The organism is Salegentibacter sp. UBA1130, assembly GCF_002311535.1.
Taxonomy (GTDB): Bacteria; Bacteroidota; Bacteroidia; order Flavobacteriales; family Flavobacteriaceae; genus Salegentibacter; species Salegentibacter agarivorans.
In genome coordinates, this window is record NZ_DCAP01000004.1 from 72,827 (window position 1) to 130,497 (window position 57,671).

Consider the following 57,671-nt stretch of genomic DNA (forward strand, 5'->3'; position numbering starts at 1 on the left):
AACTCACAACTCACAACTCACAACTGAATCTACTCCGCCTTTGCACCAAGCTCAAACCATCGTTCGGTTTTGGTTTCCATGTCGTCATCTATTTCCTGGAGTTTTATTGAGTTTTCTTTAATTTCATCGGGATCCAGATCTTCTAAGAATTTTTGCTGAAGTTTCTCTTTTTTCTGCTCTAATTTTGCAATTTCTTTTTCCAGTTTTCCAAACTCTTTTTGTTCGTTATAGCTCAGTTTGGTTCCCGAACTGGTCTTTTTCCAGTCTTTCTTATTATTATCGTTTTCTGAAGTTTCTTCCCTGGCTTCTATAGTAGCACTATCTTCATACGCACGATAATCGGTATAATTCCCCGGGAAATCCTGGACTTCAGCATTTCCCTGAAACACGAAAAGGTGATCAACGATCTTATCCATAAAATACCTGTCGTGAGAGACCACTAACAGACAACCCGGAAAATCTAGCAGAAAGCTTTCCAGGACGTTTAGCGTAACGATATCAAGATCGTTTGTAGGTTCATCGAGAATAAGGAAATTGGGATTTTGAATAAGCACTGTACAGAGGTAAAGTCGTTTTCGCTCACCACCGCTTAATTTTTCAACAAAATCGTATTGTTTTTTTCTGTCGAATAAAAAGCGCTCTAAAAGTTGTTGAGCCGAAATTTGCCGACCCTTTTTCAAAGGAATATAATCACCAAACTCCCGAATTACTTCAATAACTTTTTGCCCGGGTTTAATATTAATTCCAGATTGAGTGTAGTAACCAAATTTTATGGTTTCTCCAATAACTACTTTGCCGGTATCGGGTTTAATTCCTCCGGTTAGAATATTTAGGAAAGTGGATTTTCCGGTTCCATTTTTTCCAATAATTCCAATGCGTTCACCCCGTTTAAAATTGTAGCTGAAGTTTTCCAAAAGTTGTTTATCCTGGAAAGACTTACCGATATTATGAAGTTCCACAATTTTGCTTCCCAGGCGTTCCATATTTAACTCCAGCTGCACCTCGTGATCCTGGCGGCGTTTATGAGCCCGGTCTTTAATATCCTGGAAATCGTCTATCCTGGATTTGGATTTCGTGGTACGCGCTTTGGGTTGGCGACGCATCCATTCCAGTTCTTTTTTGTAAAGCTGTTTGGCTTTTTCAGTATTAGTGGCCTCCTGAGCCATCCTTGCATCTTTCTTATCAAGGTAATAGCCGTAGTTCCCTTTATAGGTGTAAAGATTGCCGTGATCCAGCTCCACGATCTCGTTACAAACCCGCTCCAGGAAATACCTGTCGTGAGTAACCATAAAAATGGTGAAATTCTCTTTTTTGAAATATTCTTCCAGCCACTCTATCATATCCAGATCCAGGTGGTTGGTAGGCTCATCCATTATGATGAAGTTTGGTTTTTGGAGTAACATTACGGTAAGAGCAAGTCGCTTTTTTTGTCCGCCCGAAAGATGTTTTACCTCTTTTGAAAGATCGTCTAGCTTTAGTTTAAACAGAATTTGTTTGTACTGGGTTTCAAAATCCCAGGCTTGCGCAGCGTCCATTTCTTCAAAAGCCTTTTGATAAGCTTCAGCATCATCAGGATTTTTAAGCGCTTTTTCGTAGCGGTTTATAATATTCAGAATTTCATTATCTGAAGAAAATATAGTTTCCTCTACCGTTAAATTCGGATCTAAATTGGGTTCCTGCGGAAGAAAGGCAGTAGTAATATCTTTCCTGTACACCACTTTACCGGCATCTGGCGCATCGAAACCGGCCAGGATATCCAGAAGCGAAGTTTTTCCGGTTCCGTTTTTAGCTATAAATCCTACCTTCTGACCTTCATTGATTCCGAAGGAAATATCTTCAAATAACACGCGTTCCCCGTAGGCTTTAGCAATATTCTCTACACTTAAATAATTCACAGACTTGAGTTTTGTGCAAAATAAAAGGAAAATTGCGACTTAATTTTATTATTAGCCTACAAAAACTATATTTGTTAAAACTATCTAAATTAAGATGCAATCTGGCCTTGAAAATTGGCGTTGGTCGATTTAAATCATCTTGATATCCCGAATCAATAGCAAAATATGCTGAAAAGATACTATCTCATTTTAATCTTAATGGCGGGAGTTTTAAGTTTCTCGTCTTGTATTTCTACTAAAAAAACAACTTACCTGCAGGGTAAGGACCGGGAAATGGATAGTATTATCCGGATTCAGCAATTAAAAAAACCATATCGCATTCAAACCGGAGATCTTTTAAGTTTTCGGGTTAAAGCCCTGGACCAGGAACTAGTGGGAATGTTTAATCCCGTGGGGGAAACTAATAATAATGCCACGACCGAAGAGCGGGTTTATTTTGATGGTTTTACGGTAGACGATCACGGAAATATTCGTGTGCCTACCCTGGGAGAAGTAAATGTTTTAGGTTACACCGAAAAGGAAATAAGAGAGAAAATAGAAAACCTGCTGTTAGAAAATTACTTTAAAGAGGAAGCTAATCTTTTTGTAACGGTAAAGCTGGCAGGGATACGATATACCACCCTTGGAGAAATAGGCACAGGCAGCCAGGTAATCTATAAAGAAAAAGTGACCATTATGGAAGCCGTGGCGAATGCCGGGGGGATTTCTGAATATGGCGATATGGAAAATGTAAAAATTATAAGGCAATATCCATACGGCGAAGAAGTTCATAAAATAGATCTAACCGATATTGACGCGACCCAAAGTGAATATTATTATATACAACCCAACGATCTTATTTTGGTAAATGCTTTGCCACAAAAGGCGCTGGGATTGGGAACCACCGGTTTGGAAATATTTAGAACAGGAGTTACCATATTATCTTTTGTAACCACAACCATCTTATTATTTAGCAGGATTTAAATGGCGCACGAAGACGATCACATATCAGATGTTGGCTCAACCTTCGATTTTAAAGGTTTTGTACTAAAAGTTATAAGTTACTGGAAGCTTATTTTACTTTCGGTAGGGATTAGTTTGGCGGTTGCCTACTATAATAATGTCAGGAAATTACCGGTTTATAATCTGGGTAATTCTATTTCTATAAAAGACGATCAGAATCCATTTTTTACCAGCAATACCAGTTTAACTTTTAACTGGGGAGGAACTTCAGATAAGGTAAATACAGCAATGACCATCTTGCGATCGCGGTCGCATAACGAAGAGGTGGTAGAAGAACTTCAGTTTTATACTCAATATTTAAAGGATGGTGAATATCAACGAATAGATGCCTATGGCAGTACGCCCTTTAGAGTAGTTGCCGATACAACTATGCCACAAGCTTTAAATGTTACGATGACAATTACATTTTTAGATTCGTCGACTTATAACTTAAAAGCGAATGTGCCGAAAAGTTTGAGCCTTCAGAATTATAAAACCAAAGAGAAATCTTACAGGGAGGTAGATCCTAAAGAATTCAGTAAAAATTATAAATCCGGCGAACAGGTGAGACTTCCATTTTTTAGTGGAAATATCCTTAGGGTAGAACAACCTCTGCAGGCCGGCACTCCTTTCTTTATTAGCTTTATGAACTTTGATTCTGCGGTAAAGAAATTCCGAAATGTGAATGTTGGGCCCGAATCCCAGGGTTCCTCGGTGCTGAAAATGAGTCAAACCGGTGGTAATAAGGAGCGGATTGTAGACTATCTCAATGGAACTGTTCGTGTACTTAGTGAAAATATGCTGGCGCGGAAAAACCTTTTTGCCACCAAAACCATTCGGTTTATAGATTCCAGTTTAGCGGTGCAATCTGAAGCATTAAAACTGGTAGAAGCAGAGTTGAACCAGTTTAGGAATGAAAACGCGATAATGGATATTTCTGCAGAAAGTTCCCAACTTTCCAATCGGCTTTCCACCTTAGACCTCAGGAAAGAAGATATAAGACGGCAACTTTCTTACTATGAAACTTTAAGAAGCTACCTGGAAACCAGAAATGATTATTCCAATGTTCCCGCGCCATCTGTAGCCGGGATTTCAGAAGGAAGTATTGCCAGCGGGGTTTCCCGAATTATTTCCCTGGCGGAAGAAAGGAGCAATTACCAGTATTCATTAAAAGAAGATTCCCCGGTTTTTGACGATATAGATCGGCAAATTAATTCGGTTAAATCTATTTTGCTGGAAAATATCAGTTCATCTAAAGGTTTATTGCAGAATGAACAAAGGGATATAAACCGACAAATTGCACAGCTTGAATCTGAAATAAGTAAACTTCCGCAAGAGGAACAGGACTTGCTTAAAATTCAGCGCCGTTATAGTCTCAACGAGAAATCCTACAATATGTTCCTCGAGAAGCGAAGCGAAGCGGGACTTATTAAGGCCGCGAATGTAAGCGATGTGATGGTGATCGATTCGGCTAAAGATACAGGCGGCGGACAAATTGGTCCGAATACCCAACTTAATTACGTAATGGCAGTGTTGGTTGGTGGCGTGATTCCACTAACATTTGTATTCTTATTAGTTTTCCTGAATACCAATATCCACAATGCGCAGGAAGTAACTCGACTATCCCCGATACCTATTTTAGGAATGATAGGAAAAAGTAAAACTGACTCGAATCTGGTAGTCTTTAACAACCCAAAATCATCAATTTCAGAAGGATTTAGGGGATTAAGATCCAGTCTTCAGTTTATGTATAAAAAACAGGGAGTCACCGGCTCTAAAACTTTGTTGATTACCTCTTCGGTTTCAGGGGAAGGAAAAACTTTCTGCGCGATGAACTTAGCGACTGTTTTTGCTTTAAGTGAACGAAAAACGGTGCTGGTGGGTGTTGATTTAAGAAAGCCTAAGATCTTTGATGACTTCCAGTTAAACAATGATCTTGGCGTGGTGAATTACCTGATAGACCAGGCCAGTAGCGAGGAAATTATTCAGCAGAGTAAAATTCCGTACCTAGACGTGATCACAGCCGGGCCGGTGCCTCCGAATCCTTCAGAGTTGCTTATTAATGAGCAAATGGATAAGTTGATGGCGGAATTGAAAGAAAAATATGATTATATCATCCTGGATACCCCCCCAATTGGGATGGTTGCCGATGCTTTAAACCTGGTAAAACACGCCGATGCGACGATTTACCTCATAAGGCAGGATTATACCAAACGCGGGATGCTGGAATCGATAAACGAGAAATACCACAAAGGTGAAATTAAGAATATTAGTTTTGTATTAAACCACTTTGTGCATCGCGCCAAATATGGTTATGGATACGGTTATGGTTATGGATACGGTTATGGTTACGGTTACGGATATAACCGATATTCTAAAGGATATGTAGAAAAATCTGATCCTACACGAAAATTAAAACATTGGTGGAAAAAAGCAATGCGGAATTTTGAATAATTTTAATGTAGTTGGTAGTCTGTAAACAATAGTCTTTAGTAACATCCCACTTAAAACATCATTATGGAGAATTCGCTAAGTTTTAAATTTAAGGAATTAAAGGTTTGTCAAAAAGCCCTGTTTTGCAGATATGGCTTATGAAAATAAAGGATCGTGATAATCTTTTGATTGAGCATAGTGCTTCAGTCGTCCCTCCATCAATGACGGATCTTTTTTAAGGTTGTTTCTTTTCGTCATTACAAAAAGAGTGATTCAGTTGTGTTTTCCAATCTTGAGGGGTTAGGAGGTTTTGCTGGTTTAATCTTGTAGGAATAAGAAATATTTGAAAAAAGCTAAGTGTTACCTTTTAAATTATCTCCTTACCTTTGAAGACTAACATAAATTAAATTCCAAATTCTTCCGATGTGGTAAAAAATCCCGAAATTAATCTATTTTGGTATTCAATTGATAAGTTTAGGAAAAAGCCTTCTGTTTTATCAAAGACCTATATTAAAAAACTAATTCTTAGAGAGAAAGAGAAAGAAAATTATGGCGATTTACTTTCCAAATACATTATTGAGAAGATCACTAAAACGAGGACAAATTGGTATAGCCCAAAATCTAAAAATCTAAAGGTAAATTTATTGGCAATTGGGAGTATTCTTAATTATGCTGATGAGAAAAGTATAGTTTGGGGAAGTGGGATTATTGACAGGAAGCACGCTATTGCTAATGCCGATTTTCGAGCGGTGAGAGGACCATTAACCCGAGAAAGACTCTTGGAGTTAGGTTATTCCTGCCCAAAAATTTATGGAGATCCTGCATTATTATTGCCTAAATTTTATAAGCCTGATGTTGATAAGCAATTTGAAATCGGGATAATCCCACATCATGTAGATTATAATTTGGTTTCAAGTATCTACAGAAATCAGCCAGGCATAAAAGTTATTAATTTACTTACGCGGAATATTGAAAAGACGACAGAAGAGATATTGGGTTGTGAAAGAATTATTTCTTCTTCCTTACACGGACTTATAGTAGCCCACGCATATGGAATACCTGCAGTTTGGGTAAAATTCTCTAATAATCTTTATGGAGATGGTGTTAAGTTTGAAGATTATCTAATTTCCGTAAATTTAAGACCATATACAGGAGAGTATATCTCCGGTTATAAATCTAAAGAGGAATTAATTAAGGTTATAAGCAAAGTTGATAACTTGCCTGTTTCTGTAGATGTTCAAAAAATACAAGGTGACTTACTTTTGAGTTGTCCATTCTAAATATGAAATTTGGGTGTAGAAGTTCAGTTTTAATTACGAAATATAATTTGAAATAATGTCTTTGCAAACCCGTATATATCAAAAAGAAAATAAGCTAAGTCCCGGCAACTTGCTTAGAGAAAGCCTGGGGGATATTTACAGCTCTCGGTTTTTAGCCAGGCAGCTGGCAGAAAGGGATATTAAAGCACAGTACAGACAATCTTATTTGGGAATTATCTGGGCTTTTATTACACCGCTTGCTACTGCGGTGGTATGGATATTTCTAAACATGTCTGGCACTATTCGAGTGACTGATACCGGAATACCTTACCCGGTTTATGCCTTTACGGGTACTTTGCTGTGGTCAATAATTACAGAGGCTGTAAATTCTCCTACCAGCAGTACAAATAGTGCAAGGGGGTTACTAAGCAAAATAAACTTTCCCAAGGAAGCATTGATCATCTCAGGGATCTATAAGTTGTTATTCAATTCTTCCATTAAAATAATATTGCTACTGGTGTTTGTTTTTCTTTTTGGGATTGGATTTCACTGGAGCCTCCTGTTGTTACCCTTGGTTATTTTAGGAGCAATATTGTTTGGGACAACTATTGGATTATTCTTAACCCCAATAAGCATGTTGTATAAGGACGTGGGAAAAATAGTAGGAATGGGCTTTAGTTTTTTAATGTATATCACTCCGGTAGTTTATGCCGTACCCGATGAGGGCCTCATGCGTACGGTGATGGAAATTAACCCTTTCACTCCAATAATTCTTACCAGTAGAGACCTTATTACAGGAGCAAGCCCGGAATATCTTACTTACTACTTTATAGTGTTGGCTGCTACTGTACCTCTTTTCTTCCTGGCATTATTGGCGTATAGAATTTCTATTCCTATTATTGTAGAACGGACATAAATATGGAGCAAAAAGAAGTTTTAGTAAAGGTAGAAGGACTCTCTAAAAAGTTTTGTAAAGATCTTAAGACCAGTCTCTGGTATGGTGTAAAAGACCTATTTTCTAATGTTAAAGGAAACAAAGAAGAACGCCTTTTGCGAGACCAGGAGTTTTGGGCAGTTAAAGATATTTCTTTTGAACTGCGCCGTGGAGAATGTTTGGGGCTAATTGGTCATAACGGAGCCGGGAAATCTACTTTGCTTAAAATTCTTAACGGTCTTATAAATCCTGATGCCGGGAAAGTAACTGTCAAAGGCCGCGTAGGGGCCCTCATTGAACTTGGAGCCGGGTTTAACCCCATTCTTACCGGCAGAGAAAATGTTTTTAATAATGGGGCTATCCTGGGCTTCACCCGTAAAGAGATAAATGATAAGCTCGAAGAGATCATAGATTTTGCTGAAATACGCGAGTTTATTGATATGCCCGTACAAAATTATAGCAGCGGTATGAAGGTACGCCTTGGTTTTGCCATAGCCGCCCAAATGGAACCTGACGTTCTAATTATTGATGAGGTTTTAGCCGTTGGAGACATGGGATTTAAATTAAAATGTTTTAAAACTATTGATGAAATACTTCCAAAAACAGCTATTATTTTTGTCTCCCATAGTATGCCACAGGTTTCCCGGTTATGTAGTGAAATCATTTTGCTAAGTAATGGAAAAGTCAATTACCAAGGGGATGACGTAGCAAAAGCAATTGATTTATATTATACTCAATTTGCCAATAATGAAACTAATATTATGTTTGATGACGGAAGTATAATTCTGGAAAAAGTTGAACTTCTTGATACAAATGAAAATAGTGGAGATATCCCTCAAATTCAATGGGGAAGAGATTTAAAGCTTTATTTTGCATTTATAATTAAAAAGGGTATCACAGTACCACAATTTACCATTAATATTTTTGATAAAGAGCAAAGGCCAATAGCCATTTTAGAAGAGAATAAAGAAAGCTCACCTTTAACGCTTATAGATAATAAAATAAAATTTATTGTTACTCACAGAAATTTGCAATTGTCCAAAGGAATTTATTTTATTAGTATCCACGTTTCACAAGGAAAATTAAAGGCTCCGATTTTACGTTTAAATGATATTTTATCATTTCAGATTTTGCATGAAAAGGATATATGGCATCCATTTTTACTGTCCTCTGAATTTAAAAATTTCGAATTGAAACAAGACGATTCCCAGAATAAAGGTTTAAAAATAAGTGAAACGTAATTAGAAATTATTTCTTTGGCATGAAAATTATTTCCCATTTTTTCCGGCAGAAAAAAAAAATAAAGGAAACTGAACCCCTGTTGAAGGTTTATTCCCACCCAAGATCAGGTACGCATTTTTTGGAGGCTTTTTTAGGGAAAAATTTCTATCCTTTAATGAATTTGGAAGTTGAGGAGGTAATTTGGGGCCATTGGTCGGATAGAAAAATTAATCACAAAGGAAATCCATATGGGAAATTGTTTGGAAATCATTACTTTCCGGAAGAGAACAAAAACATTTCACCAAAATTATATATATACCGGGACGGGAGGGCAGTAGCTTATTCAGTTTGGAAAACAGAAAATTTTCTTCATAAGGAATTAAAAGAATATGATTTCAATGAATTTTTGGAAATGAAAATTGATTGGTCAGGTTCCCCTGCTAATGAAGCACTAGAAGAATTTACTATACTAGATCATTGGGCTACACACGTAAAATCCTGGAAACAATTTGCAAATAATAATCCCAATGTTTGTTTAATTAAATACGAGGATTTATTGTCTCAACCTCACGATGAATATCTAAGAATTTATAATCACTTTCAGAATTTATTTCCTTCGCATGTCCTTAAAAAAAAAGATGAATTAGACAGAATAAAGGAGCCAGTTGGATTACTCCCAAATAAAGCTATTGCAGATGCATGGAAAAATAATTTTTCTGAAAAAAATTTAATAAATTTTCGCTTAATTACGGAAAAGTATCAGATTAAAGATTATTAAAAATGAAGGATTGAAGGCTCAGAAAAAAATAAATATCGCCTTTATAGTAAAAGGATTTCCGACCTTATCACAAACTTTTATTGTCAATCAAATAGTGGCTTTGTTGAAAGAAGATCATGAAGTTGATATTTTCGCTTTCAGAAAAGGTGATTTAACTAATTTACATCCTGATATTGCTAAATATCATTTATTAGATAGAGTTACTTATAAAGAAGAAATACCGCCTTCAAAAAAAAGAAGAGTTAAAGATCTATTGCTGTGGGCAAAGAAAAATTTTTTCCATATCCATTGGAGAACATTTTTACATGCTTTATTGTCTGAGCAATATAATAAGAAAACTTTTTTAAATCTGTTTTATAACAGTAAATGGTTTTTGGCCGGGCAGAAATATGATATTGTCCACGCTCATTTTGGCGATAACAGCATTCCTATTGCATACTTAAAAGAGAAAGGGATTCTTAAAGGAGTGAAGTTTGTTGTTACCTTCCACGGTTATGATTTAACTCCTACTTTAATATCTTATTATAAACATCAATATAAAGAAATTTTTGAGCATGCTGATGCCTTTACTGTTAATACACCGTATACCAAAGACCTTCTTTTAAAAGTTAAACCTCATTTACAAAATATAAATATTTTACCTGTGGGACTCGATCCTTTCCTTTTTCAAAGGGAAAATAAATTAAAGAATAATTTTAGAATTCTTTTTTGTGGGAGACTCATCCCATTAAAAGGTCCATTTTTATTATTGGAAATTATTGCAGAATTAAAAAGGAGAGGTTTTCTTGATGTTGAATTAGAAATTATTGGTGATGGGGAATGTAAAGGAAAATTAAAAGAAAAGGTAGAACAAATGAATATTGAAAAAAATGTCTTTTTTAGTGGTGCTTTAGATCAGTTAGAAGTTAAATATAGCATGGAAGATGCATCTGTGCTTCTACATCCTGGAATATATGATCCACAAACTGGTAGGGCTGAAACTCAGGGATTGGTAATCCAGGAAGCCCAAGCTATGGGGCTCCCGGTAGTTGTATCAGACGTCGGGGGAATGAAATATGGACTAATCCCTGGTGAAACGGGATTTGTTGTAAAAGAAAATGATATAAGTGGTTTTGCAGATGCTATTGAAGAATTGATTCTTAGCAAGGAACTGGGAGAGAAAATGGGGAAGCGTGGAAGAGAATTTGTTGAAAAAAATTATGACTCTTCTGTTTTAGTCAAGAAATTACTGGATTTATATAGAACTCTTTGAATTCTTTCCTCTATTTAGAATATTTAACTTTCTTGTTTAAAAGAAAAAGATTGATAAATTTTATAGGCTCAGACAAGGTTGGCAGCCATGTTTCTTATATTGCAACTTAAATTCGCACAAAACTGAATGCTTTAGTTTCCATAATTATCCCAACTTTTAACCGTGCCCACTTTCTCGGCCAAACCCTTGACTCTATTCTTGTGCAAACATATAAAAATTGGGAATGCATAGTAGTGGATGACGGCTCTGCAGATTATACCAAAGAGTTATTGGAATTCTATTGTGAAAGTGATTCCAGGATTCAATTTCACCAACGACCAAAAAACAAAAGAAAAGGGGCAAATGCTTGTAGGAATTATGGGTTTGAATTAAGTAAAGGATTATACATTCAGTGGTTTGATAGTGATGACTTAATGCTACCTGATTTTCTAAAAATTAAAGTAAGAGCACTAGAAGAAAATGATGTGGATTTTGTGATATCAAAATCGGAAAATTTTTGTGATCCTAATCCAAATAACATCATTAGCCATAATGAAGTGTATTATTTATTTGATGAGTATAAAATAACCAATTATAATTATATAACTCAAAAGATAAATTGGTTAACCTATGATTTCATGGGAAAAAGAGAATTATGTGCGAAAACTACATATAACGAGGAATTGTTTTCGAGCCAGGAATATAATTTCTTTTGTAAAATTACTTGTTATTCAAATAGCTGCTATATAATTAATGAATATCTAACCAGGAGGAGAGTTCATGAAGATTCGATAAGATCTCAAGTACAATCTTTAAATACATTTGAAAAAGAAAAAGCTAGCGATAATATAAATTATGAAACTTGGAAAGATATTGCCAACTTGCGGCCTGGTACTGCATCTGAAAAATATATCATCTACAAATTGATTAAGATCAATAGTCGAGAGCTTCCTAGTCATAGAATTTTGATGAATGTTTGCATAATATTGATACGGCAAAAACGTATTTGGGTAGCTTTTTATATGATTTTATATTTACATATTTATAAAATAACTGGAAGGGGAAATCTTATACGAAAGAGATTAATAAAATCAATCTCTTTATAAAAACCAGCAACAATGTTATTTTCATTACTTATTGCCAATTTTAATAATGGTGTTTTTTTTAAAGATTGTTATAAAAGTATTATGGAGCAAACTTATAATAACTGGGAGGTTATTATAGTAGATGATGCTTCAACTGATGATTCATTAAAAATTATTAAAGACACTATAGGAGATGACGGTCGCTTTAAATTATTTTTAAATAAAAGGAATAAAGGCTGTGGGTATACCAAAAGGGAATGTGTTGAATTTTCAAATGGAAATATTTTAGCCTTTCTCGATCCTGATGATGCACTTATGCCTGAAGCCCTAAGTATAATGGTTAAAGAGCATAAGGAAAATGGAGATGCATCAATTATAACCTCAAAATACATGACTGTGGATGGTGATTTCAACACAATAGAAAAAGATTCACATGGAAGTGAAATACCATTAAACAAGTCATATCTCACTTATAGGAAAGGTGCTATGACACATTTTGCCACTTTTAAGAGAGATAATTATTTTAAAACGCCCGGCATTGACCCCTTCATGAAAAGAGCCGTAGACCAGGATTTATATTATAAACTCGAAGAACAGGGTTTACATAAATTTTTAAACAAAGTTTTATATAAATACAGATTACATGATGAGGGTATTTCCCAGGGAGAAAATAAATTAAAAGCGTGGGATTGGCATTTTTATGCTAGTAAGAAAGCTTTTAAAAGGAGAAGAATTAAAAATTTTAAAGTTCATAATTTTTCGGATAGTGAATTTGAATATTTTAGTTATCAATACTACTTAGGTAAATTAGAAAGATCAAAGGGTGTAAAAAATATTCATCACTGGATTTATTTTAATATTAAAGTTTTAATATTAAAAAGTCTTAAAAATCAAAGAGAGGTATGAAGAATCCCTTGGTGTCAATTATAATCCCGTGTTATAATCAAGCAGATTACCTGGCGGATGCATTAGAGTCTGTAAAAAATCAGACCTATAATGATTGGGAATGTATTATAATTAACGATGGAAGTCCAGATGATACTCAAAAAGTTGCATCATTCTATTTGATGAATGATAATAGATTTAGATATTTTTTTCAGAAAAATAAAGGTGTTAGTAATGCAAGAAATAATGGGATAAAGTTATCAAGAGGTGATTTTATTTTACCATTAGATGCAGATGATGTAATAGATTCAAATTATTTAAGAGCCGCTGTTGAGTGTTTTGAAAATGATAATAAGCTGAAGATAGTTTATTGTAAGGCCGAAAAATTTGGTATTGAAACTGGACCGTTAATCTTACCAGAATTCTCACTTCCTAATTTAGGTAAAAAAAATATGATTTTTTGTACTGCTTTATTTAGAAAAAGCGATTCCGAAAAAATTGGAGGTTATGATGAAAATATGAAAGAGGGTCTAGAAGATTGGGATCATTGGATAGGTATTTTGAAAAATGGCGGGAAGGTTAAACGTCTTAATTTTGTAGGTTTTTATTACAGAATTAAGGAGAATTCTAGAAATAAAAACATGAATCCTTATGAGAGAAGGAAATTAGTGAAATATTTAAGTATTAAGCACGCTGATTTTTTTGTCAACCTTTATGGCCCTTTTACCGAAATAGCAGATAGAGAAAAATATTTAAAAAAGGAATTTTTAGAAATTTTAAAAAGCAAAAAAGTGGTTCTTGATATTTTTTTCAAAACATTCTTTGGTTTTATGCCATTTGGGGGGGGATATTTAAATAAACAGAAATAGAAATAAATATGGATAATAATGAATTGGATAGCCTATGCATAATTATTGTCACATACAATTCTATGCCCTGGATAGAAAAATGTTTAAGTAGCTTAAAAAATTTTCGGGTTATTGTAGTAGATAATAATTCCAGCGATAACACTGTTCAGTTTTTAAAAAATCAGTATCCAAGAATAATATTATTGGCTCAACAAGAGAATTTAGGGTTTGGGAAAGCTAATAATATTGGTATTCATGAAGCATTAAAAATTGGTAGCACCAATTTTTTACTTTTAAATCAGGATGCATATATTAATCCAAAAGCGATTAATAGCTTGTTTGAACTTCAAAATAAATATCCTTCTTTTGGTGTAATTAGTCCTATTCACTTAGACTCGTCCGGCAATCAATTGGATAAGGGATTTGCTGAATATGTAAATTTTTCAAATGCACCTGCGTTTATAAGAGATTTAATATTAAAGAATCAAATTAATGATGTTTATGCAGTTCCATTTGTGAATGCAGCGTGTTGGATGCTATCCCGAAGGTGTTTGGAAATGGTAGGGGGATTTGATCCTATTTTTTTTCTGTATGGCGAGGATGATAATTATTGCCAAAGAGTTTTATATCATAGTTTTAAAATAGGAGTTGCCTCTAATATTTATGTTATTCATGATAGGGAGCAAAGGGGGAGAAAAAAAGAGTTTTTTTTAAGCCAGGAAAAATTTTATAAAACTAAATATGCTAATATAAACATTGATAATCTCCATGAGCTTGAAACGCACAAAAAGCGTCTTCGTAAATCGATGTCAATCAATTTATTAAAGATAAAATCAAAAAAGTTTAAAATAGCTAAGAATGAATTAGCTTTATTAGAGAAAATTGAATCTGAAATTATATTAAGTAGAAATATAAATAAGAACCCAGGATTACATTATTTATAAGATATTTACTTTTTATACCCAAATAATAAGAGTGTTAGTATCCGTTATCATACCTGTTTTTAATCGATATAATTTCATCGGGGAAACCTTGAATTCTTTATTGAACCAAACTTATAATAATTGGGAATGTATAGTAGTGGATGACGGTTCTACTGATTACATTGATGAATTAATGGAATTCTACACAGAAAAAGATGTTCGCATTAATTTTTATCGACGACCAGAGAATAGCATAAAAGGAGCTAATGCTTGCAGAAACTATGGATTTCAAATAAGTAAGGGTGAGTATATACAGTGGTTAGATTCAGATGATATAATGTGCAATGATAAAATTCACACACAATTAGAAGCGCTAAGGGATGAAAGTGAAACCACCATTGCAACCTGTAAATTTGGCTATTTTAAGTTAGTGAATAAAGATTTGAAAGTGAGAGAAAATATAAAGACCTATCAAAATTTCTCATTTGGAAATGATTTGTTATTGTGTTTTGGCAAATTTGAAGAGTATTTTCCATTACATGTTTATCTAACTCCCAGGTTTTTAGTGGAAAAAGTTGGGGGATGGAATGAGGACCTGGAAATTAACCAAGACGGAGAGTTTTTTAGTCGTATTTTAATGGAAGTCCATAAAGTAATTTTTGTAGAAAGTGAGGTTTTTTATAGAATAGGTGAATCAGATAGCATAAGCGTATTTGATTCGGTAAATAAAGCGAATAAGGTAGTTGAGTCGTGGCAACTGATTGAGAAAAATATCAATCAAAAAAACCATCCATATATTAAGCAGGCGAAAAGAGTTCTTTATCGAAAATTAAAGGAAAAATACCCTGAAGTAATTCGTGAAAACTTTGAATTTTTAAAGGCCGGAATACCATTAAAACAAAGAATTTTACTAAAATATTTACATTGAAAACCGTAGTATTTAAAATATGGAAGTTTCCGAGGTTATCTGAAACTTTTATCATTAATCAAATTATAACCGCAATTAATTTGGGTTATAATGTTAAGATACTCGTAGGGGACTTATTGGATTTTAATAGTTCTTCACAGAAAGAATTGTTTTTGAAATATAACCTAAGTGAGAAGATAATAATCCAGGACTATAAAATACCAACTAATAAAGTATATAGGGTTTTAAAAGGATTTTTCTTAGCTGTAAGCCATATTAATTTATTCTTCTACATCATTAAATATTACCGTCAATATTCTAAATTTAGTTTTACTTACTTGTATGAATTAATTTTTTTTAGTCAATTTAGAGAGGTTGAAAATTTACATGTTCAATTCGGAACCAATAAACATCCTATAGATTTTTTAAAAATGATTGGTTTCTTAAAAGGTAAGCTTATTGTAAGTTTTCATGGTCATGATCTGTATTTTCCTATTAATGGAAGAATTGATGATAAGGATTATTATAAGAATTTATTTATTGCAGGAGATTATTTTATTGCCAATACTCCATACCTAAAAAAAAATTTATTAAGTCTGGGTGCCGAAGAGGATAAGATCAGGATTATTCCCGTAGGAGTAGACGATAAATACTTTAAACCTAAAAAGCATAAAGAACTGAGTGATTATATATCTTTAGTTACCGTAGGTAGGCTGGAAACATTTAAAGGACAAAAATTAGGTGTAGAATGCGTGAAAAATTTAATTTTAAAAGGTTGCAACATTAGATATACCATTGTAGGAAATGGAAGGGAGTACAATAATCTTAATAAATTAATTAAAACGCATGGATTAGATGACAAAATTTTTCTTACCGGCGCCAAAAACCAGGCAGATATTAAAGCAATCCTGTTAAATAGCGATATTTTTTTAATGACCTCAATTACAGATCCTAATTATGGTGTAGAAAGTCAGGGTTTGGTTACCGCTGAAGCTCAGTCCTGTGGCCTACCCGTAGTTGCATTTGACTCAGGCGGGATAAAATATACCTTAGAAGATGGTGAAACGGGCTTTTTATGCAAGGAGTACAATTTGGATTGCTATACAGATAAATTGGAAATGCTAATAAATAATCCAGAATTGAGAAATACAATGGGGGCAAACGCCAGGAAATTTATTTCTACTAATTTCTCACAGAATTCACTTAATAAAAAATGGGATAAAATTTATTCCTAAGGAACGGGACTTTTAGAATTAGATGTTGTATTATAAAACCAGAAGAAACATTAAGAAGGAAATTTTATTTCTTCTCAGGTATTATTCCATTTTATTCCACTCATCAAAGGTTAGGGAAAAAGAGAAAACTATAAAAGTTGATATAACAAAACTTTCAAAGAACAGATATCTGTATAGCTTTCTTAAATTTTTCGATTTATGTGGGTATACTGTGTTTATCCCCAATAATAAAAAACTTTTAAGGGAATTAATAGAGAAAAAAGGACAATATACCTTCATGCCTAATTTACTGGAAGAAGGTTTTGTGAAATTTGGAGAACCTAATAAAGCTATAAATATATCATTCTCGGCTGAACAGTTAAGTAATGATTATTTCACTCCATTATTTTCTAAATATAATGAGAAAGTTTATCATGTCCCCATTTGTAAATTTCCCACTTTTTACAACATCTATCACCAAATCCCTAATAAAGAAAGTGTAAAGCATAATAAAAGATCAGTTTTTATGGCTGGAAATATTGATCCTGTAAATTATCAAAAAATAAAATTTTCAGGTCTTTTTGCTTTACCTAGTCGCCTGGATGTTGCGGAATATTTATATGGAAATATCGCATTTAGGAAATTAAATTCACTTATTGAGCTTAATGAATTTATCAATAGTTTAGAAGACGAAAAAATAATTATTATTGATACTTCCAAAGATTTTAGGATTAGAGGAGGAGATCTGAACTTTATTTATCAGAGCTTCAATTTTTATCTTGCTCTTCCGGGAGTAGATATGCCCTATTGTCACAATCTTATAGAGGCAATGTCAAATTCATGTATTCCTATTATACATTTATCTTATGCTGAACTAATGATTCCTGCTTTAGAGGATAATAATACTGCTTTGGTTTACGAAAATTTTGAACAATTAGATGAAAAAATAAAATTTGCATTCTCTTTACCGGAGAAGGGAATTATTAGAATGAGAGAGAATGTAGAGAAATATTATAGTGCTTATTTATCCCCAGAAGCTGTTGTAAATAAATTAGAAAATGATAGCTTCGATAAAATTTACATACAAGCTTCTTATAATAGCGTAAAATACTTAAAGGAGGTAAATGTTTAAGGATAATATAAAATTGGTTTCAGTTATTATTCCATGTTATAATGATGGAAAATTTATAGAGGAGGCTGTGAGGTCTGTTATAAATCAAACCTATCCTCATAAAGAGATTATTGTGGTAGATGATGGGTCGAACCCTTCCACAAAATCTTATCTTAAAAAGATAAAATTAATAATTGATAAATTAATTATTCAAGAAAACCTTGGCGTTTGTCACGCAAGAAACAATGGTATTGACGCCGCAACGGGAGAATATATTGTGACATTAGATGCTGATGACTATTTTGAACCAGATTTTATAATGAAAGCTATAGACATTTTGGATCGAAATAGCACCATAGGATTGGTTTCTTGTTATGCAAGATTAATTAAGGACGGGCATGTGTATAAGGTTCAAAAACCGAAAGGAACAGGATTAGATAGAATAGTTTTTGAAAATAATGCTTATGGGTGTTTAATGTTTAGAAAACAATGCTGGAGGGATGTTGGAGGATATGATATTAATATGCGTAAAGGCTATGAGGACTGGGAATTTAATATTTCAGTCTTAAAAGCTGGCTGGGGTCTTTATGTATTAAAAGAACCACTTTTGAACTATAGGAACAAACCAAACTCAAGAAATAAATCTATTAGTATTCAGGATAATATAGATCTTGTTAAATATATATACAGAAAGCATTCAGATATTTACATCGAAAATTATGATACTATGGTAGAGGTGATTTTTGATAAATTAAAACAAGCAAGAATTCAAGAAACGAATATTAAAAATTCCTACGATTACAGGCTCGGAAGTATACTTATTTTTCCTTTTAGGATCATTAAATCATTTTTTCATTCAAAAAAATAATAATGGATTTAGGTCTTGTTTCTATTATAATACCCACATATAATCGAGCCGAGCTATTAAGTGTTACTTTGGAAGCATTTAAAAAGCAAACCTATAAAAACTGGGAATGTTTAATAGTGGATGATGGTTCTACGGATAATACTGCAGATTTGGTAAATAGTTTTATGGCAGAAGATTCTAGATTCATCTTTTATCAGCGACATCAAGATTTAATTAAAGGGCCTGCTACGTGTAGAAACCTGGGCTTGGATATGGCAAAAGGAAATTTCATTCAATTTTTTGATGATGATGATATTCCGATGGATGATATGCTGGAAAGGAAAATTAAATTAATAGTTAAAAGAGATGCTGATGCAGTGATAAGTGCTTTAAATATTTATAATTGTAATAATAATAAACTGATTTCTATTAATAGCATTAAATCATGTAATCTGGTAGAGGATTATTTTAAACATAAGATATCCTGGTATATATGTGGCCCTATGTGGAGAAAAAGCTTTCTCATTGAAAAATTTGACTCCGAAATTGAATTAATGGATGATTGGGATTTTAATCTACGTAATATTTATAACAAGCCCAGGGTGGAGTTTATAAGCGACCCTTTAATGAATTATTGTAAAAGAATAAATACATTAAAAACCCTATCTACTACCAGAAATATAAAACAACTTAATTCAGAGTTCCTTGCTTTTAGAAAGCATTTTAGATATTTAAAAAAGAAAGGTCTTTTGGACGAAAATTTAAGGAAATATTATATATATAGAATAATAAACATATTCCGAAAAATAAATGAGAAGAAAACATCTTTAAGATTTGATATACTTAAGGAAGCAATAATAAATTTAAGATTAAATGAATTTAAAACCTTTCTAAGGTTAAGTTTCGGCCTTATGAGTTATTCTTTTTTTTATAGAGGTTATCGTTTAATATATTACAAAGAATAGATAACAAGAATGATCTTAATAATATTAAATACCTTCAATAGGGCTCATCTAATTCTAGAAACTCTAAATTCAATTAAAAACCAGTCGTATACCAAATTTCATTGTCTTATAATTGATGACTTTTCAACAGATAATACTTCCGATATTGTAAGTGAGTTTATTAAAGCAGATTCAAGATTCCGATATTTAATAAAGCCCAAAGAATATGTGAAAGGGCTTTCGGCGGGTAGAAATTATGGATTAGATTTAGCCGAGGGAATTCAACCTGAGTTTATTCAGTTTTTTGATGATGATGATATTATGCATCCAAAAAAACTCGAGCTACAAATGAAGGAGTTACAGAAAGACACTTCTTTGGACTTTTCCATTTGTGGAGCAAAAAATTTTAATCAATATGAAGAAATCGCCTGGGATGAACACCAGGAAAATACTTTCTTGAATAAATATTCTTTAGCAGATGCGTATTTAATTGGAGATATCCAATTTGTTGCCCAGGTGCCTTTGTTTAAATATTCTTTCGCAAAAAACTTTCGGTTTGATGATACGCTCTTTTATGCTGAAGAGTGGGTTTTATTTGTTCAGGAATTTTATAAGACTAATCCAAAGTTTAGTGCCTTAAAAAAGGTTTTATTTTATAGAAGAAAACATGCGAATTCAATCACGGAGAATAATGATGAAAATTTTTCTCGAAGAAAAACTTCTGCAGTAGTAGGGATTAAAATTTTCAACTATTTAGATAGCCATCATATTCATACAAAAACAACTCTTTTATATTTTACCCGGCAGTTTTTATTGTATAAATATGATTCTAAATTATTAAGCCGTATTCAAGAGATTATCGGAAAGGATTATCCCGAATTAATCACAAGATTTAAAATTGCTATTTTAGGTCACTGGTTTATGAGAAAGGTAATATTAAAAATTTTAAAATTCTGACTTTAAAGTTGAAGCCGTTAATATCTGTAATAATCCCAACCTTTAATAGAGGTTCTTTGCTTGAAGAAACTCTAAGGGCGGTACAACATCAAACTTTTAGGAATTGGGAATGTATTATTGTGGATGACGGTAGCAATGATGATACAGAACAAATCGTGAATGCTTTTAAAGTTTCAGATCAGCGGTTTTTCTATGTCAAAAGACCTTCTCATTATACTAAAGGTGCTTGCGCTTGCAGAAATTACGGCTTCGTACAAAGTGTTGGGAAATATATTCAGTGGCTAGATGACGACGATCTTTTATCGAGAGATAAATTGCTTTTGCAATCACAAAAGCTAGAAGATCTTAATAATCCGCTAATTTTCACAACTTGTGATTGGGATTTGATGTGGCCAGGCAAAATACTGGAACGTAAAAATGTTTTATGTAATAAGGATTATTTGCTTCCGGGAGAATATTTTAAAACTTTAAGGGTTCATCAAACTTTCGTTCCTATTCACACTTTTCTAATTTCTCGTCTTTTAATTTTAAAAGCGGGGTTGTGGAACATTCAATTAACTTTGAATGATGATGCAGAGTTCATTTCAAGAGTAATAATACAGTCTGAAAAATTGATCAATACGAAGAGCTGTTATGTTCTTTATAGGGAACATATGGGGGAAAGAATAAGCAGAAAGAAAGATGTGAGTAAATTAAAATCACAGATTTTCAGTCTAAAATTAATTGAACAGCATTTAGAGCAAGATAATATTATAAGTAAGTCGTATTTTAAATGGAAACTTCTTTTATTATTCCATCAAAATTGGAAATTACATAAACCAATTTTAAGAGAGGAAAATATATTTTTTCTTAGATATGACATTGATCTAAGATTTGCTGATTATTATATTTTGAAGCATTGGATATATCAGAAAATATATCCTTTTTATAAACGTAGGATTAAAAGTAAAATTTGAAAATACTCATCTGTTTCGGTACCCGACCTGAAGTCATTAAAATGGCTCCAATAATTCTTGAGATGGAACGTCGTGGATTGCAACCAGTATTTTGTACTACTGGGCAGCACCGGGAAATGCTCGACCAAATGCTGAAAGTTTTTAACCTAGAACCACATTACGATCTTGATTTAATGAAAGCCGGCCAAACTTTGAATAGTTTAAGTGCTGAAATTTTTAAAGAAATAGACAGCATATTTGATCATGAAGAACCTGATGTGGTTTTAGTACAGGGAGATACCACCACGGCAAACATTATTGCCCAGGCCGCATTTCATCGGAAGATAGCCGTGGGGCATATTGAAGCCGGTTTAAGAACTTATCAAAAATATTCTCCATTCCCTGAAGAAATTAATAGGCAGCTTATAAGTAGAATCGCTACCTGGCATTTTACTCCAACAGAAAAAGCTACTGAAAATTTACTTTCAGAGGGAATAAAGAAAGAAGCTATTGTTTTAACCGGGAATACGGTCATTGATGCTTTAAAAATGATAGAAAGTGAACTGGATGCAGAAACTATTTCAAATAATCTTGGATTAAAATTAACCGACTTTGAAGAAATGATTTTGGTAACCGGACATCGCCGAGAGAATTTTGGGAAAGGGATCGTGGAACTATGCAATTCTCTTTTAGAACTGGCGAAAAATAAAGAAATTCTTATAGTGTTTCCGGTTCACTTAAATCCGGGAACCAAAACGATCGTAGAAGAAAGACTGAAGGAACAATTGAATATTAAGTTGTTACCACCTGTAAATTATCCGGAAATGGTATGGCTCATCAGCAACTGTGATCTTATCATATCCGATTCCGGAGGAATTCAGGAAGAAGCTCCTACTTTTAAGAAACCAGTTTTGGTAACAAGGGACTATACCGAAAGAGAGGAAGCGGTTAAAGCCGGTTTTTCAATTCTAACAGGATCAAATTCTCAAAATATCCTGAGCCATGCATTTAGAATTTTAAAAGATCCACCAAATTTTCAGGATGTGGAGAATCCTTTTGGTGATGGAAATGCAGCTAAAAGGGTTGTAGATTTCTTAGAGAAACAAGCCACTTCCACAGGTCTCTCCTGAGTTTAATGGACGGGGCTCATTCTTCATTGTTCTCTATTAAACTAAAATTTCTCTCTTATTGAGCTTGTTGAAATATGAAAATTCATAGTTTTACTGAAAACTCCTTAGCAGTGCTCCAGAAGAAGATCTTGATTGTTGTTGAATCTATAGACGTAGATGATAGTAGCGGCTCAAAGGCTAATGTGGCCTTGATTCATAATCTTCAGCAATCCGGTTTTAAGCTTTTAGTATTACACTATACTCGTAAGGAGATCCAGTTAGCATCTGTAAAATGTATCGCCATAAACGAAGAAAAATTTAGCGCTAACTACTTCCTAAGTAGAATACAGCGTAAAATCCAACACTGGTTTGGAGTTAACCTGGCAAAATATTTAGAACCCAAATTCGGTTTCAGTTTTACATTCTTTAACGACGTACAAATTATTAAAAATGCGCTTGAAAAGCATAAAGGTTTTAATCCAGACCTGGTTTTAACTTTGAGTAAAGGAGCCAGTTTTAGGCCTCATTATGCGATGCTGAATTATCCAAATTTTCATGAGCAATGGATGGCTTATATTCATGATCCTTATCCATTTCATTATTATCCTGAACCTTATAACTGGAGTGAACCTGGATATACTAAAAAGATTGAATTTTTCAGCGAACTTGCGGAAAAATGTAACTGGGTTGCGTTTCCCAGTGAACTCTTAAAAGAATGGATGACAGAAAAGTTTTCCGAATTTCAGGGAAAGGCAGTAATTCTTCCGCACCAGCTTATTGAAAACCAAATTTCAGAGGAATTGCCCGATTTTTTTGATCCTGAAAAATTTACGGTAATGCATGCCGGAAACCTCATGAAACAAAGGCCCCCTTTTCATCTTATTAAAGCGTTTCAGAAGTTTCTAGAAAATGTCCCGGAAGCTAAAAAAAATGCTCATTTATTATTAATCGGCAATGCCAGTTATCATAAAAAAGAACTGGAAAAAGTAAAGAAGTCCTTTGAAACGGTTGTAATCAGAGATTATTTGGAATATAAACAGACCCAGCAGCTTCAAATAAATGTTTCTGTAAATGTGATCCTGGAATCCAAAGCAGAACTAAGTCCCTTTCTTCCCGGTAAATTTCCTCACTGTATCGCTGCAGAAAAACCTATATTGTTGTTGGGGCCTAAAAAAAGTGAATCCCGGAGATTACTGGGAGAAGAATATCTTTATTGGTCTGAAATTGATAATGAATCTAAGATAACACAACTTCTGGAAGACTTATATAAAAGCTGGTTGGAAAATAAAATGAATTTACAAATGAAGCGAGAGGATCTTAAGAATTATCTTTCTGCAGATCATTTAAAGGCTGAAATTGAAAAGATCCTGAATTAGGCAATGGAAGCATCTATTCTCATAGTTTCAAAAAATCGGAAAGAAGAGCTCTTTAAAACGCTAAGAATTCTGGAAAATTATATTGATTATAATAAACATGAAATACGGGTCTTTTTGGATGGTTGTACCGATAATTCTAAATTTTTACAAGAAGATTTCGAGTATATACATTGGTTTTCTTCTGAAAAAAGCATTGGTGCCTCCAGAGCGAGAAATATTCTTTATAAAACGGCTAAAGGTAAATTGTTGTTCGGTTTTGATGATGATGCTCATCCTCTTCAACCTGATTTTATTCAGATTTCTGAAGAGCTTTTCCGTGGGAATCCAACAACCGGAATTTTAGCCTTTAAAGAGATTAAAGGAGTGTTCGAGGGAGACGAACATATTCCGCAGAAACAACTAATTTCCAGACCCGACCTTCTGGTGAATGATTTTATAGGATGTGGCTTTGTAGTAAAAAAAAATGTATACGAAGAAACAAGAGGCTTTCCGGCCTGGATAGATATTTACGGAGAAGAGGTTTGCCTGGCATTAGAAGTTCTAAATAGAGGATATAATATTATTTTCACCCATAAAATACAGGTGAATCACCGGGTAGATTTAGAAAAGCGAAAGCTAATCGGAGCTAATTATTTCAGGTTTGGGAAACAGCTTAAAAATACCGCCTATTTTTATATGGTCTATTATCCATTTCCATTGTTGTTGAAGAAGATCGCCCGACTTTATTTTCTCAATTTTAAAAAATATGCATTGAAAGATAAAAGGTATTTAAAGGAGTTCTGGAAGGCATTTTTTATCAATATATTTAATTTTGGTAAAATATGGGTAGAAAGAAAACCGGTTAAAGGGGAAACACTAGTTACTTTTAATAAACTCTCAAAACCGCAGTATTAATGGCGTTTATAATTGCAGAAATTGGTCAGGCACATGACGGCAGTCTGGGTATGGCATTAAGTTACATCAGAGCACTCGCTGAAACGGGGGTAAATGCCGTTAAATTTCAGGTTCATATAGCAGAAGCAGAAAGTAGCGAATTTGAACCGTTTCGGGTTAAGTTTTCTCAGCAGGATAAAACAAGGTTCGATTACTGGAAGCGGATGAGTTTCACAGAAGAAGAATGGAGACTTTTAAAAAATGAATGTGATAAAAATAAGGTAGAATTTCTAGCTTCACCTTTCAGTAATGAAGCGGTAGATCTTTTAGAGAGATTAGGTGTAAACCAATATAAAATAGGTTCTGGAGAAGTAAATAATTTTTTATTGCTTCAAAAAATTGCCGATACGGGAAAACCAGTAATTCTATCTTCTGGAATGAGCTCTTTTAATGAGCTGGATGATTCTGTAAAGTTCTTAAAAGAAAAAAAAGTCGGCTATTCTATTTTGCAATGCACTACTGCGTATCCAACAAAACCTGAGGAATACGGGTTGAATGTTATAGCGGAATTGAAGGAAAGGTATAATGTACCTATAGGCTATTCCGATCATTCTGCGAAAGTAGAAACCTGTATTGCAGCTGCTGCTTTGGGAGCTTCAATTTTAGAATTTCATGCTATTTTCTCCAGAAAGAGTTTTGGTCCCGATGCGACTTCTTCTTTGGAAATAGAGGAAATTAAGGCTTTAGTAAACGCTATTCAAAATATCGAATTAGCAAGGAGTAACCCTGTTGATAAAAGTGATAATTCAAAATTCGCCTCCCTAAAAGATATTTTTGAAAAGTCTCTGGCGGTGAATAGAGATCTAAAAGAAGACCACCTTATTCAGTTTGAAGATCTGGAGGCAAAAAAGCCTAAAGGCTTTGGAATTCCTGCTTCCGGATTTGAGATGGTGATTGGAAAGAAGATTAAACAGGACTTAAAGCAGTGGGATTTTTTACAGGAGGAGGATTTGAAATAAAATATTTTATTATGCGAACCGTCATTGCGAGTCCGCCGCTGGTGGACGTGGCAATCTGCTGTAAGTTGTCTCCTAACACGATCGTGACTAAACTGCAACGGATTGCTTCGCTTCGCTCGCAATGACGTCTTCGCATGGATGGTTTCTGAGATACATCACTTCCAATGACGTTCATAAACAAATTTCCTACTTTAGCAAAACTAACTGAGAACTAAAATGCCAAAACGAAAAATTTGTGTAGTAGTTACCGCCCGTCCATCTTATAGTCGAATAAAGTCTGCACTTACTGCAATTAACGCACATCCATCTTTGGAACTTCAGCTTGTTTTAGCAGGTTCTGCATTATTGGATAGATATGGGAATGCTGCAGATTTTATCGAAAAAGACGGTTTTAAAGCAAGTGCCAAAGTCTTTATGGTTCTTGAGGGGGAAAATCCTACAACAATGGCGAAAACTACAGGGATAGGTGTGATGGAGCTAACAAATGTATTCTATAATCTTCAGCCTGATGCGGTAGTGACTATTGCCGATAGGTTTGAGACCATTGCTACTTCCATTGCTGCTGCTTATCAGAATATTCCCCTGGTTCATATCCAGGGCGGCGAAGTTACCGGCAGTATTGACGAGAAAGTAAGACACGCCAACACCAAACTAGCTGATCTGCATTTGGTTTCAAGTGATGATGCCAGGGCCAGGGTAATCAAATTGGGCGAAAACCCGGAAAAAGTTATTAATACTGGTTGTCCTTCCATAGATTTGGTGAAAGAGATTTGTGCTGAAGAGACACTGAATTTTGATCCAATTGAAAAATACGGCGGTGTAGGAGAAGAACTCAATTGGAAAGATGGCTACGCCGTGGTAATGCAGCACCCGGTAACTACCGAGTATCAAAAATCCCGAGAGCATATTACTGAAACCCTTGAAGCTATTAATAAATTAAACTATCCTGTTTTTTGGTTTTGGCCCAATGTTGATGCCGGTTCCGATGGCACCTCTAATGGAATTAGAACTTTCAGGGAAATGGTTAACCCAAAAAGCATTCATTTTTTTAAAAATATGGAACCATTGGATTTTCTGAGACTCCTAAAGCATTCAAGTGCCTTAATTGGAAATTCAAGTGCAGGGATAAGAGAATGTTCCTACCTGGGATTACCGGTAGTAAATATTGGAAATAGACAAAACCGAAGGTTACGAGGGAAGAACGTAAGAGATGTTTCGCCTCAAAGGGATGAAATTTATGATGCAGTGAAAGAGATTATTAACTATAATAAATTCCCTGGCTCTCAGATTTATGGCAACGGAGAAGCCGGAAAGAAAATAGCAGAGATTTTGGCAAGTTCAGAACTCAGCTTTAGTAAAACAATAAATTACTAATGAGGATTCTTGGAATTATACCTGCCAGGGGTGGAAGCAAGGGAATTCCTGGCAAGAATATAAATTTTCTGGCAGGAAAACCACTTTTAGGATATACTATCGAGGCAGCTTTAGATTCAAAACTACTTACTCGATGTATCTTAAGTTCAGATTCTCAAAAGATTATAAATACTGGACAACAGCTTGGGATAGAGGTGCCTTTTACCAGGCCTTCTCAACTTGCCGAAGATAATACTCCCTCTCTTGATGTTGTAAAGCACGCTTTGTCATATTTTGAAAATGCCAATGAGGATTATGATGCTGTTTGCCTCCTTCAGCCAACAACTCCTTTTAGAAAAAAAGGCTTAATAGATGAAGCTATCAAAGAATTTGAGTCAGGAAATCATGATTCTCTTATAAGCGTTCGGGAGGTTCCTCACGAATTCAATCCGCATTGGGTGTTTGAAGAGCAGAATGGAGCACTGCAAATCGCTACGGGGGAGAAGAATATTATTTCACGCCGGCAGGAATTGCCGAAGGCATTTCATAGAGATGGGGCTATATATTTAGTCAAAACAGATATTATACTCAAAGAAAATTCGCTTTACGGAGAGAATATTGGATTTATTGAGAATTCAGATACTGATTATGTGAATCTTGATACCGAAGCCGACTGGATGAAAGCGGAAATTATACTAAAAAGCAGATCTTAATGTGCGGCATAGCTGGAATTATATCTCCATTTGATCGTCAACGGGATCTGGAGCAAATGCTTGAATTACAAAAACATCGTGGACCGGATAACACGGGGAAATTTCATGATATTGGCTTTGCTTATCTTGGACATAACAGGCTTTCAATTATAGACTTAAACGATGCTTCAAATCAGCCATTTTCTGTAAATTCAGGTAGATACCAATTAAGTTTTAATGGTGAAATTTATAATTACCTTGAACTGCGTGAAGAATTAAAACCATTCTACGAATTTAAGACTGAGTCTGACACTGAAGTTCTAATAGCTGCCTATATTAAATTTGGGCAAAATTGTCTGGATAAACTGAATGGGATGTTTTCTTTTGCGATCTGGGATACAAAAGAAAAGTCTTTATTTGCTGCCCGTGACAGGTTTGGAGTTAAGCCATTTTATTATTCCAAAAATGCTGAAGAATTTTTCTACGCTAGTGAGATCAAGAGTATAACCGGAATCCTCAGAAACAATGAACCATCCTTAAAAGTATGGGCAAATTACTTCGCGTATGGATCATATGGTCTTCCCAGTGAAACTTTTTATCAGCATATTTTCCAATTACCGGCGGGGCATTTTCTAAGCTTTAAGAATGGTGAGCTGAAAATTCAACAATGGTATGACTTCGTTGAGAATGTTCAGAAAGTTAAAGTTTATGATAATATTGAAGAAGCCAAAGCGAAATATCTTAGCCTCTTAAAGGACAGCATTTCGTTAAGGTTTAGAGCCGATGTAGAAGTTGGTTTTAATATAAGTGGAGGAGTAGATAGTTCCCTTTTACTAGCTCTTGTGAATCAATATCAGGAGAAAGAAAGGATTAGTGCGTATACATTCTATTCAGATGATGAACGATATGATGAGTTACCCTGGGTAAAAAAAATGATATCGCAAACAGGAAATCCTTTATCAAAAATTCGACTTGATGTTAATGAAGTTGAAGAATTATCGAGAACCATAAGCATTATACAGGATGAACCATTTGGAGGATTTCCTACGATCGCTTATTCAAAAATATTCCTGCAGGCAAGGCAGGATAATGTTTTGGTACTTCTGGATGGTCAGGGGATGGATGAGCAATGGGCTGGATACGATTATTACCGTGGTGGGGATCATTCCAATAATATTCAGGGACAAAGAAGGGATTTCTCTCCTTTTAAAATAAATTGTTTGAGTAAAGAATTAATGAAATTTGCCGAAAAACCAAATTATCCTAAGCCTTTTGGTAATCAACTCCAAAACCTACAATATAGAGACCTCTTCTATACAAAAATTCCAAGAGCCCTAAGATTCAATGATAGAATATCTATGGCTGCCAGTACCGAACTCAGGGAGCCATTTCTTGATTACCGATTAGTAGAATTTGCCTTTGCTCAATCTGAAAATTTTAAGATTAAAGGCAGTGTAAATAAATACCTGTTACGTGAACTCGTAAAAGAACTGGTACCTTTAGGAATTTCTTATGCACCAAAACGTCCCTTGCAAACACCTCAACGAGAATGGCTTGGTGACGAATTAAGTGGTTGGGTAGAAGCACAATTAAACAGAATAGCGGAAAGCCAATACGCTAATTGGTTTGATGTTGATGAATTGCAAAATGAATGGCTGAAATATAAAGAAGGAGAGCGGCATAGTAGTTTTCACATCTGGCAATGGGTGAATGCAAGTTTTTTGCTTCACCAATAAACTAATCGCTTAGGCTTGTCGTTAATTTCTAATTATATTTGAACACGAATTTAGCCTAATATTAGTGTAAATGCTTATTCAAGAAAATGACTAAAAAAATAGATTCCGATAACACTTTGGGCTTGGTGATTACTGACGGGGTTGGTTTTCGGAACTTTTTTTTAAGCGGTTTTTTAGAAGAAATAAAGTCAAAATTTAGGCAAATAATTATTTTTTCTGCGCTTCCCAGCTCAGTTTTCAACAAATTTGATCTTTCCGGTTGTGTGTTGGTGCATCTGGAAGATTATCGTGAATCAGGTTTTAACTGGTTTTTTAGAAAAACCAAGGAGCTAGCGCATCTTAAGAAAAATGCTGGGAATAATTTTGGGTTTCAGGATAATCTAAGAGCAAATTATACTGAATCAAATTCAAGAAGGGGTAAACTTGTTAGATTCGCCTATAAGCTCAGCGAGCGTTTTAATTCTGAGGAATCAATAGAGAGGTTCTACAGGCTTCAGCAAAAAAGTTTTGCAAATCATTCTTCAACTAAAACCTATAGAAAACTTCTAAGTCAGTATAAACCTGGTCTTCTTTTTTTTACTCATCAAAGACCTCCTTATATCGCCCCACTTTTATACGCGGCAGAAAAAGAAAGAATAAAAACTTGTAGCTTTATTTTTAGCTGGGATAATCTTGCTTCTAAAGGAAGAATGGCCGGTAATTTTGATCATTATTTGGTATGGAGTGAGTTGATGAAAAAGGAACTACTTCAGTTTTATAGTAGAATTTCAGAAAAACAGGTTCAAGTGGTGGGAACTCCACAGTTTGAACCTTATGTGATGCCAGAGTACAGTAGTACTAAAAATGAATTCCATAATCGGTTTGACCTGGATTCTGAAATGAAGACTATTTGCTTTAGTTGTGGTGATGTTTCAACCAGTGCAAACGATCCGTTATATATTGAAACCATAGCCGAGTCTTTAATAAAAAATGAAATTGGGAAAAAACTTAATTTTCTTGTAAGAACCTCCCCGGCAGAGGAACCGGAAAGATTTTCTTATTTACGGGAAAAATATCCGTTTATAAAGTGGAATTATCCCGCCTGGACCCAAAGCAGAAGTGATCATTCTGAAGCCTGGTCACAACGAATTCCTTCAACCAAAGATCTTCAAGACCTTAGAATGATTTTAGAATTTTCAGATTTGGGTATTAATATGTGTTCTACGATGAGCCTGGATTTTATGGTTTTCGATAAACCGGTGATAAATCCCGTTTTTGGTAATGAAAATAACGAGCTTTATAATGATCAACGTTTTTTGAAATATGCTCACTATAAAAAAGTGGTAGAAAGCGGTGCGGTTATAATAGCCAAAAATAAAAAGGAATTAATAGCAGGAATAAATACATATTTAGAAAAACCAGGCCTGCATTTCCAGGAACGCAAATCTTTATTAAAACTGCAAATAGGTAAACCTCTTAAGGGAACTAGTGCAGGGATTGCCGCTTCACTAAAACAACTTTCCACAGCTTGAAAAATTCAAAACATATAGCAGTAATTTGCAACTATGAATTAAAACCGGAAAGGATAGGCGGAATGGATCGCTTCTTTATAGCCTATGATCAGGCTTGTAAAGAAAAAGGTTATGAAGTAGATTGGTTTTTTAGTAACAGCCAGGTTCATTCTTTTTATAAAAAATTAAAGGTTTTTGCTTCTGAAGGAATTTCTGCAGAAAATCACTTTCTTGAATATTCAAAGGATTCAAAGCGGTATGATATTGTAATTACTCATTTCATTGCCTTATGTACACCATTTTTTCAGAAGTTAAAAAGTGAACAGGAAGCTTATATAATTGCAGTAGATCATAATCCAAGACCGCTTAATGGATTTCCTATTAAAAAGCAATTGAGAAATAAGATCAAGGGAGTTTTATACGCTAAGTATATTGATTGTTTCGTAGGAGTATCGAAATATACTGTTAATTGTATTTTAGATGATTACGGCAGCCATTTAAAAAGGAAGACGCTACTTGTTTATAACGGAATAAAAACTTCTTTATATGAAGAAAGAAAATCCGAAAATTTTGGAAAGATGATCGTGGCTTCTCATTTGAGAGAATCAAAAGGGATTCAGGATCTCATTGAGGCTGTGAATTTGTTGCCCGAAGAAAATAAAATCTTGCTTAAAATTGATATATATGGAGAAGGTCCGATGCAAAGGGAATTAGAACGGAAAGTAAGACTATATCGCTTGGAAAATCGTATCACTTTTAAAGGAAGTTCTGCTGAATTGCCTAATCAGTTGCAAGAATATTCTTTTTTATTGCAGCCTACTTATATGGAATGTTTTAGCCTATCTATATTGGAAGCTCTGGCGGCAAATCTACCGGTAATTACCACTTCGGTTGGTGGAAACCCTGAGATCATCAAAGAAGAAGAAAACGGATTTATTTTTAAAGCTGGAGATATACAAACTTTATCTACTGTTATAAACAAGGTTTTGCAAAAACAATATAGAATTGATAAGAAAGTAAACTTGTTGATTAAAGAGCAATTTTCCCTGGAAAGAATGGTAGAAGAACATATAAAATTGTTGCCATGCACATAGGATTTCTTACCCCTGAATACCCACACCCTAAATCTACATCATCGGGCGGACTCGGCACCAGTATTAAAAACCTGGCATCTTCTCTTGTCGCCGAAAATATAAAAGTAAGTGTATTCGTCTATGGGCAAAAAACATCACTCAGGTTTAAAGAGTACGATATTGAATTTCATTTTATAGAACAGCGAAAATATAAGTTTTTTGGATGGTACCTTTATAGAAAACATTTACAAGCCTATCTTAATACTGCGATAATTAAAAATAAAATTGATCTTATAGAAGCGCCAGACTGGACAGGGATCACTGCCTTTATGAAGTTTCCATGTCCGTTGATTATTCGAATGAATGGGTCTGATGCTTATTTCTGTGCCCTGGAATGTAGGAGACAGAAATTTAAAAATCGCTTTTTTGAAAATTCAGCATTAGGATCGACAGATGCTCTTGTTTCGGTAAGTAGTTTTACTGCAGAAAAAACCAGGGAAATATTTAAGTTAAAAAGGGATATAGAAGTTATTCCAAACAGTATTGAGGCAGACAAATTCTCAGGGGCTGAAGAAGTAGCGATTAAAAACAGAGTTTTATATTTTGGGACTCTTATAAGGAAAAAGGGGGTGTTGGAACTTGCCGGAATTTTTAATGAAGTAATTAATAGAAATTCGCAAGCAGAACTATTTCTTATTGGTAAAGATGTGGTAGATATTTTTGAAGATAAATCTACCCTGGAAATGTTTCAAGAAAGATTAAGTGTTGAAGCTGCAGACCAGGTTAAATATTTTCCTGAAGTAAGTTATTCAGAGATAAAAGAACATATCTCCAGGGCAGCTGTCATCGTTCTGCCCAGTTTTGCAGAGGCTTTACCGATGACCTGGCTGGAAGCTATGGCAATGGAGAAGCCACTGGTTACCTCAAATATTGGTTGGGCAAAAGAAGTAATGCTTAACGAGGTAACTGGATTTACTGAAGATCCTAAAGATCATAAAGCTTACGCTGAAAAAATCCTTTACTTGTTAGATAATCCTTGTGAAGCGGCTGAAATGGGTAAGGCCGCTAGAGATAGAGTGAAAAAGAAATTTTCAACTCAAGTAGTGGTTAAAAGAAATTTAGCCTTTTACAAGAAGATCGTTGAAAATGGAAAAATATAAATGTTTGATAAAATGGAACTAAAGCAATATCAAACGAAAGATGGAGAGTATTTACTCTATACAGGAGAACCTGATTTTAATCTTCTGGAAGAGTTAGTTTCGGGGCCTGGTGATCTATGGCACAGTTCGCTGACACAAGGTTATCAAGATATTTTTCCTGAACTGGTTTATCAAACAGCTGTGTTTTGGTTTTATTTAAACGATTTGCCTAACCTGAATTATTCTGTGAACTGGAGGATTAACCCACATAGTTTTGTGGTTAGAAAAAAAAGTTGGGAATTTTTTAATGGATTTAGTGAAGAATATTTTTCAGTATCTACCGCTGCCCTAGACCTTGGTTATAGGATGTTAAGGTTTGGCGGTGCCGTTCCGCTCTTTGTTGATGGACTTTTTTCAAGCGAAAATAATGACCCGATTATTTCTGCAGAAGATCGTTATTTATTTTTTCTGAAAAATTTTAAAAAGAGGCATAGTTGGTATATGTATCTGAGAGAATCTTTAACTGACCCAATAAGAGAATTTAAAGCTTTTAATAAATCAAGAAGAAAAGAATTTAAAAAGCCTAATCTAGTTAGTTTTCCATCAAAACCGCTTACTAAATTAATTGGTAAGCCAACTGTAGATGTAATTATTCCTACTATGTTTCGCCAGGATTATTCGTTGCAATTGCTGGAAGATTATAAACATCAAACTTATTTACCCAAACGAGTTATTGTTGTTGATGCTACACCAAAAGAAGAGAGAGACATAAGTTTGTATAAAAAATCAGATTATCCTTTTGAATTGATAATCAAATGGCAAAAATCTAAAGGAAGCTGTAAAGCCAGGAATGAGGCGATTGAACTGTGTAGATCAGATTATATAATTTTTGCAGATGATGATACACGAATCCTCTCGGATTTTGTTGAGAATCATCTTAGATTTCTACAAACTTATAAGGTTGAGGGTTGTACTGGATTGGATATTCAAGCCTCAGATTATCGTCAGGATTTAGATGATTTGCGTAGAATTTTGAAAGGAAAAGGGAGAGAACGCTATAAGGCAGGGGCTGCTCAAACCTTTAATAATGCGAATTCTTGCGTAAAGCGGGAGTGGGTAGAAGAAATTAAAGGAAATGATATTAATTTTGATGGAGGTTATGGAGAAGATGCTGACTTTGGTTTCAGGCTCATAAAAAATGGTATGCTATTAATGCTTAACCCTTATTCGGTTAACTTACATCTAAAACCACCCTCAGGGGGATATAGATTTTGGGGTTTTCAATCTTCAGTTTTAGGAAAGAAACGAAAAAGACAGCCCTGGGAGCTGGATAAGCCAGTAGGTAAAATTAGACCTGTACCAAGCCCCACAATTCTTTATGGAATTTTAAAGCATTTTAAGCCAGATCAGGTGAAGGAATATAAAAGGCGTTATCTCTTTTTGTACCTTTCCAAAGATTTTAAAAAAATACCGTTGCGTTTTGTTAATCTACCTTTTAAAATTCTACAGTTTAATAAAGCCATGTTTTATGCTCAAAACCTTATGAAAAGAGGGGAGCGCTTTTAATAGAATTTGATGAAAATCACTTTAATCGTTTGCACCTACCAGCGGCCGGGACCTTTGCTAACACTGCTTGGCTCAGTAGTAGAGCAAACTCTTTTTCCGAACCAAATTCTAATTATAGATGGTTCTAAGAATGATGAGACGCAAAAGGAACTTCAAGGATATTCTATTAAAAACCTGGTATACTTCAAGGTGGAAGAAGATAATCGGGGACTCACAAAGCAGCGAAATTTCGGTATAGAAAGAGTAGACACTTCTTCTGAAATTGTTTGTTTCCTGGATGATGATATTGTGGTTACTCCAACATATTTCCAAAATCTTTTAGATACTTACCAAAAATTTCCGGATGCCCTGGGAGTTGGGGGTTATATTAAAAATGAAGTAGAATGGATAAAAGATAAGGAGTTTATAAAATTTGATGATTTTGAATATGATGGATTTACAAGAAAATTGGGAAGCAGGCACTTACTTAGAAAGAAGCTAGGCTTACAGCCAGATGTTCCACCTGGTTACATGCCCGATTTTTCAAATGGTTATGCCACTGGATTTCTACCGCCTACCGGAAAAAACTATAAAGTAGAAAGTTTTATGGGAGGTGTGGCTTCCTACCGAAAAGAACTTTTTAATAGAATAAAATTTTCATCTTACTTTGAAGGCTATGGCCTTTACGAAGATATGGATTTTTGCCTGAGAGCTTCAAAAATAGGTCAGTTATACGTTAATACTGCAGCACAACTTTATCATCATCACAATGAATCTGGCCGTCCTAATCAATTTAAATACGGTAAAATGGTATTAAGGAATGGCTGGTATGTTTGGCGGGTAAAATATCCTTCACCGAGTTTAAAGTCGAAGATAAAATGGCACGCTACAGCTTTTTTGTTAACTTTAGTTCGATTCAGTAATGTCCTTAACACTTCACAAAGAAAAAAGGCTTTTACCGAGAGTCTGGGGCGAGTAGCAGGATGGTGGAGTTTACTCTGGAATAAACCGAAAAGTGATAAATGAGAAAATCTATAATTCAGTTTACCTTTATCGCATTTTGTTGTGGATTAATTATCCTTTTAATCTTTAATTATAGATATCCTTTTATAACTCCGGCCGTAGGAAATTGGTCAGTTGGTTATATGCAAACCCAAAAGTTCTTTCCTGCACCAAAATTGGACAAAAACAACATTTTTAGTTACAAAGAAATCGATGCTTTAATTCAAGAAGATATCGATTATATAGCTGATCCCTTTTTTATTCGGGATAGTTCAAAATTTTATCTTTTTACCGAGTTAAAGGGAAGAGGGAATGCCAATATTGCTTTGTTCTCCTCAAAGGATGGAAATAATTATCAATACCGGGGAATAGTTCTGGATGAAGATTTTCATCTTTCTTATCCGCAAGTCTTTAAATATAAGCATGAATATTATATGCTTCCGGAAGCAAAAGGCTCCGGAAATGTTTTATTATATAAAGCTAAAAGATTTCCTATGGAATGGGAAATATCAGATACATTGCTTAAAAATACTTCCATAAAGGATCCTTCAATTTTATTGAGTGATGAGCTAAATCTAATTGTTGGAGTAAACGATAATCTTGAACAGCTTTTCTTTACGGCTGATTCTTTAGAAGGAAAATGGAAAGAACACCCAAATTATAAATCAAGATGGGGTAATGAGAGTAGACCTGGAGGTCGATTTTTTAAAGTAGATGAAGAATGGTATTTGCCGGTTCAAAACAGAACGCTGGGATATGGAACCGGTATTTCAATACATAAACTAAACAACAATTCCGGGCAATTAAACTTAACTTTAGCCCACAAAATGTTTCTGGGTCCACAACTAGAAATTCCCTGGTTTAATCGGGGGATGCATCACCTTGATGTTCAGTCAAACGAAAAGGGATATTATATGGTGTACGATGGGGATAGAAACATAGATGGAGAAATGGCTTTTCAATATAAACGGACTTTAAAATTTAATTTTATAGATCTTTATAATTTTTTTCAATAAATGCGTTTCGCTGTAATCACATATATTCCCCATTCAATTCAAAATAATAGATACTACAGCTATACACCATATATTAGAGAGATGAATATATGGTTTCAGCAGGTAAATGAGATCTTGATACTTGCCCCTGAAAATAGTTTAAAACCAATAAATAATGAAGAAGCCTACAGAACTAGTAATCTAAATTTTTTCAAGGTTCCAGCTATAAGTTTTACAGGAATAGGAAAGGTTCTTACTTCATTAATAAAGTTACCTTATATTTTTTTTACTGTATTTAAAGTAATGCAGAAAGCAGATCATATCCATTTGCGCTGTCCGGGCAATATTAGTCTAATAGGATGTCTTCTGCAGATTTTTTTTCCGATGAAACCCAAGTCGGTAAAATATGCAGGAAACTGGGATCCCAAAGCAAAACAGCCATGGACTTACAGGCTTCAGAAGTGGATTTTAAGTGACAGGTTGTTGAGCAGGAACATTAAAGTCCTGGCTTATGGGAATTGGCCGAATCAGTCAGATAATATAGTCCCATTTTTTACCGCGAGTTTTTCGGAAAAGGGAAGAGAATCTCTTATTAAAAATTTTAAACAGCCCTATAAATTCATCTTCACGGGTAACCTGGTAAAAGGTAAGGGTATTTTTGAGGCTATAGACCTCATTGGAAGTCTAAAAAATAAGGGAGTGATTTCAGAACTTGATATCTATGGTGACGGAGTACTGGAAGATTCTTTAAGAGCCTATATTCAAAAGCAAGAACTCCAAAATCTCGTAAAACTAAGAGGTCGTAAAAGTCTGGAAGAATTAAAGCAGGCTTATAAAAAAGCACATTTTGTTGTTTTACTCTCAAAAAGCGAGGGTTGGCCCAAAGCCCTGGCGGAAGGAATGTGGTATGGTTGTATTCCCGTCGCTACACCAGTTAGTTGCGTGCCGTGGATGTTAAAAGCCCCCCCCGTCCCCGAAGGGGGAACTGGCGAAATTATACTTGCGAAAAGAGGGATTTTACTAAATAATATATATTCAATTAAATTTCAGAAAGGCCGTCAGTTCGAGTATTCCAACGGGAGTCGGAATATATCTAGAACAGGTTTTTCTGAAAAAGACTTGTCAGAAATAGTGAGCCTAATAGAAAATCCCGAAAAATTAAAAAAGATGTCTTTGGCTGCCCAGGAATGGAGTCAGCAATATACTTTAGAAAAATTTGAAAAGGCAATCCAGGAAGTTTTAGGAAAGCAACAACCCACAACCTACAACCGAGAACTCACAACCGAGAAATCGCAACCGACCACTCAGAATCGACAACCGATAATCGAGAACCCAGAACTCACAACCAACAACCAAGAACCCACAACCGAGAACCCACAACTGATAACTGACAACCCACAATCCACAACGGATAACATTCATCGAGAAACACCAAACAGGGAACCATTAAGAGTACTGCAATTAATAGATAGTTTACGCCCCGGTGGTGCAGAACGAATGGCAGTAAATACTGCAAATTCATTGGAATCATTCGTCAATGGATCGTTCTTATGTTGTACACGGCAGGAAGGTTTATTAAAAGAAGAATTAAAATCTGAAGTGGGGTATCTGTTTTTGAATAAAAAATCCAGTCTCGATCCAATAGCGATTCTAAAATTCACAAAATATATTCGTATGCATAAAATTAACATTATTCATGCTCATGGAACCTCCTGGTTTTTGGGAGTGTTGATAAAGTTATCGAGTAAATTAAAACTCGTATGGCACGATCATTATGGCGAAAGTGAAAACCTGGAAGCTAGAAGTATAACAGTTCTTAAACCGCTTTCGAAGTATTTTGATGGAATTATATCTGTAAATAAAGTTCTAAAAAGATGGGCAAAGAAAACATTGAAGACTAAGTCAGTGATTCATTTAAATAATTTTATTGTTGAAAATGGAATAAAAAATCCATTTCCTAAATTAAAAGGAGAAATTGACAGTTTTAAGATTATTTGTGTTGGTAATATAAGACCACAAAAAGATCATCATAATCTTTTGAGAGCTTTCGAAATAGCTGCGTCTTCTAACCGGATGATTAGTTTGCATTTAATAGGCGAAGATCCTGGCACTCCATACTCTAAAGCTGTGCTCGAAGAAATTTCTTCATCGGTAGCGGCTGATAGAATCTTTTTCTATGGAACTCAAAAGAATATTTCTAAAATGCTGGAGCAGGCAAACCTGGGAATTTTATCTTCTCGTTCAGAAGGTATGCCTTTGGCATTACTGGAATATGGAATGGCCGCTCTGCCGGTGGTATGCACGAATGTGGGCCAGATTCCAGAAGTAGTTGGAAACGCCGGAATTTTGGTGGATAGGAATAACTCCGAGGAACTTGCTCAGGCAATTTTAAGTTTTGCCGAAAATAAGGAACTTTGCTTACTTAAAGGAGCAGAACTAAAAAGTAAGATAAGTTCTCGATTTGGAGAAAATTCCTATAGATTAGATTTACTTAAATTCTACAATAGAATTTAATTTTATTCAAGCGATGTCTTATTGAAACAAGTGAGGAAATAAACAGGTTTTAGAATATTAAAACTTATTAATTGATTCTATACTGAGTATATAAAAGGAAACCCTATTAAAAAGCTAGAATACATAAACTATCTAAAATTATTATTGCTTCATCTTTTGATAGCAGTGGTGGTATATATGTATAGACCGGCAGGCCAGTTTTTATTATTCGGTACGCTAGGATTTTGGATAGTGTATGTTATTTTAAAAGAAAATAAAAATAATGAAGCCCTAATGGCTGCGGCCTATATTTCAGGGGCAGAGGTTTTTTATCGTATGACCGGTTCTATGGTCTTCTATGAAACCGGTAAATATTCTGTTATTTTGTTTCTTCTCATTGGAATGTTTTTCACGGGGACTTCTGTAAAAACAGTTTCGTATTGGTTATATCTTCTTATTCTCTTTCCTGGGGTAGTTGTCGCTTCATTTACCTTAGATTATGATGTGGTTTTTAGAAAAGCTATAGCCTTCAATCTCAGCGGCCCGGTGACTTTAGGAGTGTCAGCATTATACTGCTATTACAAGAAGATAACTAAAACTCAGTTTAATTATGTTTTGTTAATGCTCTTACTTCCGCTAATAGCAAATATGATCTATTTGTTTTTATATACGCCCAGTGTTGGAGAAGCCTTAATGAGTGGAACAAACTCTAATTATGCGACTTCCGGTGGCTATGGACCCAACCAGATTTCAACCGTGATGGGAATGGGAGCGATAATCCTGTTTACTAGATTTTTCCTGATAAAGAATAAAACTATCAACTTAATAGATATTGGACTATTGGCCTTAATGAGTTACCGTGCAATTATAACTTTCTCTAGGGGAGGGGTTTTAACTGCCGTTATTTGTATTTTAGCCTTTATTGCCGTTTATTTTTACAAACAGAATAGTAAGGAGCAGAGTAAGATTGTGTTTAAAATGGGGGTCTTTGGTGTTATAGGAATTATGATATGGTTGTTTACTGCTGTTAAAACTGAAGGGCTCATAGTTAATAGATATACAAATAGAGACGCAGCTGGAAGACTTGAAGATGATATCACCACAGGAAGAGCAGAACTTATTATTACCGAATTACAGGGGTTTTATTATAATCCCGTTATCGGGATTGGTGTGGGAAAGGGAAAAGGAATGCGAAGTGAAATGACCGGAACTGCTACTGCCTCTCATAATGAAATTAGCAGATTATTATCAGAACATGGCCTTTTGGGGCTAGTTGCTATTCTAATTCTTATCTTAGTTCCTATAATTTTCTGGACAAAGTTTAAGAACAATTATTATTTTTTGGCGTTCTTAGCATTTTGGTTTTTAACCATTAATCATTCGGCGATGCGAATTGCCCTACCGGGCTTTGTTTATGGATTGGCCTTATTATATATAGTAGATGACAAAAAGCATCCTGTACATAGGAAACGACTTACAGATTAATAGCTTTACGGCTACCTATATTTCTTTCTTTAGTAAAATGCTGCGCAAGGAAGGCTATAAGGTGAAAACGGCTTCTACGCGGAGTAATAAGGCGCTACGCTTAATCGAAATGCTCGGACTTATTGTTCGCTACCATAAAACTACCGATATAGTACTTATCGATACTTACGGGGCCATGAATTTTTACTACGCTTATCTTGTAGCTAAAACCTGCCAGGCATATCATGTAAAGTATATTCCCATTCTTCACGGCGGAAACCTGCCCGAACGTTTAAGCGCTACCAAAAAATACAGCAAGAGTCTCTTTGGAAAGGCGAAAATCAATATAGCGCCTTCCAAATTTTTGTACGATATTTTTAAGGCGGAAGGTTTTCATAATACCAAAATTATTCCGAATGCAATTCAGATGGAAAATTATCCCTTTAAAAAACGGGAAGATTTTCAGCCTAAATTATTGTGGGTTAGACGATTTCAGAAACGCTATAATCCGGTAATGGCTTTAGAAGTGCTTTTATTGCTGAAAAAAGACTATCCAAACGCCAAACTTTGTATGGTGGGGCCCGATAAAGATGGGACGATGAAAACCTGTAAGAAGTTTGCCGCCAAAAATCAACTTGACATTGAATTTACAGGGAAATTGAAGAAAAAAGCCTGGGCAAAACTTTCAAAAGACTACGATTTCTTTATCAATACTACAAATATAGATAATACACCAATTAGCGTTATTGAAGCGATGAGCCTGGGACTGGCAGTGGTTTCTACCAACGTTGGAGGGATGCCTGTGCTAATTAAAAATAATGATGTTGGTGTCCTGGTGCCGGTAAATAATGCCCAAAATATGGCTTCCGAAATTGATAAGCTGATAAAACACCCCGAAAAGGCACAATCCCTTACCGAAAATGCCCGAAAAAAAGTTCAAAATTTTGCTTGGGAGAAAGTAAAATCCGATTGGAACAGGGTGCTGAATTCATAAAACCAGCAAAAAGTTAGACCTCCAAAATCACTAATAAGGGAATTATAATTTTGTCCCTTTCCGACATTGGGTTAAAAGTAGCAACAAATGAAAAACCTGCTTTATATTGGTAATGAACTGGAAGACCGGGGCGGGGCGCCTACCTCTATAGATAAATTATCCCCATTATTAAGAAATGAAGGTTTTGAAGTAAAAACCTTCTCTTCTCATAAGAACCAGGTGCTGAGGTTATCTGAAATGCTTACTTCTATAATTAAGAATAAATCCTGGGCAGATTATGTTTTAATTGACACTTACAGCACGCGAAATTTCTGGTATGCGGTGCTCACAGCCCAACTCTGTAGAAATTTGCAGCTTGATTATATTTTGCTTCTCCACGGTGGGGAGCTTCCGCTGAGATTAAAAAAGAATCTTCAATTATCTGCTTCTTTATTTAAGAATGCAAAACTGAATATCGCTCCTTCACGCTATCTTTTTGAGGTATTTCAAAAAGCAGGATTTACTAATCTAAAATACATTCCGAATTCTATTTTTCTAAAAGATTACCCATTTAAATCCAGAAAAGTTTTAAAACCAAAACTGCTTTGGGTGCGCGCTTTTGCTGAAATTTATAATCCAATGCTTGCCTTAAAGGTTCTGGAAGAATTATTAATCGAATATCCTGAAGCCGAACTCTGTATGGTTGGACCCAATAAGGATAGTTCTTATAAAGAATGCGTGAATTATGCTGAAAAAAATAAGTTACCGGTAAAATTCACCGGCAAACTTACTAAACCAGAATGGATCGCACTTTCAGAAGAATATGACATTTTTCTTAATACCACGAACATAGATAACACACCGGTAAGTTTAATAGAGGCCATGGCGCTCGGAATACCAATCGTTTCTACAAATATTGGAGGAATTCTTTATTTGCTTCAACATGAAGAAACCGGGATACTGGTTCCGCCCGATGATGAATCTGCTATGTTAAGTGCTATTAGAAAATTAGTTGGGGACCAGGATTTAGCCAAAAAACTTAGCAGGCATGCCCGACGGCAGTCGGAAAAATTCGATTGGGAAATTGTAAAAGAGAATTGGAAAGAAGTTTTGCTTTCTGAATGAGATTTTATTGCTTAAAATTATGCCGTTCCGCTAGAGCTCTTTCTGACACCCATTTGTACTTTAAATATATTAGCTTCGCTGAGACTCTTAATTTCAAAAAAAGAAACTATTAGAAAAGAAAATCAAGGCGTCATCCTGATTTTATTTCAGGATCTAAATTGATCTAAGTTAATATCACCTTAAAAGTCAGAATGGTTCCTGCCTTTCCTCTCAACTCGTTCCTACGAGCGCCCCGAATACGTTTCGACAGATTGATTCAGTCGTTCCTTCATAGCAATGACGTTTCTTTCATTATTTCATTTGAAAAATATTAGTGTATTCGTGGGTTTAAAAAGGGAGGAGGTAAGACATCTGGTCTGAGGCAATATTAACCCGGAATCCATCCGTATTTTCCTCTATTAAAAGTGGTAGAAATCAAAAAAATTCTATCTTTAGCCCGTAAGTAGGTAAGCTATGTCCCAACGGCCACTTGTACATTTTGAAATCTCTGAGCGTAAGGTATTACTGCGTTTGTTAGACTCGCTTTGTATTTTAACCTGCCTCAGCCTGATAGGAATTATCTTTGAATTCGATTATTTTAGAATAGATTCCCAAAACTGGTACTGGACCCTGGTTTTACTCCTTTATTTTAACCTTTTTGCCAGTATTTTTGAACTTTATGATCTTCAAAAAGCTTCCAATTTCGATAGCGTTTTACAAAATTCATTGTTAAGCTCCGGGGCTACGGTTTTATTCTATATGCTTACGCCTTTTTTAACACCCAGTCTTCCGGAAAATCGCTTGCAAATTCTCTTTTTCTTCCTCGCAATTTTAATTCCGCTGCTATTATGGCGCCTTGTTTATATTACTCTAATTTCTTCCCCTCGATTTTATAAACGGGTCCTGGTGGTAGGCAATTCTTTTGATATAAACCTTATCAGCTCCGATCTTCAAAAATCTGACCCTAACTACGTGGTGGTAGGTTATATTAAAACCGAAGACCGTATTTCTTCAGAAATAGATGAGGATAAACTAATTCGGTTTGAAATTAAAGATCTTACCGAAGCTATAAAAGAGCACCATATAAACGAAATTGTGGTAGCCAGTGGCTACAAAGAAGGTTTGATGCTGCCATTGTACAACCAGTTAAGTGTTTTGCTGAAAGCAGGATTTCCTATTAAAGATTATACGCAGGTTTATGAGGAAATAACCCAGCGAATTCCCGTGCAGCACGTAGATAAGGATTTTTACCGATATTTTCCTTTTAGCCGAAGTAATCAGAATAAATTTTATCAATTTTTCTTTAGAATATTCGATATTATTATTGCGATAATAGGACTAACTTTTTTGCTACTGATGTTTCCAATTATTTTAATAGCCAACTTTCTGGGTAACCGTGGATCTCTTTTTTATAGGCAGGAAAGAATTGGTAAATATGGAGAAGTTTTTAGGATTTTGAAGTTAAGGACTATGGTGAAAGATGCCGAACCTAACGGACCTCAATATGCCCAAAAAAACGATTTACGCACTACTCGCTTTGGAAAGTTTTTAAGAAGGTCTCGTCTAGATGAAATCCCACAATTTTATAATGTATTAAAAGGTGAAATGAGCCTGATAGGGCCAAGACCGGAAAGGCCGGTTTTTGTGAATGAATTATCTGAAGTAATCCCTTTTTACGAAACGCGACACGTGGTAAAACCGGGTTTAACCGGTTGGGCACAGGTAAAAGCAGATTATGGGAATTGCCATACCGATAGCCTGGTAAAACTTCAGTATGATCTCTATTACATAAAACACCGTGGGATTTTTCTTGATCTGAATATTATCCTGAAAACCTTAAGTACGGTAATTTTCTTCCGGGGACAATAGTTTAGCTGGCAGTCTTCAGTATTCAGTAGGCAGTTGCAGGAAACAGTATCTAGGTGGGACGGTTTCTTTTGTATTTCACTATCGCGAACAGGAAAATAAACAAAGCCAGGAATTGGGCCACTCTCGCTAAATAATCTCCATATTCTACGTAAAAAGTTTTTTCTGAGTTAAGATGAATATCAGCTTTGATACTTCCTTGTTCCTCATAACCCAGGCTTTTTGTGATTTCTCCTTTTTGATTGATAAATGCTGAAATCCCAGTATTTGCACTTCGCACTACATCGCGACGGGTCTCGATGGCACGTAATTTAGCATAACTAAGATGCTGTTTGTGTCCTTGTGAGTTTCCCCACCAGGCATCGTTGGTAATAATGCTGAGAAAATCTGCGCCATTTACTACATATCCTGTTACATATTCTCCATAAACAGATTCGTAGCAAATAATGGGGCCTGTAGCCCAATTATTATTTAAAGCGAAAACTTCCCGGTCTTCCTGTGTGGTCTTCATCGCTACGGTGCCGCCCAGATCTATCATAACATCACCTAAAATAGGTTTCAGAATTTCCTGGTAAGGAAAGTTCTCTACGCCAACTACGAGTTTAGATTTATGATAAAGCTGTGGAATATCTTCCGAATTCATTAAAAAAGCCGAATTATAATCGTCGTACCAGTCGTTTGGTCCTAATTGATTGCTTTGTTCTCTAACTTTTGCCGGATCACGGAATCTTTCATAAAAAGAAATCCCACTGAGAAAATTAGTCTGAGGGTAATTATTTATTAATTGTCTTGAGAAAAATGCTGCTTCAGATTGTTCAAAATTTGGAAGTACGGTTCCATCGGCAAAAACGGTTTCAGGAGCTAGAATAAGTTTAGTATTCTCACTCACTTTTTCTTCACTGAGTTTCAGTAGTAACTCGCCAATTCTAGTATCGTTGGTGTTATATTTTTCGGTATACGGATTAATATTAGGCTGTAGGATTACCACTTCTATCGTTTCTCCTTTTTCCTCAATTTGACTTAACAGGAAATAGGAAATTCCAATCGGAATTAGAATCAATATGGCAATTTTGAAGATGCCGCGGTAAATAAAATCTTTATCCTTGAATTCTTTGTAAAGCAAAACAGCTTTAAAGCAAGCGATATTGGCCAGCCAAACCCAAAGTGTGCCACCAAAGGTTCCTGTATATTCATACCACTGCACCCAGTTTTGGAATTCAGAAAAAGCATTTCCCAGGTTTAACCAGGGCCAGGAAAATTCCCAGGCGAGATGCAGTTTTTCAAAAACCATCCAAATACTAACCAAAAAGGCCGATGCAGCGCTAAATCCGGTACGTTTTGCTACAATATGATAGAGCAAAAATACCAACGCCATAAGGAGGGAATTGACCAAAACTGCAAAGGCACCGCCAAAAGCGGTAGAAAAATAGAGCCAGTATGTTGTAATGAGATTCCAGAGGAAAAAGCTTAAATAAGCCAAGCCAAGCACCCTCCATTTAACATATTTCTTTTTTGAATTTCTAACTTTAAATTCGGCGTAGAGTAGTGGCACAAAGGCAAAAAATAAAAGTAGCGGAAAGCCATAAGTTGGCCAGGCAAATGCTAATAAAAGTCCGCTTGAAATTGCGTAAAGGAGGTTTTTCATACTCAGGAAATTCTATTCAAAAATAACAAACTATTATATTTTTAATGGATACTTCGTAATTTCTTTGAAGTTAAAGCTTTTGTAATCATTGCGGCTAGAAGAAAAAATCGAGTATTGTAAATACAGAGCGTAGAAATAATATTTTGATTTTGAGGCATACCGACGGGATATCTAAATCTCGATTATCGAGAAAAAAACTTGTAGAAACAGGTGGCAATTGATTAGTTTAGTGTTTCAGAAATCAATCTATGAGCATAAAAAGACATATTCCGAATTTAATTACGCTTTTAAATCTTCTCTGCGGAACCATCGCGGTTATTTTCGCTGTACAGGGGAGTCTCATTATGGCCGCTATTTTTGTAGCCGGAGGAATTTTCTTCGATTTTTTTGATGGGCTTGCAGCCAGAAGCTTAAAAGTTTCCAGTGATATTGGGTTGCAACTTGATTCTTTAGCCGATGTTGTTACCAGTGGAGTAGTGCCGGGAATTGTAATGTATCAATTGCTGGATAACGCCTTGCCGGGAAATTCGGGGGTAGAAAACACGGGTTGGGAAGTGAATACCGGTTGGTGGGATTGGAATTTTAATACGCTTGCTTTAATTGGTTTGCTCATTTCTTTAGCCTCGGCTTACAGACTGGCGAAATTCAATGTAGATGATCGTCAAACCGATTCATTTATTGGCGTTCCCACTCCGGCAAATGCACTACTGGTTTTAAGTTTTCCACTTATTTTAACTTATCAACCCGATAGTTTTTTAACCGGTTTAATTTTAAATGAATGGTTTTTAATTGCTATTACGCTTCTTAGTTGTTATCTCTTAAATGCCGAAATAAAACTTTTTGCCCTTAAATTTAAAAACTGGGGATTTGCCGATAATAAAGTACGATACTTCTTTCTTTTATTATGTTTGGTGTTAATCCTGGTATTTCAGTTTGTAGCCGTACCCTTAATTATTTTGAGTTATGTGATTTTATCGGTGGTTTTTCCGAAGAAAGAGGAGGTATGATAAAGGTTTTTAATGTAGGTATACTTTTTATATTTTATTCTTAACGCAGATCGTATCGTCACCCTGAACTGGTTTCAGGGTATAGGTTGTTTCGTAATAGATGCTGAAACAAGTTCAGCATGACGTTCTTTTGTAGTTTTTACTTAAATAACTTCTTTTTTCTTAACTCAAAGTTTTGTCCTAGGTAAACTTTTCTCACCATTTCGTCTTCGGCGAGTTCTTCGGGTTGGCCGTGCTTTAGGATGCTTCCTTCAAACATCAGGTAAGTTCTGTCGGTAATCGCCAGGGTTTCCTGCACGTTGTGATCGGTAATAAGAATCCCGATATTTTTATCCTTTAACTGTGCTACAATTCTTTGAATATCTTCTACAGCAACGGGATCTACGCCGGCAAAAGGTTCGTCGAGAAGAATAAAGTTAGGATCGGTTGCGAGGGCACGGGCAATTTCGGTACGGCGGCGCTCTCCACCACTTAAAAGGTCACCACGGTTTTTTCGAATATGGCCTAAACCGAATTCTTCAATTAGGGTTTCCATTTTATGGTGACGCTCTTCTTTAGAAAGATCGGTGAGTTCCAGTACACTCATAATATTGTCCTCAATACTAAGTTTTCTGAAAACCGAAGCTTCCTGGGCTAAATATCCAATCCCGTGCTGTGCTCTTTTGTACATTGGATATTTAGTGATATTAACCTGGTCTAAAACAATTTTTCCGGAATTTGGCTTTATTAGACCCACAATCATATAAAAAGAAGTGGTTTTACCGGCACCGTTTGGTCCCAGTAATCCAACAATTTCTCCCTGGTTTACTTCCAGCGAGATTCCTTTTACAACTTCTTTTCCTTTATAGGCTTTAACTAAATTCTCGGCGCGTAATTTCATTCAAATAGCATTTTAGAGCTAAGTTACATTTTTTATGCCAGCCTGTTATTCTTTAGATTCCTCTAAGGCTTCCCAGTATTCGTGGGCACGACGCAGATGAGGGATTACAATTGTACCTCCAATTAAAGTTCCAATACTCAGGGTTTCCATAACCTGCTCTCGGGATAAACCTTCTTTGTAACTGGATTCTAAGTGGTATTTTACACAATCGTCGCAACGTAAAACTAATGAGGCAACAAGGCCTAATAATTCTTTTGTTTTTTTATCTACCGCGCCTTCTGTAAAAGCGTTGGTATCTAAATTAAAAATCCTTTTGAGTACTTTATTGTTCTCACCAAGAATTTTATCATTCATCTGCTGACGGTAAGCATTGAATTCGTCAACTTTATTAATCATAGCTATTTTTTATTAAATTTTCTTTGTTCTTGTTTGTAGATTACTTTTGAAATAATAATACTTACTTCATAAAGTATCAATACCGGAATTGCCACAATTATCTGGCTAACAATATCTGGAGGGGTGATTATTGCTGAAAGAATTAGCACAATTACCAAAGCATATTTTCGGTATTTTTTTAGGAATTGTGGCGTTACCACTCCAACCCTGGTAAGGAAATAAATCACAATAGGGAGTTCAAAAATAAGTCCGCTGGCTAGTACTGAAGCTCTAACCAAACCTATATAACTACCCAAATCAAAATCGTTGAAAACCGTTTCACTTACCTGATATTTTCCCAGGAAATTTATAGATAATGGAGTAACCACATAGTAACCAAAAATTACTCCTATAAAAAATAACAGGGAAGTAATAAATATAAATCCTTTGGCGTGTTTACGTTCATTATCGTGCATTGCCGGGGCCACAAATAGCCAAAACTGGTATATTACATAGGGAAATGCAATAATAAATCCTGCGGTTATAGAGGTCCAGACGTGGGCTGAAAATTGCCCGCCCATGGTTCTACTTTGAATTCTAAACGGCATCTCGTCAAAACAGAAACCGGCATCTAATCCAAGCGAAGTAGAAATTCGGCAAAGAATATCATAAGAGAAAAAATCGCCTCTACTGGGTCCAAAAAGTAATACGTCAAAGATAAATCCCTTTAAAAGAAAAGCTATAGAGCCTGCTACAACAATTGCTACAACAGATCTTATTAGATGCCATCTTAAATCTTCTAAATGGTCCAAAAAGGACATCTCTGGTTCAGGGGTGCCAATTTGCTTCATTATAAAATTCCTTCTCGAATTAGGTTATGTATATGTACTACACCCGCGTAGGTTTGGTTATCCAGGGCAAGTAACTGGGATATTTTATTTTCTTCCAGCATTTCTAAAGCGTCTACCGCCAGGGAATCGTGGTCTATGGTTTTTGGCGCGGGACTCATAATATCTCTTGCTGTAAGATTTTTGAATTCGGTATTGTTCTTAAGCATTCGCCTAATATCTCCATCGGTGATTATACCAATAATTTTATTGTTTTCAATTACTGCGGTAACTCCAAGCATTTTTTCTGAAATTTCTATTATTGCATCGGTAACTGAAGTTTCTGGTGAAACCTGGGGTTTCATATTTTGTGCGGTAATATCACTCACTCTCAAGTAAAGTTTTTTGCCAAGCGAACCACCGGGATGGTATTTTGCAAAATCTTTTCTTGAAAATCCTTTCAGTTTTAACAGACAAATTGCCAAAGCATCCCCCATTACCATTTGTGCCGTTGTACTGGTAGTAGGTGCAAGGTTATTTGGGCAGGCTTCTTTTTCTACATAAGAATTCAATACATAGTCAGATTCCCTTCCAAGAAAAGATTCTTTATCGGCCGTAATTCCTATAAGTAGATTGTTGAAATCTTTAATATAAGGTACCAGTACTTTTATTTCAGGGCTATTTCCGCTTTTAGAAATACAAATTACTACATCGTCTTTTTGTATGGTTCCCAGGTCTCCGTGAATAGCGTCTGCAGCGTGCATAAAAATTGCAGGTGTGCCGGTAGAATTAAGTGTAGCTACTATTTTTGTAGCAATTACGGCACTTTTTCCTATGCCGGTTACAATTACCCTTCCTTTAGCTTTATATATTTTTTCTACGGCTTCGGCAAACTCACTATCAATAAAATTTTCCAGGTTTGCAATTGCTTTGGCCTCAATGGAAATGGTTTCTTTTGCAGCAATAAGGATTTTTTCCTTCAGTTTCAAATTTAGATAAAATTAAGGATTGTGAGTTTAAAGAAATATGTATCTTTAGTTATGCAAATGTATGTAAAATTGTAACACAATTGAATGAGTTTGACGGAAATTGATTTACACCAACAGCTAAAGAAGTACTTTGGGTTTAGTCAATTCAAAGGCCTTCAGGAAGAGGTGATTACCAGTATAGTGAATAAAAATAATTCATTTGTGGTAATGCCGACCGGAGGAGGGAAATCCCTATGTTACCAACTCCCTGCGTTGATTGAAGAAGGAACGGCAATTGTGGTTTCGCCCCTTATCGCTTTAATGAAGAACCAGGTAGATGCTATACGTAGTATTTCTGCAGAGCACGGCGTTGCGCATGTGCTAAATTCCTCTTTGAATAAAACCGAAGTAAAACAGGTTAAGGAAGACATCGCTAACGGTGTTACCAAGCTGCTTTATGTAGCACCTGAATCACTTACCAAAGAAGATCATGTTGAGTTTTTAAAACAGCAAAAGATTTCTTTTTTGGCTATAGATGAGGCGCATTGTATAAGTGAATGGGGTCACGATTTTAGACCGGAATATCGAAATTTACGAAGTATCATAAAACGTATAGGCGATAATATTCCAATTATTGCCCTTACGGCTACAGCGACTCCAAAAGTACAGGAAGATATTTTGAAGAATCTTGGTATTCCAGATGCAAATACCTTTAAAGCGAGTTTTAACCGACCGAATTTATATTACGAGGTACGGCCAAAAACCAAAAATGTTAATGCGGATATTATCCGTTTTATCAAACAGCACCGCGGTAAATCTGGGATTATCTATTGTTTAAGCAGGAAAAAGGTTGAAGAGCTCGCACAAACACTGCAGGTTAACGGGATTAATGCCGTACCCTACCACGCGGGGCTGGATGCCAAAACCCGAAGCAGACACCAGGACCAGTTTCTTATGGAAGAAATTGATGTTGTGGTGGCTACTATTGCCTTTGGGATGGGAATAGATAAACCAGATGTTCGGTTTGTGATTCACCATGATATTCCAAAAAGTATAGAAAGTTATTACCAGGAAACCGGTCGGGCAGGAAGAGATGGTGGCGAAGGCCATTGTTTGGCTTTCTATTCTTATAAAGATATTGAAAAGCTCGAAAAATTTATGAGCGGAAAACCAGTAGCCGAACAGGAAATTGGTCACGCTTTACTTCAGGAGGTAGTTGCCTATGCAGAAACTTCCATTTCCCGCCGAAAGTTCATTTTGCATTATTTTGGGGAAGAGTTTGACAGCGAAACCGGCGAAGGCGCCACTATGGACGATAACGTTAGGTATCCTAAAAAGCAACATGAGGCTGGCAAAGATTTAGAATTACTTTTAAAAACAATAAAAGAAACAAAGCAATTATACAAATCTAAAGAAGTTGTAAAAACACTTATAGGAAAATCTAATGCGGTTATTTTATCACATAAAACCGATGCTCACCCACTGTTTGGAAAGGGAAAAGACCGGGATGGGAAATACTGGATGGCTTTAATTAGGCAGGCTTTGGTAGCCGGTTTATTAAAGAAAGATATAGAAACCTATGGCGTAATAAAACTTACTTCTAAAGGAGAAGAATTCTTAGAGAATCCAACTTCTTTTATGATGACAGATGATCATATTTTTGATAGTACGACTGAAGCTGTTCCTACTGCAAGTCAGTCGGGAGGTTCTGGGGTCGATAAAACCCTGGTGAAAATGCTGAAAGATCTTCGGAAAAAAGTAGCAGTAAAAAACGAGGTGCCTCCTTTTGTAGTTTTCCAGGATCCTTCGCTGGAAGATATGGCTATAAAATATCCGGTAAATATTGAAGAGCTTACCAATATTTTTGGAGTAGGCGAAAACAAGGCCAAAAAGTTTGGGAAAGAGTTTTTAGAACTTATTCAGCGTTATGTAGATGAAAATGAGATTGTTCGTCCAGACGATTTGGTGGTGAAATCTACCGGAGCAAATTCAGCTTTAAAATTATATATAATTCAGAACGTAGACCGCAAATTACCTTTAGATGATATTGCTTCTGCCAAAGGAATGGAGATGAAGGAATTCATCAAAGAAATGGAAGCAATTGTTTACAGCGGAACCAAGTTGAATATAAATTACTGGATAGACGATATTTTAGATGAAGATCAGCAGGAAGAAATTCATGAATATTTTCTGGAAGCTGAAACCGATAAAATAGATGAAGCCATCCAGGAATTTGATGGCGATTATGACGATGAAGAACTTAGGTTATACCGCATTAAATTTATAAGTGAAGTAGCGAATTAGAGTGTAAGGGTATAGGAGTATTTAATCGTCATCCTGAACTTGGTTCAGGACCTAAGATGTTTGTTGTTTGTAGTTCTAAACAGGTTAGAAGCTGAAACAAGTTCAGCTTGACGAGGAGTTCAACTTGACAAAGATTCAAAACTATCGTCCCCCGGCAGCTTGCAGATCTCTAATACAGTGCATTCCTAATTGTGGGATACGCCCTCCTTCAATTTCATCAATAATTCCGCTTCCAAATTCTATAGAAGCGCGCATCAGGCAGTCGGGAACATTGCAATGGCCTTCGTTATCATCATCTTTATGGTCAGATTGCGGTTCGGTACCAATATCTACCAGGCCGAATAAATGCCCAAATTCGTGGTTTAAAACTGCTGCTTCTATATCACTTTCAATCGGAGCATTAGGCCTTGCCGCAAAATCTTCAATAGTTTTTCCGAAAATCACCATAGATGTATTTCTAAAAGCTGAACCCAGGGTGAATTTATTTTCTTCGTCTTTTTCACTTTTTCCGTCAGCAAAATAAATATACACCGCAATTTCATCTCCCGCATTGTACACAGTACGGGTTTCTTTTTCTATTTCTACAATTTCCTCTATAGAAAAAGGAGCTTTGCCAGATGAAGAAACTGCTCTTAAACTAATATTTATACCATCGGGTTTAAAAGTTCGTTCTTCAAGAAAACTTTTAAAATTTGATAGAGCTGCCTGGTTAGGAGCATACCCGTTTACATAAACAATTTCTATATTCATTGAAGTGAATTCAGCATCGCTTAAAAGGTGGGAAGCTGAATCTCCCAAACCTTGCAAATTTGCTGTTTTATCTATTCCAACCACTCCATCATCATCATTTTCACCTGAATCTGAAGTACAGGAAAAGCTAAACAATATAATTAAAAGAAGAAGGCTGTATTTGTATTTAGACATTGAAAAAGCAATTTTGGTAAAAATATAAATTTATTGTTTTAAAGCTTGTAATTCAGCTAAATAATCGTAGTGTTTTCCCTCTTTTATTCGTTTACAGCGAAAGTTATTGGTTTCAGCGGCAAATTTTAAAGTTTGAAAATCTATATAGAGCCAATTGAAATAAGCAGAATTTTCTCCTTTATAACTCACTTTAAATTCCAGTTCACCGTAATATGCAGCTTCAGAGTCTACCCAAATTCCGCCATCTTCCTCCCGGTCAAATAAATAACTTAAATCTGAAGAATCCAAAAGGACTTTACCATTGGGATTTAGCAATTCCCTGGTTTTTTTAAAGAATTTGTCAAGCTGGTTGAGCTTGCCAATTATTCCGCTGCCATTCATTAGCATCAAAATGGTATCAAATTTTTCATTTTTCAAATCGAAAAAATCAATATTTCGAGCATCTTTAATTCCGCGTAGACGGGAAATTTCTATAGCTCCTTTAGAGGTATCAATGGAAGTCACCTGAAGGTTTTTTTCTTGCTGAAGATAAAGCGAATGGCTTCCTGCGCCGCAGCCAACATCTAAAACTTTTCCCTTTGCAAGTTGCAGCGCTTTTTGCTCTAAGGGTGGCATTTCAGCATAATTTCTGAACAAATAGGGAACAGGAATTACATCATCATCAAAGTCGGGGGAATGTACCTGGATATCTGTAGTATCCTTTTCGTAATAGTAAGCGGAAATAGCTTTTCCAAAAATGTCTTTTACTGAAGTTTGCTGATTCATTGATAAGGTGTAGCTTGGTTTTATATCTTTGCCCAATGGAAGAAATTCTAAAAAATCTCCCTGAAAAGGCCAAAGATAAGCATAAGGAAAATAAAAAGTTTTTTGCAAAGCTTAGAAAAAAGCCGCCAAAAGATTTGGATAGGCAGATGCAGGAAATGCACGAGGAAGAATTTTCGCGCACTAATTGCCTGGACTGTGCAAATTGCTGTAAAACTACCGGCCCTTTATTTACCAATAAAGACATAGAGCGCATTAGCAAGCATTTAAAATTAAAGCCGCAACAGTTTATTGAGCAGTATTTGCGAATAGATGAAGATAATGATTATGTGCTGCAACAAGTGCCCTGTACTTTTTTGGCTGCAGATAATTACTGCCTAATTTATGATGTGCGACCAAAAGCCTGCCGGGAATTCCCGCATACCGACCGGAAAGATTTTCATAAAATCTCTAATCTTACTATTAAAAATACGGCTATTTGCCCCGCTGCATATAATATTGTAGAAGAGATGAAGAAGAGGGTTAAGGGGTAGAAGGATTATTTTTTAGGGTTTGGGTTTGATTAGATTGTAGGTTTTTTCTGGATTGTGCCTTTATTGTTGGGCGGTACGGGTTGCGTGTTTCACGGTTTTATTAAATAACACTAAAATTCTAAATTAGAGAATTACTTTAAATTCAAAAAATATGAGCTCGAGTTACCGTGATCTTGATATTTATAATGCTTCCCTGAATTTATTCTTTAAAATTCATTCTCTAAGTTTAAAGCTTCCCAAATATGAATTGTACGAATTGGGGAGTCAGATAAGAAGATCTTCAGATTCTGTAGTTACAAATATTGTTGAAGGTTATGGAAGAAAACGGTACAAAGCTGACTTCATTAAGTTCTTAATTTATTCCCACGCCAGTAATGATGAAACCATTTTACATTTTAATAAGTTATTACACCTTTGTCCTGCTATTATGGGACCTCATCAAGACCTAGTTAAGGACTACGAAATTCTGGGAGCAAAAATTAATAAATTCATTCAATATGTAGAATTGAACTGGAAAAGTTAATATTCCGAAACCCGCAACTCGCAACTCGTATCCCGCCACGCCCTTAATAAATTAGGTATTGCTTTCTTTTAACTTCAAAATTTTCCAAACCTTGCTGCCAACTATCCCTTATTTCTTTAGCAGATAAACCGGCTTCAATTTGAGTTTGTAATTCTTTGGTTCCCGCCAGTTTTGTGAAAAAAGCATTGAAGAATTCATCTCTATTCGCGGTGTTTTCATATGCTTCAATTAGCCATTCTAAATTTATTTGATCTACCCGCGCTATTTCACTAAGATCCCGACCATAGCATTCTTTCCCGAGATGTTTTGGGCTTTTTGCGCCAGGCTTAGATTGTGGAGTATAGGTGAAATCAAAATAATTTTCATCTAAAAACGGCGAGCCGAATACCTGGAATTGTTTGTCGGTGCCACGACCGGCGTTCACATTGGTACCTTCAAAGAAACATAGACTTGGGTATAAATTTATTGCCTGTGCATTGGGTAAATTTGGTGAAGGTTTCACCGGAAGATCGTAAGCTTTAGAGTGGTCGTAATTTTCCATTTCAATTACTTCCAAATCGCATTGAATGCCGTCTTTTAACCATTTTTCGCCATTAATCATTTTTGCGTATTCTCCCATAGTTAAGCCGTGAACGGTTGGAATTGGATGCATTCCTACAAAACTTTTAAACTCGGTTTCCAGGATGGGGCCGTCTATATAATGTCCGTTAGGGTTTGGTCGGTCAAAAACGATAAGTTGTACGTCATTTTCGGCGCAGGCTTCCATCACATAATGTAAGGAAGAAATATAGGTGTAAAAACGGGTTCCTACATCCTGTAGGTCAAAAATTAATACATCAAGATCTTCCAGCTGTGCTGCTTTCGGCTTTTTGTTATCGCCATAAAGTGAAATTACTGGTAAGCCGGTTTGAGCATCTTTACCATCTTCTACTGCTTCGCCGGCATCAGCTGTTCCACGAAAGCCGTGTTCAGGGGCAAAACCTTTTACCAGATTCACTTCTAAGGCCAGCAAAGAATCTACTACGTGGGTAAATTCTCCAGCTTCATTTTTCATAATTGAAGTCTGGTTTCCTACAATCCCCACTCTTTTTCCCTTCAACAAAGGAAGGTAAGTTTCGGTACGATTGGCTGCGAGAATAATGTCTTTAACAGCGGTTTCATCTTGATTATTTATTGCAATTTCTTCTGAAGATTGCTCTTTCTTATTTTGGTTTCCGCAGGAAAGAATACCTATAAAAGCGAATAAAAATGTACTTTTGAATAACCTTTTAAGCATCGTGATAATTTGAATTTCGAATTTTTTGTTGTTAAACGCCTTATCGGCGGTAAAAGCCATAAAAGTAGTATTTCTGCACCTATTATAAAAATAGCGATTGCGGCAATTGCTATTGGTGTGGTGATGATGTTGGTTTCTTTTGCAACCGGACTTGGTTTGCAGGAAAAAATAAGGGATAAGATTGCGGCTTTTAACGGGCATATTAATATTTCTAATTACGATAATAACAGCTCACAGGTTACGCTTACCCCGGTTGATAAAGACCAGGATTTTTATCCTGAATTTAATACCGTTGATGGTATTGCCCACGTACAGGCGGTGGCAACAAAATTTGGGATAATTCGTACTGAAACAGATTTTGAAGGGGTTGTGGTAAAAGGTGTGGGCACCGATTATAATTGGAATTATTTTGAAGATTTCCTGATTAAAGGTAAACTGCCAGATGTTGATAATAACTTGAATGATGAGGTTTTAGTTTCAGCTTATTTAGCGAACAGGCTTCAATTAAATATAGGAGATAAAATTCCAACTTATTTTCTGCGCGATGGCAGCGATAGACCGCTAACCCGTGGATTTGTGGTTACCGGTATTTATGATTCTGGGTTTATGGACTTTGATAAACTCTATGTGCTGGCCGATATTCGGCATATTCAACGTCTTAATCGCTGGGGAGAAAATGAGGTAGGCAATTTTGAAGTTTTTCTAAACGATTTTGACGAAATTGATGAAAAAGGCCAGGAAGTTTATGAGAACACGGGGTCGTTTTTAGATACGCAAACCATAAACCAGAAGTATTATTCGATATTTGAATGGCTGGCGCTTTTCGATTTTAATATCGCCCTTATTATTGGAATTATGATTTTGGTCGCCGGGATAAATATGATTACTGCTTTGCTGGTTTTAATTCTTGAGCGCACCCAAATGATCGGGATTTTAAAAGCCCTGGGCGGTAACGAC

The 57,671-nt window shown here is 35.4% G+C and carries 50 protein-coding genes (1 of these 50 cut by a window edge); 41 read left to right on the forward strand and 9 right to left on the reverse strand.

Features of this window, described 5'->3' with window-relative positions; genetic code table 11:
* Positions 1 to 29: 29 nt before the first annotated feature.
* Positions 30 to 1,895 carry an ABC-F family ATP-binding cassette domain-containing protein gene (locus tag B4F31_RS01145; RefSeq protein ID WP_286760392.1) on the reverse strand — a complete coding sequence of 622 codons (1,866 nt, stop codon included), beginning with the start codon at positions 1,893 to 1,895 and terminating at the stop codon, positions 30 to 32.
* Positions 1,896 to 2,060: 165 nt separating this feature from the next.
* On the opposite strand from B4F31_RS01145, the gene B4F31_RS01150 reads away from it, so the two are divergent.
* From B4F31_RS01150 to B4F31_RS01325, 36 genes are all read left to right on the forward strand, one after another.
* Positions 2,061 to 2,858: a polysaccharide biosynthesis/export family protein gene (locus B4F31_RS01150; RefSeq protein ID WP_286760393.1), complete on the forward strand. Its 798-nt coding sequence runs from the start codon at positions 2,061 to 2,063 to the stop codon at positions 2,856 to 2,858.
* Complete coding sequence (locus B4F31_RS01155) at positions 2,859 to 5,330, forward strand: polysaccharide biosynthesis tyrosine autokinase (protein WP_286760394.1); 2,472 nt, start codon at positions 2,859 to 2,861, stop codon at positions 5,328 to 5,330. It abuts the gene before it with no gap.
* A gap of 404 nt (positions 5,331 to 5,734) precedes the next feature.
* Positions 5,735 to 6,589 (forward strand): polysaccharide pyruvyl transferase family protein, encoded by an 855-nt coding sequence (locus B4F31_RS01160; protein ID WP_286760395.1) that lies wholly within the window; start codon positions 5,735 to 5,737, stop codon positions 6,587 to 6,589.
* Positions 6,590 to 6,644: 55 nt separating this feature from the next.
* The gene (locus B4F31_RS01165) at positions 6,645 to 7,484 is read left to right on the forward strand and encodes an ABC transporter permease (RefSeq protein ID WP_286760396.1); all 840 of its coding nucleotides are present in this window, start codon (positions 6,645 to 6,647) and stop codon (positions 7,482 to 7,484) included.
* A 2-nt stretch (positions 7,485 to 7,486) separates the two neighbouring features.
* Positions 7,487 to 8,743 carry a polysaccharide ABC transporter ATP-binding protein gene (locus tag B4F31_RS01170; RefSeq protein WP_286760397.1) on the forward strand — a complete coding sequence of 419 codons (1,257 nt, stop codon included), beginning with the start codon at positions 7,487 to 7,489 and terminating at the stop codon, positions 8,741 to 8,743.
* A 236-nt stretch (positions 8,744 to 8,979) separates the two neighbouring features.
* Positions 8,980 to 9,501 carry a sulfotransferase domain-containing protein gene (locus tag B4F31_RS01175; RefSeq protein ID WP_286760398.1) on the forward strand — a complete coding sequence of 174 codons (522 nt, stop codon included), beginning with the start codon at positions 8,980 to 8,982 and terminating at the stop codon, positions 9,499 to 9,501.
* Positions 9,502 to 9,511: 10 nt separating this feature from the next.
* Entirely contained in the window at positions 9,512 to 10,753 is a 1,242-nt protein-coding gene (locus tag B4F31_RS01180; protein WP_286760399.1) for a glycosyltransferase, read from the forward strand.
* 146 nt (positions 10,754 to 10,899) lie between these two features.
* Positions 10,900 to 11,838: a glycosyltransferase family 2 protein gene (locus tag B4F31_RS01185; protein WP_286760445.1), complete on the forward strand. Its 939-nt coding sequence runs from the start codon at positions 10,900 to 10,902 to the stop codon at positions 11,836 to 11,838.
* A gap of 12 nt (positions 11,839 to 11,850) precedes the next feature.
* Positions 11,851 to 12,723 (forward strand): glycosyltransferase family 2 protein, encoded by an 873-nt coding sequence (locus B4F31_RS01190; protein WP_286760400.1) that lies wholly within the window; start codon positions 11,851 to 11,853, stop codon positions 12,721 to 12,723.
* The gene (locus B4F31_RS01195; protein ID WP_286760401.1) at positions 12,720 to 13,571 is read left to right on the forward strand and encodes a glycosyltransferase family 2 protein; all 852 of its coding nucleotides are present in this window, start codon (positions 12,720 to 12,722) and stop codon (positions 13,569 to 13,571) included. The genes B4F31_RS01190 and B4F31_RS01195 overlap by 4 nt, the downstream gene beginning before the upstream one ends.
* An 8-nt stretch (positions 13,572 to 13,579) precedes the next feature.
* Positions 13,580 to 14,494: a glycosyltransferase family 2 protein gene (locus B4F31_RS01200; RefSeq protein ID WP_286760402.1), complete on the forward strand. Its 915-nt coding sequence runs from the start codon at positions 13,580 to 13,582 to the stop codon at positions 14,492 to 14,494.
* Positions 14,495 to 14,525: 31 nt separating this feature from the next.
* Positions 14,526 to 15,401, forward strand: a complete 876-nt coding sequence (locus B4F31_RS01205; protein WP_286760403.1) for a glycosyltransferase family 2 protein — start codon at positions 14,526 to 14,528, stop codon at positions 15,399 to 15,401.
* Between the two features lie 152 nt (positions 15,402 to 15,553).
* The gene (locus tag B4F31_RS01210; protein ID WP_286760404.1) at positions 15,554 to 16,615 is read left to right on the forward strand and encodes a glycosyltransferase; all 1,062 of its coding nucleotides are present in this window, start codon (positions 15,554 to 15,556) and stop codon (positions 16,613 to 16,615) included.
* 22 nt (positions 16,616 to 16,637) lie between these two features.
* Complete coding sequence (locus B4F31_RS01215; RefSeq protein ID WP_286760405.1) at positions 16,638 to 17,726, forward strand: hypothetical protein; 1,089 nt, start codon at positions 16,638 to 16,640, stop codon at positions 17,724 to 17,726.
* Positions 17,719 to 18,573, forward strand: coding sequence for a glycosyltransferase family 2 protein (locus B4F31_RS01220; protein WP_286760406.1), 855 nt, complete (start codon positions 17,719 to 17,721; stop codon positions 18,571 to 18,573). The genes B4F31_RS01215 and B4F31_RS01220 overlap by 8 nt, the downstream gene beginning before the upstream one ends.
* A gap of 2 nt (positions 18,574 to 18,575) precedes the next feature.
* Positions 18,576 to 19,517, forward strand: a complete 942-nt coding sequence (locus B4F31_RS01225; protein ID WP_286760407.1) for a glycosyltransferase family 2 protein — start codon at positions 18,576 to 18,578, stop codon at positions 19,515 to 19,517.
* A gap of 9 nt (positions 19,518 to 19,526) precedes the next feature.
* Positions 19,527 to 20,453: a glycosyltransferase family 2 protein gene (locus B4F31_RS01230; RefSeq protein WP_286760408.1), complete on the forward strand. Its 927-nt coding sequence runs from the start codon at positions 19,527 to 19,529 to the stop codon at positions 20,451 to 20,453.
* 8 nt (positions 20,454 to 20,461) lie between these two features.
* Positions 20,462 to 21,409: a glycosyltransferase family 2 protein gene (locus B4F31_RS01235; RefSeq protein ID WP_286760409.1), complete on the forward strand. Its 948-nt coding sequence runs from the start codon at positions 20,462 to 20,464 to the stop codon at positions 21,407 to 21,409.
* A gap of 41 nt (positions 21,410 to 21,450) precedes the next feature.
* Complete coding sequence (gene wecB / locus B4F31_RS01240; protein ID WP_286760410.1) at positions 21,451 to 22,518, forward strand: non-hydrolyzing UDP-N-acetylglucosamine 2-epimerase; 1,068 nt, start codon at positions 21,451 to 21,453, stop codon at positions 22,516 to 22,518.
* A gap of 74 nt (positions 22,519 to 22,592) precedes the next feature.
* Positions 22,593 to 23,873: a UDP-glycosyltransferase gene (locus tag B4F31_RS01245; RefSeq protein WP_286760411.1), complete on the forward strand. Its 1,281-nt coding sequence runs from the start codon at positions 22,593 to 22,595 to the stop codon at positions 23,871 to 23,873.
* Between the two features lie 3 nt (positions 23,874 to 23,876).
* Positions 23,877 to 24,767 carry a glycosyltransferase family 2 protein gene (locus B4F31_RS01250; protein ID WP_286760412.1) on the forward strand — a complete coding sequence of 297 codons (891 nt, stop codon included), beginning with the start codon at positions 23,877 to 23,879 and terminating at the stop codon, positions 24,765 to 24,767.
* Positions 24,767 to 25,765: an N-acetylneuraminate synthase family protein gene (locus tag B4F31_RS01255; protein ID WP_286760413.1), complete on the forward strand. Its 999-nt coding sequence runs from the start codon at positions 24,767 to 24,769 to the stop codon at positions 25,763 to 25,765. The genes B4F31_RS01250 and B4F31_RS01255 overlap by 1 nt, the downstream gene beginning before the upstream one ends.
* Before the next feature lie 216 nt (positions 25,766 to 25,981).
* The gene (gene neuC / locus B4F31_RS01260; protein WP_286760414.1) at positions 25,982 to 27,139 is read left to right on the forward strand and encodes a UDP-N-acetylglucosamine 2-epimerase; all 1,158 of its coding nucleotides are present in this window, start codon (positions 25,982 to 25,984) and stop codon (positions 27,137 to 27,139) included.
* Positions 27,139 to 27,831 (forward strand): cytidylyltransferase domain-containing protein, encoded by a 693-nt coding sequence (locus B4F31_RS01265; protein WP_286760415.1) that lies wholly within the window; start codon positions 27,139 to 27,141, stop codon positions 27,829 to 27,831. The genes neuC and B4F31_RS01265 overlap by 1 nt, the downstream gene beginning before the upstream one ends.
* A complete protein-coding gene (gene asnB / locus B4F31_RS01270) occupies positions 27,831 to 29,546 on the forward strand; it encodes an asparagine synthase (glutamine-hydrolyzing) (RefSeq protein WP_286760416.1) in 1,716 nt (571 codons plus the stop codon). Before B4F31_RS01265 ends, asnB begins: the two co-directional genes overlap by 1 nt.
* Positions 29,547 to 29,632: 86 nt before the next feature.
* The gene (locus tag B4F31_RS01275) at positions 29,633 to 31,057 is read left to right on the forward strand and encodes a hypothetical protein (protein WP_286760417.1); all 1,425 of its coding nucleotides are present in this window, start codon (positions 29,633 to 29,635) and stop codon (positions 31,055 to 31,057) included.
* A complete protein-coding gene (locus tag B4F31_RS01280) occupies positions 31,054 to 32,130 on the forward strand; it encodes a glycosyltransferase family 4 protein (protein WP_286760418.1) in 1,077 nt (358 codons plus the stop codon). The genes B4F31_RS01275 and B4F31_RS01280 overlap by 4 nt, the downstream gene beginning before the upstream one ends.
* Positions 32,121 to 33,269: a glycosyltransferase family 4 protein gene (locus B4F31_RS01285; protein ID WP_286760419.1), complete on the forward strand. Its 1,149-nt coding sequence runs from the start codon at positions 32,121 to 32,123 to the stop codon at positions 33,267 to 33,269. Before B4F31_RS01280 ends, B4F31_RS01285 begins: the two co-directional genes overlap by 10 nt.
* On the forward strand, positions 33,270 to 34,814 hold the full coding sequence (locus B4F31_RS01290) for a glycosyltransferase family 2 protein (RefSeq protein ID WP_286760420.1): 1,545 nt from the start codon (positions 33,270 to 33,272) through the stop codon (positions 34,812 to 34,814).
* A 9-nt stretch (positions 34,815 to 34,823) separates the two neighbouring features.
* Positions 34,824 to 35,819, forward strand: a complete 996-nt coding sequence (locus tag B4F31_RS01295; RefSeq protein WP_286760421.1) for a glycosyltransferase family 2 protein — start codon at positions 34,824 to 34,826, stop codon at positions 35,817 to 35,819.
* The gene (locus B4F31_RS01300) at positions 35,816 to 36,811 is read left to right on the forward strand and encodes a glucosamine inositolphosphorylceramide transferase family protein (RefSeq protein WP_286760422.1); all 996 of its coding nucleotides are present in this window, start codon (positions 35,816 to 35,818) and stop codon (positions 36,809 to 36,811) included. The genes B4F31_RS01295 and B4F31_RS01300 overlap by 4 nt, the downstream gene beginning before the upstream one ends.
* 363 nt (positions 36,812 to 37,174) lie before the next feature.
* Positions 37,175 to 39,304 (forward strand): glycosyltransferase family 4 protein, encoded by a 2,130-nt coding sequence (locus B4F31_RS01305; protein ID WP_286760423.1) that lies wholly within the window; start codon positions 37,175 to 37,177, stop codon positions 39,302 to 39,304.
* Positions 39,305 to 39,448: 144 nt separating this feature from the next.
* On the forward strand, positions 39,449 to 40,768 hold the full coding sequence (locus B4F31_RS01310) for an O-antigen ligase family protein (RefSeq protein WP_286760424.1): 1,320 nt from the start codon (positions 39,449 to 39,451) through the stop codon (positions 40,766 to 40,768).
* Positions 40,725 to 41,741, forward strand: a complete 1,017-nt coding sequence (locus B4F31_RS01315; protein ID WP_286760425.1) for a glycosyltransferase family 4 protein — start codon at positions 40,725 to 40,727, stop codon at positions 41,739 to 41,741. The genes B4F31_RS01310 and B4F31_RS01315 overlap by 44 nt, the downstream gene beginning before the upstream one ends.
* An 87-nt stretch (positions 41,742 to 41,828) precedes the next feature.
* Entirely contained in the window at positions 41,829 to 42,845 is a 1,017-nt protein-coding gene (locus B4F31_RS01320; protein ID WP_286760426.1) for a glycosyltransferase family 4 protein, read from the forward strand.
* Positions 42,846 to 43,298: 453 nt separating this feature from the next.
* Positions 43,299 to 44,693: an exopolysaccharide biosynthesis polyprenyl glycosylphosphotransferase gene (locus tag B4F31_RS01325; protein WP_286760427.1), complete on the forward strand. Its 1,395-nt coding sequence runs from the start codon at positions 43,299 to 43,301 to the stop codon at positions 44,691 to 44,693.
* Between the two features lie 49 nt (positions 44,694 to 44,742).
* Here the strand turns inward: B4F31_RS01325 and lnt are convergent, their stop codons facing one another.
* Positions 44,743 to 46,335 carry an apolipoprotein N-acyltransferase gene (gene lnt, locus B4F31_RS01330; RefSeq protein WP_286760428.1) on the reverse strand — a complete coding sequence of 531 codons (1,593 nt, stop codon included), beginning with the start codon at positions 46,333 to 46,335 and terminating at the stop codon, positions 44,743 to 44,745.
* Positions 46,336 to 46,583: 248 nt separating this feature from the next.
* On the opposite strand from lnt, the gene B4F31_RS01335 reads away from it, so the two are divergent.
* Positions 46,584 to 47,342: a CDP-alcohol phosphatidyltransferase family protein gene (locus tag B4F31_RS01335; RefSeq protein WP_286760429.1), complete on the forward strand. Its 759-nt coding sequence runs from the start codon at positions 46,584 to 46,586 to the stop codon at positions 47,340 to 47,342.
* A 139-nt stretch (positions 47,343 to 47,481) separates the two neighbouring features.
* Here the strand turns inward: B4F31_RS01335 and lptB are convergent, their stop codons facing one another.
* From lptB to B4F31_RS01355, 4 genes are read right to left on the reverse strand one after another with little or no spacing between them, the layout of a single operon-like run.
* Entirely contained in the window at positions 47,482 to 48,222 is a 741-nt protein-coding gene (gene lptB / locus B4F31_RS01340) for an LPS export ABC transporter ATP-binding protein (protein WP_075325973.1), read from the reverse strand.
* Positions 48,223 to 48,267: 45 nt separating this feature from the next.
* The gene (locus B4F31_RS01345) at positions 48,268 to 48,618 is read right to left on the reverse strand and encodes a carboxymuconolactone decarboxylase family protein (RefSeq protein WP_075325974.1); all 351 of its coding nucleotides are present in this window, start codon (positions 48,616 to 48,618) and stop codon (positions 48,268 to 48,270) included.
* 2 nt (positions 48,619 to 48,620) lie between these two features.
* On the reverse strand, positions 48,621 to 49,448 hold the full coding sequence (tatC, locus tag B4F31_RS01350; protein ID WP_075325975.1) for a twin-arginine translocase subunit TatC: 828 nt from the start codon (positions 49,446 to 49,448) through the stop codon (positions 48,621 to 48,623).
* A complete protein-coding gene (locus tag B4F31_RS01355; protein ID WP_286760430.1) occupies positions 49,448 to 50,413 on the reverse strand; it encodes a KpsF/GutQ family sugar-phosphate isomerase in 966 nt (321 codons plus the stop codon). The genes tatC and B4F31_RS01355 overlap by 1 nt, the downstream gene beginning before the upstream one ends.
* Positions 50,414 to 50,497: 84 nt before the next feature.
* Between B4F31_RS01355 and recQ the strand changes: the two genes are divergently transcribed.
* Positions 50,498 to 52,696: a DNA helicase RecQ gene (recQ, locus tag B4F31_RS01360; protein WP_286760431.1), complete on the forward strand. Its 2,199-nt coding sequence runs from the start codon at positions 50,498 to 50,500 to the stop codon at positions 52,694 to 52,696.
* A 141-nt stretch (positions 52,697 to 52,837) separates the two neighbouring features.
* On the opposite strand, the gene B4F31_RS01365 is transcribed toward recQ, so the two are convergent.
* Together B4F31_RS01365 and B4F31_RS01370 are read right to left on the reverse strand one after the other, a co-directional pair.
* On the reverse strand, positions 52,838 to 53,620 hold the full coding sequence (locus tag B4F31_RS01365; RefSeq protein WP_286760432.1) for a hypothetical protein: 783 nt from the start codon (positions 53,618 to 53,620) through the stop codon (positions 52,838 to 52,840).
* 30 nt (positions 53,621 to 53,650) lie between these two features.
* On the reverse strand, positions 53,651 to 54,385 hold the full coding sequence (locus tag B4F31_RS01370) for a class I SAM-dependent methyltransferase (protein WP_286760446.1): 735 nt from the start codon (positions 54,383 to 54,385) through the stop codon (positions 53,651 to 53,653).
* Positions 54,386 to 54,420: 35 nt separating this feature from the next.
* Here B4F31_RS01370 and B4F31_RS01375 point away from each other — a divergent pair, with 35 nt between their 5' ends.
* Together B4F31_RS01375 and B4F31_RS01380 are read left to right on the forward strand one after the other, a co-directional pair.
* A complete protein-coding gene (locus B4F31_RS01375; RefSeq protein WP_286760433.1) occupies positions 54,421 to 54,915 on the forward strand; it encodes a YkgJ family cysteine cluster protein in 495 nt (164 codons plus the stop codon).
* 151 nt (positions 54,916 to 55,066) lie between these two features.
* Positions 55,067 to 55,438, forward strand: coding sequence for a four helix bundle protein (locus tag B4F31_RS01380; protein WP_286760434.1), 372 nt, complete (start codon positions 55,067 to 55,069; stop codon positions 55,436 to 55,438).
* Positions 55,439 to 55,481: 43 nt separating this feature from the next.
* Here the strand turns inward: B4F31_RS01380 and B4F31_RS01385 are convergent, their stop codons facing one another.
* Positions 55,482 to 56,714: an exo-beta-N-acetylmuramidase NamZ family protein gene (locus B4F31_RS01385; RefSeq protein WP_286760435.1), complete on the reverse strand. Its 1,233-nt coding sequence runs from the start codon at positions 56,712 to 56,714 to the stop codon at positions 55,482 to 55,484.
* A 9-nt stretch (positions 56,715 to 56,723) separates the two neighbouring features.
* On the opposite strand from B4F31_RS01385, the gene B4F31_RS01390 reads away from it, so the two are divergent.
* Positions 56,724 to 57,671 carry the 5' portion of an ABC transporter permease gene (locus B4F31_RS01390; protein WP_286760436.1) on the forward strand. The gene runs 285 nt beyond the window's last position, so 948 of the gene's 1,233 nt are visible here — the first part of the coding sequence; the start codon lies at positions 56,724 to 56,726; its stop codon lies beyond the right edge, outside the window.

Bases quoted from the DNA above. Each gene is read 5' to 3' on its own strand.
- B4F31_RS01150 (WP_286760393.1), top strand. From the start codon at position 2,061: ATGCTGAAAAGATACTATCTCATTTTAATCTTAATGGCGGGAGTTTTA.
- B4F31_RS01155 (WP_286760394.1), top strand. From the start codon at position 2,859: ATGGCGCACGAAGACGATCACATATCAGATGTTGGCTCAACCTTCGAT.
- B4F31_RS01165 (WP_286760396.1), top strand. From the start codon at position 6,645: ATGTCTTTGCAAACCCGTATATATCAAAAAGAAAATAAGCTAAGTCCC.
- B4F31_RS01170 (WP_286760397.1), top strand. From the start codon at position 7,487: ATGGAGCAAAAAGAAGTTTTAGTAAAGGTAGAAGGACTCTCTAAAAAG.
- B4F31_RS01190 (WP_286760400.1), top strand. From the start codon at position 11,851: ATGTTATTTTCATTACTTATTGCCAATTTTAATAATGGTGTTTTTTTT.
- B4F31_RS01195 (WP_286760401.1), top strand. From the start codon at position 12,720: ATGAAGAATCCCTTGGTGTCAATTATAATCCCGTGTTATAATCAAGCA.
- B4F31_RS01200 (WP_286760402.1), top strand. From the start codon at position 13,580: ATGGATAATAATGAATTGGATAGCCTATGCATAATTATTGTCACATAC.
- B4F31_RS01215 (WP_286760405.1), top strand. From the start codon at position 16,638: ATGTTGTATTATAAAACCAGAAGAAACATTAAGAAGGAAATTTTATTT.
- B4F31_RS01220 (WP_286760406.1), top strand. From the start codon at position 17,719: ATGTTTAAGGATAATATAAAATTGGTTTCAGTTATTATTCCATGTTAT.
- B4F31_RS01225 (WP_286760407.1), top strand. From the start codon at position 18,576: ATGGATTTAGGTCTTGTTTCTATTATAATACCCACATATAATCGAGCC.
- B4F31_RS01230 (WP_286760408.1), top strand. From the start codon at position 19,527: ATGATCTTAATAATATTAAATACCTTCAATAGGGCTCATCTAATTCTA.
- wecB (WP_286760410.1), top strand. From the start codon at position 21,451: ATGGCTCCAATAATTCTTGAGATGGAACGTCGTGGATTGCAACCAGTA.
- B4F31_RS01245 (WP_286760411.1), top strand. From the start codon at position 22,593: ATGAAAATTCATAGTTTTACTGAAAACTCCTTAGCAGTGCTCCAGAAG.
- B4F31_RS01250 (WP_286760412.1), top strand. From the start codon at position 23,877: ATGGAAGCATCTATTCTCATAGTTTCAAAAAATCGGAAAGAAGAGCTC.
- B4F31_RS01255 (WP_286760413.1), top strand. From the start codon at position 24,767: ATGGCGTTTATAATTGCAGAAATTGGTCAGGCACATGACGGCAGTCTG.
- neuC (WP_286760414.1), top strand. From the start codon at position 25,982: ATGCCAAAACGAAAAATTTGTGTAGTAGTTACCGCCCGTCCATCTTAT.
- B4F31_RS01265 (WP_286760415.1), top strand. From the start codon at position 27,139: ATGAGGATTCTTGGAATTATACCTGCCAGGGGTGGAAGCAAGGGAATT.
- asnB (WP_286760416.1), top strand. From the start codon at position 27,831: ATGTGCGGCATAGCTGGAATTATATCTCCATTTGATCGTCAACGGGAT.
- B4F31_RS01275 (WP_286760417.1), top strand. From the start codon at position 29,633: ATGACTAAAAAAATAGATTCCGATAACACTTTGGGCTTGGTGATTACT.
- B4F31_RS01285 (WP_286760419.1), top strand. From the start codon at position 32,121: ATGCACATAGGATTTCTTACCCCTGAATACCCACACCCTAAATCTACA.
- B4F31_RS01290 (WP_286760420.1), top strand. From the start codon at position 33,270: ATGTTTGATAAAATGGAACTAAAGCAATATCAAACGAAAGATGGAGAG.
- B4F31_RS01295 (WP_286760421.1), top strand. From the start codon at position 34,824: ATGAAAATCACTTTAATCGTTTGCACCTACCAGCGGCCGGGACCTTTG.
- B4F31_RS01300 (WP_286760422.1), top strand. From the start codon at position 35,816: ATGAGAAAATCTATAATTCAGTTTACCTTTATCGCATTTTGTTGTGGA.
- B4F31_RS01305 (WP_286760423.1), top strand. From the start codon at position 37,175: ATGAAACCCAAGTCGGTAAAATATGCAGGAAACTGGGATCCCAAAGCA.
- B4F31_RS01315 (WP_286760425.1), top strand. From the start codon at position 40,725: ATGACAAAAAGCATCCTGTACATAGGAAACGACTTACAGATTAATAGC.
- B4F31_RS01320 (WP_286760426.1), top strand. From the start codon at position 41,829: ATGAAAAACCTGCTTTATATTGGTAATGAACTGGAAGACCGGGGCGGG.
- B4F31_RS01325 (WP_286760427.1), top strand. From the start codon at position 43,299: ATGTCCCAACGGCCACTTGTACATTTTGAAATCTCTGAGCGTAAGGTA.
- lnt (WP_286760428.1), bottom strand. From the start codon at position 46,335: ATGAAAAACCTCCTTTACGCAATTTCAAGCGGACTTTTATTAGCATTT.
- B4F31_RS01335 (WP_286760429.1), top strand. From the start codon at position 46,584: ATGAGCATAAAAAGACATATTCCGAATTTAATTACGCTTTTAAATCTT.
- lptB (WP_075325973.1), bottom strand. From the start codon at position 48,222: ATGAAATTACGCGCCGAGAATTTAGTTAAAGCCTATAAAGGAAAAGAA.
- B4F31_RS01345 (WP_075325974.1), bottom strand. From the start codon at position 48,618: ATGATTAATAAAGTTGACGAATTCAATGCTTACCGTCAGCAGATGAAT.
- tatC (WP_075325975.1), bottom strand. From the start codon at position 49,448: ATGAAGCAAATTGGCACCCCTGAACCAGAGATGTCCTTTTTGGACCAT.
- recQ (WP_286760431.1), top strand. From the start codon at position 50,498: ATGAGTTTGACGGAAATTGATTTACACCAACAGCTAAAGAAGTACTTT.
- B4F31_RS01365 (WP_286760432.1), bottom strand. From the start codon at position 53,620: ATGTCTAAATACAAATACAGCCTTCTTCTTTTAATTATATTGTTTAGC.
- B4F31_RS01370 (WP_286760446.1), bottom strand. From the start codon at position 54,385: ATGAATCAGCAAACTTCAGTAAAAGACATTTTTGGAAAAGCTATTTCC.
- B4F31_RS01375 (WP_286760433.1), top strand. From the start codon at position 54,421: ATGGAAGAAATTCTAAAAAATCTCCCTGAAAAGGCCAAAGATAAGCAT.
- B4F31_RS01380 (WP_286760434.1), top strand. From the start codon at position 55,067: ATGAGCTCGAGTTACCGTGATCTTGATATTTATAATGCTTCCCTGAAT.
- B4F31_RS01385 (WP_286760435.1), bottom strand. From the start codon at position 56,714: ATGCTTAAAAGGTTATTCAAAAGTACATTTTTATTCGCTTTTATAGGT.